This is a genomic window from Actinomadura rugatobispora, from assembly GCF_042656285.1.
Classification (GTDB): Bacteria; Actinomycetota; Actinomycetes; order Streptosporangiales; family Streptosporangiaceae; genus Spirillospora; species Spirillospora rugatobispora.
In genome coordinates, this window is the sequence record NZ_JBHSON010000061.1 from 1 (window position 1) to 55680 (window position 55680).

Below are 55680 nucleotides of genomic sequence, written 5' to 3' on the forward strand. Positions count from 1 at the left end.
ATCGGGGCGACCGGGGCGACCGGGGCGACCGCGCCGCGGCCGCTCGGGCGCCGGCGCGCGGGCCGCCGTCGGAGTGGATGTCATCGTTTCCTCGCAACGTCGTCGGTCGATGAGGGGACCCGGCCGCCGTCGTCCGGAGGCACGCCGGGACGGTAGGAGGTCGCGATGCTCGCGCGGAGCCGGGCGATATGGGCGCGGGCCACCGCCTCCGCCCGCGCGGCGTCCCGCGCCCGCACGGCGGCGAGGATCTCCTCGTGCTCGGCGAGCGCCCGCGGCATCCCGCCCGGTGAGCGGCGCGTGGTGTCCATCGCGATCCGGACCTGCGCCTGCAGCCGGTCCAGCGGCTCCAGCAGCCGGCCGTTGCCGGCGGCCACCCGGAGCGACCGGTGGAACGCCTGGTCGAGTTCCATGTGCAGGGCGACGTCGCCGTCCTCGATGGCGGCGCGGTGCCGGGTGTGCAGCGCCCCCAGGTCGGCCAGCCCGTCCTCGGTGACCCGCTCGGCGGCCAGCCGGGCGGCCAGCCCCTCCAGCACCTCCCGGAGCTCGTAGATCTCCAGCAGGTCCGCCGCCGTGATCAGGGCGACGACGGCGCCCTTGCGCGGGACGAAGGTGGCAAGCCCCTCGCCCGCGATACGGGCGATCGCCTCCCGGGCCGGGCTGCGGCTGACCCCGAGCCGCCGGGCCACCGCGGGCACCGACAGCCGTGCGCCGGGCGGCAGCCTCCGCTGCAGGATCGCCTCGCGCAGGCGCAGGTACGCCTGCTCTGCCAGGGCGTCCCCGGCGACGACGGGAGCCATCTCGGGAAGGCGGGATCGGTCGGGGAGCACGGCACCTCGCAGGGGGCGGTTACATGATGCATGTAATTTAGCCGGGTTTTCCTACTTGTCAAGTTGGAAATATAGCCAAGCCGGCGACGCGGGCCCCGAGCCGAACGCGGCTAGGCGTCCCGGCGATGCAGGACCGCCGCGGTCAGCGCCAGGACGACGGCGGTGCACGCGTACAGCAGCCACAGCGACGGCCACGCCGCCAGGCTCCCCACGGCCGCCGGGCGCCCGAGCGCGGTCGCGATGCCCAGCCGCTGCGCCATCCCCGGCGAGAACCCGCCCACCCGGTGCCCGGCGGCCTCGCCCAGCCCGACCAGGTCGAGCACCTCGCCCACCCGGCGCCCGGGGATGCCGTTGCCGTGGGCCGGCCAGAGCAGATGATGGAACGCCGTGCGGCCGCCGTGCGCCGCGCGGGCGTCCAGGAGCGCCCCGACGGTGCGCAGCGGCTCCGGCAGCCGGTGGTACTCCCGGCCGCACCTGGAACGACAGCCGGTCGACCGCCCGCCTGCCGCCGAAGACCGCGGCGGCGCCGGCCCTCAGCCGTTCTCCTCCAGCACGCTCTGGATGCGGCTCCACGCGTGGGAGGCGTCGTTGTCGGGCGCCGGTTCGAAGACCAGGACGCCGTCACCGAGGTCGAGGGTCACGGTCGGGACACCGGCCTCGGTCAACATCGGCTCGCGCACGTCCACCCCGTACGGCGCCTCGAGCACGCTCATCTCCGCATCCGGCCGGAGCGGATCGAAGACCAGCAGGCCCGGCGCCACCCACAGGGCGCCGCGCTCCAGCCCGCTCTCGGGGACGCCGTCCTCACCGTGGGTCAGCGGCCCGCACAGCCGTCCGATGAGGCACAGCCGCGGCCGCCGGCGACCGGTCAGCTCCGCCACGATCTCCCCAGGGTCCCCCAGCCTGACGGGGACGACGTAGAAGGCCAGACCCGGCCGGGGCCCCGCCAGCTGCTTGCGGTACGACCGCAGCGAGCGCCGGGGCCGGCGCAAACGGTGTCCGGCTCGGCCCGCGACCACGCCCAGGCCCGCGCCGGTGCCAAAGCCCAGAAGGCACCACAAAAGGGGGGACACGCTCGGAGCCTATCCTCCGCCCCTTCCGGCCGGACGCGATCAGCCCGGGCGACGGCACCGCGCCCACGGCCGCGCCCTCGGCGGCGGAGGCCGTGGACGCCGGGACCCGCATGCCGCCGGGCCGCGAACCCGATGTACTACGCGTGCCCGTCCGTGGGCGATCGAACTCACAGATAGCCGTGGAACTGTTCATGACGGCCAACACCGTGGTCGCCCACGTTGCGGGATCCTCACCAAACTGGGTGCCGCCGCCAGAACCGAAGCCGCCACCCGAGCCCGCCAAACCGGCCTCCCCGACCCCGGAAACCTAATGGCGCCGATCCCGGGCCGGTTCGCCGCGAGTTCTGTGGCCTGCGCCACTTCACAACGTGCCATACAGGGCTTGACCTGGGTTCCTACTCGGGATTATGCGGCCCCGCGGGGCTCGTCGATCAGCTCGCCGGCGGCGGACCGGCTCCGCGGGCGGGACGGCCCGCCCGCCGTGATCGGGTGGCCGCGGTCGCCGGGGTGATCGGCGGTGGACGATGTGGAGTTGCCCTGGTCAAGCGGGGTGGCGCTCGAAGCCGCGGCCCGCGGATCGAAGGCCCGGCGCGCCGCGGCGAGCGGGTGCGGCGCGGCCGGGTCGCGGGGACCTCGCGGCCGCGCCGGTGCGAGCGTCACCGGCCCGGACCGGAATCGGCAACCTTCCGTCAGAAAGCCGTTCGCCAACCTCCCCGGGCGAGCCAGGTCCGCGCGCCGCGTCCCGAAAATCGAAACCGCCGGCCACGGAAGGCCGTCGGAGTTCGGGTATTGGGAGATCATCACTTCGGAATCGGTGTTTTGTTGGCGATGTGCTATTAACGGTGTGCGAGAACATTGTTTCCCGCGTTATGCGTCGATGTCCATTGGAGACATCAGATTGATATGGCGTGCCTGGCCCGATGGCGCATCGCCGATCTCCGCGTGCCCGCGGAGGCTCTTTGCCGGGACGGGTGTTCGCGTGGAGCCGCCATTCCGGATTCTGGTCGGCCGCCGGGGTGGTCCGGAGGGAGCACGCCTCGCCGCAGGGAAACAGTGGCCGTTGCGCCAGGTCCGGCGCTGCTCAGGGGTGTTCGGGTCCCCTCGGCCGCGCGGGGGAGGCTGACCGGTCGGTAACTCCGATGCGCGCCGCCGGCGGCCGGTCGGAGTGCCGAGCGCCCGCGGCCGCGCCGAACTCGGCGGCCCGGAACGAAAACGGCACTTTTGTTCTCTTGCCGAACGGCCGGCCGCCTCGCGTCCCTGTTCATCCACCTGCGGACGCCCCCGGCATGGCACCGACTCCCGGACACCGGAGCGCCATGGTAGAGGACCATTCTCCAAATCGCTACTTGTTTTTATCGAAACTCGTGAATATGGTTCTCGTGTGGTCGGCGCCGGGCGGCGGAGCTTCGGGCTCTTCCGTCGCGGACCACCGGCGCCGCGCCCGTATGGCACTGCGTCGGCCGCCGTCCGCTTGACAAAGTGCTTCAGGGAAAGCGAGCTGCATGATGCTCACCGTCGCGGGTCGGGTCGGCCGCAGCCTCCTCGTGGTGCTGCTGGTCACCTTCGCTGTGATGGCACTGATGGGCCTGGCGCCCGGTTCGGCCGCGTCGGTCATCCTCGGCGAGAACGCGACGCCGCAGGCGATCGCCGCGTTGAACGCGAGGCTGGGCCTGGACAAGCCGTTCTGGGAGCAGTATCTGGACTGGCTCGGCAATGCCGTCACGGGGGATCTGGGAACCTCTCCGATTACCGGCCAGCCGGTGACCGAGGCGATCGTGGACCGGTTGCCGGTGACGCTGCAACTGGCGGTCATGGCGCTGCTCATCGCGCTGGTGGTCTCGGTGCTGCTGGCCGTGGCCTCCGCGGTGCGGCCGGGCGGTCCGGTCGACCGGTCGGTCAACGTGGTGTCCTCGGTGCTGCTGTCGGTCCCGGCGTTCATCGCCGGCCCGGTACTGATCTATCTGTTCGCCCTGCAACTGGGCCTGTTCCCGGTGATCGGCTGGTCCGATCTGGGGGAGGGCCTGGGGGGGAACCTGCAGAGCGCGCTGCTGCCGGCGATCGCCATCGCGCTGATCGAGATCGCCGCGTTCCACCGCGTGCTGCGCGAGGACCTCATCGGGACGCTGCGGGAGGACTTCGTCGGGGCGGCGCGGGCCAAGGGGATGAGCCCGGCGTATGTGATGTTCCGGCACGCGCTGCGGCCGTCGTCGATGTCGCTGATCACGCTGGCGGGCATCAACCTGGGCCGGCTGGTGGGCGGAACGGTGATCGTGGAGTCGCTGTTCCTGCTGCCGGGCCTGGGGCAGCTGCTGACGTCCTCGATCCAGTCGCGTGACCTGATCACGGTGCAGGGAGTAGTGGTGTTCATCGCGGTGATCTACGTGCTGGTCAACACGGTCGTCGACCTGAGCTACCGGTTGATCGACCCCCGAGTCAGGAAGGCGGCCACGGCGTGACGCAGACTCAGGCCCCCGCGGGCCGCCTCATGGCGGTGACGGCCCCGGTCGTCCCGAAGGTGCGCAAGTCCAGGTCGGTGCTGGTGTACCTGGCCTTCGGCTGGCTGATCGCGATGATCGGCATGGCGCTGTTCGCGAACCTGCTGCCGCTGGCGCCGTACGCGACGGCGGTGGGCAGGCCCCACCAGGGCCCGGGCTGGGGGTCGCTGGACCTGCTGATGGGCACCGACTACCTGGGCCGCTCGATCCTGTCGCGGGCGATCCACGGCGCGCGGGTCTCGCTCCTGGTCGGCGCGGTCGCGGGCCTGGTCGGGTTCGTGGTCGGGGGCCTGCTGGGCATGGCCGCCGGCTACTTCGGCAAGCGGCTGGACGCGGTGCTGCGGCTGCTGACCGATGCGATGCTGGCCTTCCCGCCGCTGATCCTGCTGATGGCGCTGTCGTCCATCCTCACCCCCAGCGTGCGGACCCTGCTGGTGGGGCTGACGCTGCTGGTGATCCCGACCTTCCTGCGGCTGGCGCGGGCCAACACCCTGGCCTGGACGGCGCGCGAGTTCGTCATGGCGGCGCGGAACATGGGGGCGGGGCACCGCCGGATCCTGGTGAAGGAGATCCTGCCCAACGTGCTGCCCTCGCTCGGGGCCTACCTGCCGATCGTGATGGCCGCGCTGATCGTGGCGGAGGGATCGCTGAGCTTCCTCGGGCTGGGGATCCCGCCGCCCACCCCGAGCTGGGGCGGGATGATCAACGACGGCAAGGACGCCCTCGAGGACTCGCCGCACATGGTGCTGATGCCCGCACTGGTCATCTTCCTGACCGTGTTCTCGCTGAACCTGGCCGGCGACCACCTCCGGCGGCGGTTCGACCGCACCCTCCACGACTGACCGCGGTCCGCGCGCGACCGACCACCCCGTCCCACCCCCGGACCGCTGACAAGAGGTCAAACGATGATGCGAAACAGGCTTCTCCAGGCCACCGATAGCGCGGGGCGCCGCTGATGAGGCCGATGGTGTTCAGAACGAGGCGTTTCCCGGCGGCCGTGGCGGCGTGCGCCATGGCGCTGGTCACGGCCGCGTGCAGCGGTCCGACCGTGGCCAAGCCGGCCGGGCCCGCAGGCGACCCGGTGCCGGGCGGCACCGCCCGCGTCGTCATGATGAACGAGCCGCGCAGCCTGGATCCCGCGGCCATGTCGAACGTGTGGGCGTTCAACGCCGTCCTGGGCAACGCCCTGTACGGCGAGTTGATGGTCAACGACGTCGAGACCGGTGAGATCGGCTACAAGATGGCCGAGAGCTTCACCACCAAGGACGGCGGCGCGACCTTCGAGCTGAAGCTGCGCGACGGCCTGACCTTCACCGACGGCGACCCGCTGGACGCGCAGGCCGTGAAGTACAACTGGGACCGCATCCGGAACCCGGCGACCGGCTCCTCCTCCATCCGCGAGGCGGCGATGATCACCTCGACCGAGGTGGTGGACGCCAGGACGTTGAAGATCGGGCTGAGGATGCCGGTTCCCGGCTACGGCCAGGCCGTGCTCGCCGGGGCGATGAACTGGATCGCCTCGCCGAAGGCGCTGGCGAAGGGGCAGCGGGAGTTCAACGCCAGGCCGATCGGCGCGGGCCCGTTCACCCTGAAGTCGTGGAGCCGCCAGGACAAGATCGAGCTGGTGAAGAATCCCAAGTACTGGGACTCGCCCAAGCCCTACCTCGACCGCATCGAGCTCCGCGCGACGCCCGACAGCATGCAGCGGCTGAGCAGCCTGATCAGCGGCGGCGTGGACGTGGCCGTGGACACCAGCTGGAAGACCATCGACAAGGCGCGCAAGGCGGGCTTCCCGACCCAGGTCGTGCCGCTGAGCGGCGGCCAGAGCCTCACCATGAACACGCGCAAGCCGCCGTTCAACGACCTGCGCGCCCGCCAGGCCGTCGCCGCGGCACTGGACCTCGACTCGATGAACCTCTCCCAGTACAACGGCAAGGGCGAGGTCCCCACCCGGCTGTTCAGCAAGACCTCGCCGTTCTACGAGGACATCGTGCTGACCAGGAGCGACAAGCGGGCCGCGCAGCGGCTGTTCGACCAGCTGGCCGCCGAGGGCAAGCCCGTCTCGTTCACCTTCACCTCCCAGGTCAGCCCCGAGTCCAAGGCCGTGGCGGAGAGCATCCAGGCGCAGCTCAGCGCGTACAAGAACGTCAAGGTCAAGATCCGGAGCATCGTGTCCGCCGAGACGGCCTCGATCTACGCCAAGCGCGACTTCGAGATGCTCATCTCCTCGGCCCTGATCGTGGACCCCGAGCCGCAGCTGTGGTCGGTCCTGCACGGCCGGTCCTCCGCCAACCTGTCGGGCATCAACGACCCGCAGCTGAACGCGGCGCTGGACCAGGGCCGCAAGTCGACGTCGCCGGAAGAGCGCAAGGCGGCCTACAAGGTGGTGCAGGAGCGGCTGGTCGCCCTCATCCCGGTCATCTACTACACCCGTGCCGCGCCCGCGGTCGAGACGGCCACGAACGTCCACGGGACCAGGCAGTACGGCTTCGGATCGCTGATGCCGGAGGAACTGTGGATCCAGCGGTGACGGCGCCACCGGAGGAGGCTCAGACCATGAGTGGCGAACCCATGCTTCAGGTCCGGAACCTGCACACCTACATCGGCACGGCGCGGGGCGTCGTGCGGGCGGTGCAGGACGTGTCCCTGCACGTCGACCGCGCCCAGGCGCTGGGAGTGGTCGGCGAGTCCGGATCCGGGAAGTCGATGATGGCCAAGGCGATCATGGGCCGGCTCCCGGCCCGCGCCAAATGCTCCGGAGAGGTGCTCTTCCAGGGCAAGGACCTGCTCTCGATGCCCCGCAAGCAGCGGGCGCAGATCTGGGGCAAGCAGGTGGCCATGGTCTTCCAGGACCCCAGCCGCTCCCTCAACCCGGTCGTGCGGGTGGAGCGCCAGCTGACCGAGGGGATGCGCAAGCTGCTCGGGGTCGGCCGGTCCGAGGCGCGCGGCCGGGCCGTCGAGCTCCTGGGCGAGGTCGGCGTCCCCGATCCCGAACGGCGGCTGGGCAACTACCCGCACGAGCTGTCGGGCGGCATGCGCCAGCGCGTGATGATCGCGATCGCGCTGGCCTGCGAACCCGACCTGCTGATCGCCGACGAGCCCACGACCGCGCTGGACGTGACGATCCAGCGCCAGATCCTGGACCTGCTGCGCCGCGTCCAGCGCGACCGCGGGATGTCGCTGATGCTGATCAGCCACGACCTCGCCGTCGTCGCCGGGCAGACCGACCGGGTCGCGGTGATGTACGCCGGCCGGCTGGCCGAGGCCGGCTCCACCCGCCGCGTCTTCGAGACCCCCCGGCACCGCTACACCCACGCCCTGCTGGGGGCGACGCCGACGCTCGAGCACGAGCGGAGCGCGCCGCTCCGGTTGATCCCGGGCGCGCTGCCGGATCCGACGAACCTGCCGGAGGGGTGCCGGTTCACGGCGCGCTGCGCGCACGCCGAGGACGAGTGCCGCACCCCCGGCCCGAACATGGCGCCGGTGGCGACCGACCACCACGTGGCCTGTGTCCGCCCGGTGCCCGAGCACGCGGCCGCGGGGCCGGAAGGAGCCGATCTCAATGGCCGGTAGCGGGACCGCGCACCTGCGCGGCGACGACGCACTGCTGTCCGTGCAGGATCTGGTCGTGGAGTACCCGGGCAAGGCGGGGACCGTCCAGGCGGTCTCCAAGGTCAGCTTCGACGTCCTGCCGGGGGAGACTCTCGGGATCGTCGGCGAGTCCGGATGCGGCAAGTCCACCACCGGGCGGGCCATGCTGCGCCTGGACCGGGCGACCTCGGGGCGGATCCGCTTCGACGGCGAGCAGATCGAGCAGGCCGGCGAGAGCCGGATGCGCACGCTCCGGCGGCACATGCAGATGATCTTCCAGGACCCGGTGGCGTCGCTCAATCCGCGCCGCTCGGTCAAGGACATCGTCGTCGAGGGCCTCGCGGTCACCGGAGCGCCCGCCGCCGAGCGGGCCAAGACGTCGGCGGACGTGCTGGCCAAGGTCGGCCTCGGCGACGACCGCTTCACCGGCATGCTGCCCAGGCAGCTGTCCGGGGGCCAGGCCCAGCGGGTCGCGATCGCCCGCGCCCTGGCGGTCAATCCCCGGCTGCTACTGTGCGACGAGCCGGTGTCGGCGCTGGACGTCTCCGTCCAGGCGCAGATCCTCAACCTGATCTCCGACCTCAAGGCCGAGTACGACCTGACCGTCGTGTTCATCGCGCACGACCTCGGCGTCGTCCGCACCATCAGCGACAACGTCATGGTCATGTACCTGGGCAAGGTCTGCGAGTTCGGCGACGCCGTCGAGGTCTACGACGCCCCCGCCCACCCCTACACCCGCGCGCTGCTCGACTCGGTCCCGCTGACCGACCCGGACAAGGGCTTCGCCGGGCCCTCGCTCGAAGGCGACATGCCCTCACCGCTGTCGCCGCCCTCGGGCTGCCGGTTCCGGACCCGCTGCCCGCTGGCCCAGGACCGCTGCGCCGAGGAGGAGCCCGAGGTCCGCGAGATCCGCAAGGGCCAGTACGCCGCGTGCCACTTCCCGCTGACCTCGGCCGCCGGTGAGGAGCCGGCCTAGAGACTCATGTTCGCCTGCGAGGTCACCACCGGGGGCGGCGAGTTCTTCGCCGCCCCCGGTGGTGTTCGCCTGCGGCCGGGTCAGACGCGCCTGACGCGCCGGAGGGCGACGACGATGAGGATCCCTCCGGCCGCCAGGTAGAGCCCGGTCTCGGCCAGCTGGAACGTCCAGTAGCGGCCGCTGGGGTGGTACTCGATGTCGACGTGCAGTCCGAGCTTGGACAGGCACACCGCGGTGTCGCCGAACGTGCCGCCGGCACCGGTCTTCGGCGGGGAGCCGAGGCAGGCGTCGAAGGCGCTCCCGGCCATCGTCCGCCCGTCCGCGGTGCGCAGCGGGCTGGTCTCGCTGATCCACGCGTCGGGGGCGCCGGGCACCCGCAGGCCGCCGATGACGGGCGCGCCGGTGATGCTGCCCAGGTTCCTGGCCTGGTCGATGTTCTGCGCGGTCATCGGCAGGCTCGTCCTCTCGGGCGGCATCAGGTGCGGCCGCACCAGGTTCGGCACCGAGAACTGGAGCATGAGGAAGACGACGCCCGTGATCGCCATCGCCGGGAGCGTCCGGCGCACGAGCAGGCCGGTGACGGTGCCCAGCGCGAAGGCGAGGAAGGCGTAGCCGATCGGGACGATGTTGCGGGCGCCGAACTCCACCGTGCCGAACCGGTCCGCGGCGACCTGGTCGTACGGGGAGGCCGCCCAGGTGAGCAGCAGGCCGGCCGCGCCCGTCAGGATCATCGCGGCCAGGCCGGCGAACGCCACGCGGCCGGCCAGCCAGCGGCGGCGGGTCACGCTCTGGTTCCAGACCAGCCGGTGGGTGCCGAGCTCCAGCTCCCGGGCGACCAGCGGCGCCCCCCAGAACGCGCCGATGACGACGGGGATCAGCCCGAGCCCGGCGGCCAGGAATAGCAGGGGGTTCTGGTAGGCGCTCTGGAACTGGCTCCTGGCCTGCGCGCAGTCGCCGGGGCCGGCGCACCGGGCGCGGTAGGCGTCGTGGGCGTCCCGGATGTCCGCGCCCAGGTACAGCAGGTAGGCGGCGATCAGGGCGAGCCCGGCGGCGCCGACGAGCGCCTGGAGGCGGAACTGCCGCCAGTTCAACCAGATCATCGCGCACCCTCCCAGGCGGTCCCGGCGGGGGCGGCGGGGCCGCTGGGCGCGGCGCTCGCCCGGGCCATGTAGCCGAGCACCAGCTCCTCGAGCGTGACGGGTTCGGCCGGGTACGGGATCGACGGCGGCAGGGCGTCGATGCGCACCAGGGCCCGGCTGTGGGCGCCGTCGTGCTCCACCCGGATCACCTCGACACCGGGGAGCGGCCGGTCGAGGCCGCCCCGGGGCGCGACCAGCCGGCGGTGACCGTCCAGCAGGTCCCGCACTCTCCCGGCGACCTGCACCCGTGCCCCGCACAGCACGATGAGGTGGTCGCAGACCCGTTCGATGTCGCCGAGCAGGTGCGACGACAGCACGGCGCTGGCGCCGAGCTCGGCGACGAACTCCACCAGGTTCTCCAGGAACCCCCGGCGGGCCAGCGGGTCGAGCGCGGCCGCCGGCTCGTCGAAGATCAGCAGTTCGGGGCGCTTGGCGGCGGCGATCGTCAGCGCCAGCTGCGCGCGCTGGCCGCCCGACAGCCGTCCCGCCTTCTGGTCCGGACCCAGCCCGGCCCGCGCGACCCGCCGCTCCGCCAGCTCCCCGTCCCAGGACGGGTTCAGGCGCGCGCCCAGGCGCAGGTGGTCGGCCACGCTGAACGACGGGTACACCGGGGTGTCCTGCGCCACGAACCCGACCCTGGCCAGGTGCGCGGCGCTCTCCGCCGGCCGGGACCCCAGGACGCGCAGCGAGCCCGACGTCGGCTCCAGCAGCCCGCAGGCCAGGTGCAGCAGCGTCGACTTCCCGGCCCCGTTCGGGCCGACCAGGCCGACCACGCGACCGGCCGGAACGGTCAGGTCGACCTCGCTCAGCGCCGTCCGGCGGCCGTACTTCTTCGTCAATCCCTCGGCTTGCAGAACCGGGGCTGAATCACCATGTGACATGCCCCCATCCTCGAAACCGGCGCCCCCTCCGGGCACCGGCCCAAAGCACGGTTCGGGCCTCCGGCGACCGTACTTTCGGCCGGTTCGGCCGCCGCTACCTGCCGTCGACGAACCCGTTCTCCCACGCCCACGCGGCGATCCCCACCCGGTTGCGCACCCCCAGCTTGGTCTGGATGCCCGACAGGTGGCTCTTGACCGTGCTGAGCGAGATGAACAGCTCCGAGGCGATCTCCTGGTTGGTGCGGCCGCGCGCGAGGGCCCGGACGACCTCGAGCTCGCGGTCCGACAGCGGCGCCGGCGGCGCGGCGCGGGACGGCGCCCCGGCGGCCGCCAGGTGCCGCAGCAGCCGCACGGTGACCGACGGCGAGACCATCGCCCCGCCGCCGTGGGCGGCGCGGACCGCCTCGACGAGCAGCGCGGGCCCGGCGTCCTTGAGGACGAACCCCACCGCACCGCCGCGCAGCGCCCCGTACACGTACTCGTCGAGGTCGAACGTGGTGACCACGATGACCCGCATCGGGTCGCGCACCCCCGGACCGGCCAGCGCGCGGGTCACCTCGATGCCGTCGAGCCGGGGCATCCTGATGTCCACCAGGCACACGTCGGGGCGCAGCCGCCGGGCCATCGCGACCGCCTCGGCCCCGTCCGGCGCCTCCCCGACGACGCTGATGTCGGGCTGGTCCTCCAGGATCAGCCGCAGCCCCCGGCGGATCATCGCCTGGTCGTCGGCGAGCAGGACCGAGATGGTCATCGGGGCTCCCTGGTGGGGACGGGCAGGGTCGCCCGCACCGACCAGCCGGCACCGGGCCGCGGGCCGGCGCGCAGCGAGCCGCCGAGCGTCTCGACGCGTTCGCGCATGCCGAGCAAACCGTATCCGCCGCGGTGGTGGGGCCGGGCGGCGGCCGCCGGGGCGTCGTCGGCGACCTCGACGGTGACGCCCTCCGGGCCCTGCTCGACGACGACCGAGACCGACCGGGCCCCGGGCGCGTGCCGCAGCACGTTCGTCAGCGCCTCCCGGACGACCCGGTACACGGTGCTGGTCACCTCCGGCGGCCACTCCGCGTACCCGTCCCGCATGCTCAGCCGCACCTCCGGGCCCTGCTTGCGGAAACGCTCCACCAGCGCGCCGAGCCGCTCCGGCCCGGGGGAGGCCGGGGCGGCGTCGTCCCCGTCGCGCAAAAGCCCGACGACCCGCCGCATCGCGGCCAGCGCGTCGGTGCCGGCGGCCTCGATCTCGCCGAGGAACTCGCCGACCTCCGCGGGGTTCCGCCGTGCCACCACCTGGGCGCCCTGCGCCTGGAGGACCATGCCCGTGATGTGGTGGGCGACGACGTCGTGCAGTTCCCTGGCGAGTTCCAGCCGCTCGGCCCGCCGCACCTGCTCGGCGGCGGCGCGCGCCCGGGCGTCCAGCAGCCGCAGCGCCAGCCCGGCGCCGACGGCGGCCAGCCAGAGCAGGCCGCCCAGCGCCGTCACCGCCGCGAGGCCGGAGCCCCCCGGCCGGGGGGCGAGCTGACCGGCGGCGACCACCGCCAGCCCGGCGCCCGCGACGGCACCCGCCGGCACCGGCCGCAGGTCGCGGAGCGCGGAGCCGACCAGCACCGCCAGCCCCAGGGCCATGGCCGGGCTGGGCTCGGCGGGAAAGTCCGGGGCGACCAGGCGGATGACCGCGATCGCCAGTGCCGCGACGCCGAGCCCCGCGACCGCCGCCCCGAGCGGACGGCGCCGCGCCCGCAGCGCGAGCAGGCACACCGCCCCGGCGGAGACGCTGCCCGGCACCCAGTACCCGGCGCCCCAGCTCTGGGTGATGGCGACGGCCTGGACGGCGATCGCCGCGAGGAACACGATGCCGAGCCCGGCCACGGAGGCGGCCCTGACCCAGCGCTCCGGAACGGTCACGCCGGCCAGGGTACCGACCCGCCGCCCGCCGGCCGGCGGGACGGAGCCCGGCACGTCACGCCCCACCCCTACTCACCGTCGGACCGGCCGGGCGCGAACGCCCGCAGCAGCGGCCCCGCGACGAGGCCGCCGAGCACCGGCACGGTGGCCAAGACCGTCACGCTGGTGGGCCCGGACGCCCAGGCCAGCGCGATCACCCCGGCACCGCCCGCGGCGACGGCGACGGCCGGCAGCGCCGGGAGCGTCCTGGTCGAGGAGCCGACGAGCACGGCCAGGGCCAGGGCCGCAGGGGGCGACGGCTCCTGTGGCAGGTCCGCCACCAGGGACACCACGACGGCGACCGCCGCCACGGCCACGCCCGCCGCCGCCGTCCACAGCCGCCGCCGCTCGCGCAGCAGCGCGAGCGCGCACATCACCACCGCGACGGCGGTCGTGTAGATCCAGTAGGCCCCGCCCCAGCTGCCGATGAGCATGTACGCCGTGAAGGCGATGCCCAGGGCGAACACCATGCCGAGCCCGATGCCGACCAGCGTCCCGCCCGGTCGCGCGGGCCGTTCCACCGTATTCATGCCGTTGACGCTAGGAAGCGGGACCGGCGGCGTAACCGGCCGAAAGTACGGTAGCGGGCCGGGCCGGTCATGCTTTGGACCGGTTCCATGGAGCCGACATGCCGAGGACCCCGGATGGGTGAGGACGAGTTCACCGCGGTCTACGCCGCCACCTACAGGCCCCTGCTCGGCTACGCGCTGAGCCGCTGCGACTCTCCCGAGGACGCCGCCGACGTCGTCGCCGAGACGTTCACGATCGCCTGACGGCCGGAGCGGCTCCCGCCCCGCGCCGGACGGGGGCGACCCCGCCATCGGTACGCCCACGCTCGTCCACGGCGCGTGGATGCGCGGCTCCACCTCGGTCGGGCTCCTGGTCGGCCCGCTCAAGAACGACCCGGGGCCCCGCCCGGCCGGCTGACCGGGCCCGCCGAGCAGGGCGGGCCCGTTGCTCTGGGCGCTTTCTTGGCAGTCGGTTAACTCTCTTTATCCCTCCGGCGGGATTGTTCTCCGGTGGAGCGGATAGTGGTCGATGGGGGAACGCGTGCCGGGAAAGGCGGGGCGGTAACATGGGTGTGTCGACCATTTCGCAGGACATCGGGGAATCCCTTGCGGTGCCCGTGGAAGGGCGGGACATCACCTGGCTCCGCAATTCCCTGCAGACGGCGGTCGCGGTGGAATTGGCGACGATCCCGCCTTATCTGTACGGCCTGTGGTCCATCAAGGACTCCGCGTCGGAGGTCGCCCGGTACATCCGGCGGATCGTGCTCCAGGAAATGCTGCACATGGGGCTGGCGTGCAATCTGCTGGCCGCCGCCGGCGGGCGGCCCCAGGTCATGTCGGCGGCCCAGTCCTACCCCGCGCATCTGCCGGGCGGGATCCGCGGCGAGCTCACCGTCTACCTGGACGGGCTGGCGGCGGGGGTCAACGACGAGCAGGACGTCGTGCGGCGGGTGTTCATGGAGATCGAGATGCCGGAGCATCCGGTCGCCTTCGCCCCCGGCGGGGAGGCCGAGCAGTTCGCGACGATCGGGCTGTTCTACCAGGCGATCAAGGACTGCTTCCACGCCTGTGCGGGCCAGGTGCCGTTCGGCGGGGTGCAGATGACCTACTGGATCGGCTCGGACGAGATGTTCCAGATCGGCGACATGGGCGATGTCGACCGCGCCATCGACATCATCATCCACCAGGGGGAGGGGAAGCCGGGCACCCCCGTGCAGGACCTGGCCGACGCGCCCGCCACCGTGAGCCCGGCCGTACTCGCCCACTACTACCGCTACAAAGAGATCTGGTGCGGCCGGAGCCTGCGCTACGACGAGAGCGCGCGGGAATGGAAATTCGACGGTGACCCCGTGCCCCGTCCGGCGGTTCATCCGCTGGAGAAGATGGGGCCGGGCGGCTGGCCGGACGTCCCGCCGGGGCTGCGCCAGAAACTCGACGACTGGAACGCGAAGTACAAGAACGTCCTGGAAACGCTGGAAAAGGCGTGGCGGCCGCCCGGCGATTCCGGTGCGCTGGACGAGTCGGTCGGGCACATGTTCGAGCTCACGGGAAAGGCGGAGGATCTCATCGCCTACCAGCTTGAGCAGCACAATCCCAAGATCTACGGACCCGAGTTCAAGCCTCCCGCCACGACGGGGCCATGACACCCGCGCGGGCGCGGCGCCGCCGGCCCGCCCAGCCGGAGCGACCGAGAGGCAGCGCATGAGCAGCGTCAGCACCAACATCCTGGCCGACATCACGACGGTCCGGATCCATCCGGCGATCGGCATCGCCCGGCTGGGCAACAGCGACACGGACTTCTTCGTCGGCCCGGAGATCCCCGGCAAGCCCCCCAACCCGCCCGGGGCGACGCTGGAGGAGAAGTTCAAGGACGCGAGCAGGCGCGTCAAGCGCCAGGCCGCGCGGTTCCGCTGCTACGGCTACACCGAGCAGGGCGAGTGGGTCGACCTGACCGGACGGCCCGATGTGAAGATCAACTGGAAGGTCACCCTCGTCAACAGGAAGGCCGCCGCCCCGAACTTCATGGACTCGGGGCGCAGGAACGAGGGCCAGTCCCCGCAGGATCTGATCATCGCCCCCACGCCCCGCACCGTCACCGGGACGAACCAGCGGGCCGCGCTCGACGACGGCAGGGTGCGGTTCACGGTGGACGGGCAGCCGCACGAGTTCCCCGGCATCTATCTCGGGGAGATCCGCACCGACGACAAGGGCTGCCTGATGGTGCTCGGCGGCAGGGGGCTCTCGCAGTGCCACCCCAAGGTCGCGGGCCAGGGACTGGGCGCCTTCAACAACGACTGCTGGTACGACGACACCTCCGACGGCCCGGTCGAGGCCACGGTCACCCTCACCATCGACGGGGGCTCCCGGCAGCTGGCGGCGGAACGGGCGTGGGTGATCGCCGCACCCGCGAAGTTCGCCCCGGAGATGGACAGCCCCACCACCCTCTGGGACCAGCTCCAGTACACGCTCGGCACGGGCACCGCGCCCGCCCGCCCGTCCTACAACAAGGACATCTACCCGATCCTGCAGCGGGCGCGGACGATCAAGGGCGTGTACCCGCTGCCCGTCTCCGACCACGCGTGGCAGGACGAGGTCAAGGACCCCGACATCCGGAAGGGCATCTTCGACCGGCTGCGCAAGTGGTCGGCCACCGGCCAGAGCGGCGGCAACATGCCGTTGCTGGCGGGCCTTCAACCGTCCTACCCCAGCCTCACACCTCTGCAGTACCAGGTCATGCAGCGGTGGCGGGAGGGGAACTACGACAGCGACTGGAACGGGCACCCGCCGGACCCCGGCAACACCATCACCCCGGCCGGGCTGGACCGGGCGGCCCTGGACGCGTGCGTGGGCGCGGCCTTCTTCCCCGGCATCGAGGGCGGCCAGTTCCTCATCGACAAGAACACCCAGGGCGTGCCGAAGAACTGGAAGAAGCCCTACGAGCGGCTGCGGTTCGCCGACACCGTCATGGCCGGGGACGTCACGGCGCAGATGGCGATCCCCTGGCAGGCCGACTTCAACGCCTGCGGCCAGGGCTGGTGGCCGGTCCCTCGTCCCAACAGCGTCTTCCCCAAGGGCCAGACCACGCGCGCGACCTGGACGCGGGGCCTGCAGGGGCCCGAGGACATGGTCAAGCGGTGGAACCAGCTCGGGGTCGTGGTCCGCGACAGCACCGGCAACTACGTCGAGGTCGCCCGGACCCTGGCGATGCCGTCCCCGCACGAGCTCGTCGAGCACCCCTTCTCCGTCCAGCCGGTGGTGGCGGGCCCGCAGTCGCTGTGGTCGCACCCCGGGGAACTGGCCGCCGACGCCGCCGACTCCAACCTGATCTCCTTCGGGCAGGCCACGGCGACGGCCGGGGAGACCCAGCGCTGGCCGCTGTGGCTGACCGAGGCCGACAGCACCCTGACCGTCGAGGTCCGCAGCACCGACCTGGACTCGCTGGCGATCAGCGTGGAGTGCCCGTTCGGCCCGCGCCTGAAGTCCGGCGACGCCGGCGTGGTCACCTCGCGGCCGGACGGGCAGCGGACGGTGCTGCGCATCGGCCTGCCGCTCACCGTCCCGCCGGGCCGGTACGTCCGGGAGGGCCACTGGCAGGTGCACGTGGCCTCGCAGCGGCAGGACGGCCCGGTGACCTACCAGCTGGCGGCCACGGTCGACTCGCTGATCATGTTCCCGAGCCTGACGACCACCGCGGCGGACGGCTCGCTCAACACCAGCGTCGACTTCTCCGGCACGCCGATCAGCCAGGGGGTGGCCAGCCTGTGGCCGATGTCCACGCAGGAGGAGTACCCCGAGGTCACCCTGCAGGCCGCGGGGGCGCCCCAGCTGGAACGCGCGACGGGGCAGGTCGCGGTGGCGCCGCAGACCCAGTACCTGCGGGTCCAGGCGACCGGGCTGTCCCCGATGGGGCACCCGTTCGTCCGCGAGCGTCTCCTGCGGATGGACGAGCTCAGGTGAGAGCCGCCGACGCGACGGTGGTCGGCGGCGGCGCGGCGGGGGCGGCGGTGGCCTGGCACCTGGCTTCCGCCGGCGCCGCCGTCGCGCTGGTGCACGACCACCGGGAGCGCTGGCGACCGGTGGGGCAGCAGCTGTCGGCCGCCGCCCGGCCCGTTCTCCGGTCGCTCGGCGTGCTGGACGCCCTGACCGGCGCCGCCGTGCCCGTGCATGAGGCGCGCAGCGCGTGGGGCGGCCCCGATGTGGACTGCCGGCCCGCCATCTTCAACCCGCACGGGCCGCCGCTGGCGGTCGACCGGCCGCGGCTGGACCACCTGCTGCGCGCCGCCGCGCGGCACGCCGGAGCCCGCGTCCTGGACGGCCACGCCCGAGCCGTCCGCACCTCCGACGGCGCCTGGCAGGTGTGGGACGGTACGGGCCGCCGCTGGACGACCCGTGTCCTGGTCGACGCCACGGGGGCCGGCCGTGCCCTCACCCGTGCCCACCTGCCCTGGACCCTCGTCGACCGGCTGCGCTGCGTCCTGTGGCAGGCCCGCCCCGCCGGCGCCGCCCCGCAGCCCTGGTCGCTGGTGGAGGCCGACCCCGACGGCTGGTGGTACACCGCGCCCACGCCCGGCGGCGACCACCTGACCGTCATGCGAGTCGAGGACATGCCCGCGGCGACCGGCCGTCCCGGGGCGCCGCTGCAGCCGCCGCCCCACACCCGGGACCGGCTCGCCGACCGCCTCCCGGCCGTCTGCGACTACCGCGTCGCCGTGGTCGGGTACGCGAACCCGCCCTGGGCGCCGAACCTGGTCGCCGCGGGCGACGCAGCCCTCGCCGTGGACCCGCTGTCCTCCTCGGGCCTCGACAACGCCCTGCACCTGGCCGCACCGGCGTCCGCCGCGGCCCTCGGCCTGATCGGCGGCGACCCCGGCCCTGCCCATCGGTACGCCCAGCAGGTGCACGCCCTGGCGGCCAGGCATCTGGAACTGCGCCACTACTACCTGTCGCAGCCCACCGAGTACGCCGCGTTCCCCTTCTGGACGCGCCGCACCCCCACCGCGAGCCCCCTCGCCACCAGCCGGTGAGCGTCGAGTTCAGGCCAGGTACCACAACGCGGCGGTCACGCTATCGCGGTTCGGGTCGAGCGACATCCAGTAGGCCCCCAGCGGCGTTTGCGCGTTCACGAACAGATCCAGGGCGCCGCGGCCATGGGCATCGCCCCTCACCTGGTGGACGGAGTGGAAACGCAGCGTGGTGGAGTCCGTCCCGCGGTACAGGTAGAAGGGCGTGGATCTCTGCGCGGGCAGACCGGCGAAGGCGAACGTGAGTCGGTCGATCTCCGCGCGCTGGATCTGCGTGTTCTCCGGGTGCTGGGTGAGGAGCAGCATCTTGGGCGCGGCCGGGGTTTTCAGGGCGACCGCGCGCGTGGTGGTCTTTCCGTCCAGCCGCGCCGTGATCGTGTAAGTCCCCGGGCCGTTATCCGGCGAGAAGTACAGGAATGCCTTTTGCGCGGTGCCGTCCGGCCCGTACGCGACATCCGTTTTCTGGATGTTCTTCCCGGAGGGGTCGGTCACGGTGACGACCGCCGACCGTCCCGGCCCCACACCGCCCAGGCAGATTCCCTCCCTGTCAGGAGGCTGGACGGAGAGCGGCGCGCCGGCTTCGCGCCGTCCCGGGACGCCGAATTCGTCCTCGTAATCTGCCCAAAGAATGAACTCGCCACTGGCGGGGCACGGGTCGCCGCCTCCCGCCACCGGAAGTTTCAGCTGTTCGACCAGGCCGCTCGGGCGCTTCTGCGGATTGCTCACTATCACGTCGCCCCGCGGTGTCCCCTTCGACGCGGACGGTGTCGCGACCGGATGGCTCGCCCGCCGCCGGCCTTGTCCCGGATCATCCTGTCCGCATGCGGCCATGAGCACCGCCGAGATCGTGAGAATCACGGTGGTCTTCACCGCAGAGCGCATCCATATCGCCTTTCCTCGCGCGGAATCAGGTACAACGTTAGGCAAGGTCCTTCCCGCGCCGGGGGACGGCTTCGTGATTGGCAGCTAACGGCCATAAAAATCTTGGAGGCGGGCCATGGCGGCATCGGACGAGCCCGGCGAGCCGCCCGAGCCGCCCGAGGAGGCCGAGGAGGCCGGGTCGTCCGCGCAACCGGGCCGCGGCCGCCGTTTTCTCACCGGACGATTCGTCACCGTGTTGATCGCGGTATTCGGACTGCTCGCCGGGATGCTCGGGGTGACCGTCGACTGGCCCGAATTCCTGGAGCGCTATCACCTGGTCGACCCTCCGCCGCTGGCCGGGTCGGTGAACATCGTGGTCCCCCAGGTGGCGCTGGACGCCCCGGCGAAGACCGGGCGGGACGAGCGGGCCGCCCGCAGGTTCGGCGACGCGCTCTTCACGGCCGTCCAGGCCGAGATCGCCAAGGCGGGGCGCGTCGAGGTCGGGCGGGCCGCCCGTGACGACGTCGGCGTGTACCGCACCGAGGCCGGTCGCGCCGAGCGGCTGCGCAAGGACCTGGAGTCCCGGGACGGGCACATCGCGATCTCGGGCACGCTCATCCCCGGCACCGTCGACCGGCTGCGCGTCGAGATCTACCTTGACCGCGGAAAGCTGGACGAGGCCTACCAGCTCGGAGGGCTCCAGCGGTTGTCGGCGGGGGAATTCGGTGACATCTCCGCCAATCCCGCCGCGCACGCGCAGGCGCAGGATTTCCTGCTGCGCAAGGCCCGCCTCTACACGGCGCTCATCGTCGCGGTGGGGGAGTACGGAATGGGCGGAGCGAAGGGATTGGACCGGAGCCTGCGCAGCATGCGGACGCTGCTGCCGAAACTCACCGAGCCCGCCGAACGCTCTTTCGGGTGGCTGCTGACCGGAAACGCCGAGGCGCGCGCCGGACGGCAGGACAGTGCTGTACGCGCCTACCGCAAGGCCCTGGCCGCCGATCCGGAGTCCGTCCGCGCCAGACTCGGGCTGGCAGAGATCGACTACCTCCGTGCGGGCGGTTCGTTCACCGAGGGCATGTGCACCCGTGAGAACTCCCGGTTGCGCGCCCTCGAGCGGCTGGAGCGCGACTACCAGGCGCTGGCGGCCCGTCTGGCGGACGACCCGCACGATCTGCGCCCCCGGGTGGAGTTCGCGCTCGCGCGGACGCGCCTGTGCGTTCTGCTGATCCGGGGCCGGGGCTCGATCGACCGGATCGAGACCGGATTCCGCGACGCGGCGGCCGTCTGGGAGAGGGACACCCGCAAGACCTGGCTGCGCCTGATCACCGCTGATTGCTACGCGATGCTCGGCGCCACCAGGATGCTTCGACTCCGCGACCGCGCCCCGGACCCGGCGGTCGCCGGCCGCTACTATCAGGCCGCGGTCGACACCACGCCCGATGCCGGACGCCGCGCCATGTACGAGCGACGGCGCGACCAGGTGACCTCCCGGCGGGGATGAGCGCGATCCCGTTCAGCCGCGGATCACTGCCCCGCATCTAATGGACAGCTGTGTCTGTTAGATTCCCTCGATTCGCCGTGAACGAGGGGGTCCGCCGTGCGACTGAACCGTCCGACCCAGGAGGAGCTGCGCGAGAACTTCGCCACGCTGCTCGAATCGGTCATCACCGGAGGCGGCATCAGGAGCGAGAGCGGCCTCGACATGGAGGTCGAGGAAGCCCTCTGGAGCATCGCGCGGGCCTACCCGGAGGTGCCCGCCGAACTGGTCGCCGCCGCGTATCGCGCGTTCGCCGGCCAGCTCGACGGCAGCAACGCCGGAGCCCGCCGCGCCGCCCTGGAGCGCGAGTTCGAAGCTCTCAAGGACGCCCGCCGGAACCGGCCCTGACCGCGCCGGCCTGGCGTCCGCGTCCGCGTCCGTGTCCAGGGGCACACCTCCCGCTTCTTGCGAAGATGTCGCATTTGCGGTTTAGATGCATCTTGGCGATCTTCTGCTGAGGGGTGATGGGCGGCGTGCCGAGCGGTACCACGCGTCGTGGGTTTCTGGGGCTGGCGGGCGGGGCCGGGGCGGTCCTGCTGGGCTCGTGCTCCTCGGGCGGGACGGACTCCGGTACGCCGCGCAGGGGCGGGACGGTGCGGGCGGTGTTCCCCGGCGCCGGCGCGAAGGAGACGATGGATCCGCACGCCCAGCGGCAGTTCGTGGACATCGCGCGCCACAAGGCGGTCTTCGACAAGCTCGTGGACCTGGGGGAGACCCTGCGGCCCGTGCCCCGGCTCGCGGAGCGCTGGGAGACGCGCGACGACGCGACCGTGTGGCGCTTCCATCTGCGCGCCGCGACCTTCCATGACGGGCACGTGCTGGACGCCGAGGACGTGCTCTACACCCTGGCCCGCATCCTGGACCCCAAGGGCGTCGACCGCAGGGCGCGGACGTCGCTGTCGGGCATCGACCTGAACCGTTCGAGGGCCGTCGGCGCGCGGGTCGTGGAGATCGTGCTCAGGCGGCCGAACGCGGAACTGCCCTCGCTGCTGGCCATGACCGGGACCGCGATCGTGCGGCGCGGCTACGCCGATCCGTCCAGGCCGGTCGGCACTGGACCGTTCCGATTCCAGTCGTTCACGGCAGGACGCTCGTTCGCCGGCCGCCGCTTCGACGACCACTGGGACGGCGCCCCGCACCTGGACGAGATCCGCGTCCTGTCCGCCGAGACCGAGGCCCGCGCCAACGCCGTGCAGGCGGGGGAGGTGGAGTACGCGCACGAGATGACGCCCACCTTCGCCCGGGTGGTGAAGTCGAACGGGAACGTGCGGATCGTCGCCGCGCCCCGCAGCGGCGCCGAGGGCATCGTGATGAAGACCGACCGGCCGCCGTTCGACGACCCGGACGCGGCGATGGCGGTCAAGCTCCTGGCCGACCGCCGGAGGCTCGTGGAGGTGATCCTCGGCGGCCGGGGCGCCGTCGGCAACGACATGTACGGCAAGGGCTTCGCCTACTACCCAGAGCACGTGCCGCAGCGCGAGCGGGACGTCGCCGAGGCGCGCGCGCTGCTCCGCAAGGCCGGCGCGCTCAACAAGGAGGTGACCTTCTACACCTCCACGGCCGCCAACGGCTTCGTGGACGCGGCGCACCTGTTCGCCCGGCAGGCGGGCGAGGCGGGGCTGCGGGTGAAGGTCGTCACCGGCCCGCCCGAGAGCTACTACACCGACCAGCTGACCACGGGCCTGATCGGCAGCCACCGCTGCGGGGCCATGCCGATCCCGACCTACATCAGCGACCGGCTGCTCACCGGTTCCCCGCAGAACGCCACCGCCTGGGAACGCGGGGACTTCGACAGGGAGTTCTCGCAGGCCCAGTCCATCGTGGACGAGAAGCGGCGCACGGACCGCTACGGCGCCCTCCAGCAGCGGATCCGCGACCGGGGCGGCCTGCTGCTGTGGGGCCACCCCGACTGGCTGAACGCGGTGTCGGCCCGCCTGCACGGGGTGAAGGGCGCTCCGCCCAACACGGTGGACTGGGCCCGGTTCGACACCGTGTGGCTGGCCTGAACGGTGCTGCGTCACGCCGTGCGGCGGGTGCTGCTGGCCGTCGTCCAGCTGGCGCTCCTGGCCGTCCTGGTCTTCCTGCTGACCTCGCTGCTGCCCGGGGACGCCGCCGAGGTCCAGTTCAACGAGCAGGCGGGCCTGGAGGAGGTCGCCCGCCTGCGCGAGCAGCTCGGCCTCGACCGCCCCCTGGGCGAGCGCTTCGCCGACTGGGCCGGCGCCCTGCTGTCGGGCGACCTGGGCACGTCGCTGGTGGGCGGGCGGCCGGTGAGCGAGATCATCGCGGGCTCGCTGGCCGCGACCGCGGTCCTGGCCGCCGTGACCGCCGCGCTGCTGGTGCCGCTGGCGATGCTGCTCGGCCTGGTGGCGGGGCTGCGCGCGGGCGGGCGCCTGGACCAGGCGATCAGCGCCGTCACGCTGGCGCTCAACTCCATCCCCGACTTCGTGCTCGCGCTCGCCCTGGTCGCGGTGTTCTCCCTGCAGCTGGGCTGGCTGCCGTCCACCTGGCTGGGCGCCGGCGGGGACGACCTGCTGGCGCGGCCGGTGCTGCTCGTGCTGCCGGTCGCGGTGCTGCTCGCCCGCACGGTCTGCGCGCTGTCCCGGCAGATCCGGGCGGGCACGATCGCGGCCCTGGAGGCGGGGTACACCGTCCAGGCGCGGCGGCTGGGCGTCCCGCGCACCCGGCTCGTGCTGCGGCACGTGCTGCCGAACGCCGCCGTGCCGGGCGTGCAGGAACTCGCGCGGACCGGCGACCAGCTCCTGGGCGGGGTGCTGATCGTGGAGGCGGTCTTCGCGATCCCCGGCACCGCGACCGCCCTGGTCGAGGCGGTGCAGAACCGGGACGTGCCGGCCGTCCAGGCGCTGACCCTGCTGCTGGCGGCGGTCGCGCTGGCGTTCAACGTCACCGCCGACCTGGTCTGCCGGCGCCTCGCCCCGCGCGCGGAGGTGCTGCGGTGATCGGCCGCGCCTCCCCGGCGACGCTGGCGGCCGCGCTCCTGCTGGCCGTGCCCGTGCTGGTCGCGGTGGCCGGGCCCCTGGCGGCCCCGTTGATCACTCCGCCCGACGGCGCGCCGTACACGCTCGGGAGCGGGCACCTGCTCGGGACCGACGGGACGGGACGCGACGTGCTCGGCCTGCTGCTGCGCGGCGGGCCCAGCGCCCTGGGCGTCGCCTGCGCCGCGGTGGCGCTCGCCTACCTCGCGGGCGGGACGCTGGGACTGGCCGCCGCCACGACCCGGCACCGCTGGATCGACGAGCTGGCGATGCGGCCGGTGGAGCTCATCCTCCCGATCCCGTCGCTGCTCATCATCAGCGTCGTCGGCGTGGGCTGGCGCGGCAGCCCGCTGGCCGTCGCGCTCGCGGTCGCGGCGATCAACGCGCCCGCGGTGGCGCGGCTGGTGCGCGCGGCGGCGCTGGACGCGGCCAGCGGACCGGTGGCCGAGGCGATGCGGCTGCAGGGCGAGTCCCGGGCGCGCGTCCTGTTCGGGTACGTCGGGCGGTCGGTGCTGCCCGTCGCCGCCGCCGACGCCGGCACCCGCGTCCCGCTCGCCGTCTTCACCGTCGCCGCCGCCAACTTCCTCGGGCTCGGCCTGGACCCTGCCTCGCCCGACTGGGGCGTCACCATCGCCGCCGGCCGCGAGGCCCTGCTCATCCAGCCGTGGGCGGTGTGCGCGCCCGCCGCGATGCTCGTCATGTTCACCGTCGGCCTCAACCTCCTGGCCGACCGGCTCCTGGCGGGCGGCGCCCGCGAGCGGCCGCGCGAGGCGAAGGCGGCACGGCGATGATCGAGGCGCGCGGGCTGACGGCGCGCGCCGGCGCGTCCGAGCTGCTGCGCGGCGTGGACCTCGACGTCCCGGCGGGCGGCGTGACCGCGCTGGTCGGGCCGTCCGGCAGCGGCAAGACCACCACCGCCCTCGCCCTCCTCGGCGAGTCGGCGCCGGGCGTGGACCTGGGCGGCACGGTACGGGTCGCCGGCGTCCCCGTCGTGGACGGGCGCGGCGTCACGCCGGAGGCGGCCCGCCTGCACGGCGGGACGATCGCCTACCTGCCCCAGCATCCCGGCGGCGCCCTCAACCCGGCCCGGCGCACCGGCGCGGTCATCAAGGAGCTGGCACGGCTGCACGGGGCCTCGACGGTCACCGACGCCGTCCGCAGGGCCCAGCTGCCCGCGGACAGGTCGGTGCTGCGCCGCTTCCCGCACCAGTTCTCTGGTGGGCAACGGCAGCGTGTCGCCCTCGCGCAGGTGCTGGCGTGTGGCCCCAAGGCACTGATCCTGGACGAACCCAGCACGGGCCTGGACACCGTCACCCGCATGCGGCTCATCCAGGAACTCGCCGCCCTCGCCCACGACGGGATGGCGCTCCTCCTACTGAGCCATGACCACGACCTCGTGCGCGCCCTGGCAGACCACGTCGTCCTGCTCGACAACGGCCGCGTCACAGGACAAGGCAGTCCGCAGGACGTGCTCCCCATCCCCGCCGCCCCACCGCAGCGCCCTTCTCCACGTCCACCCGGCGAACCGGCATGCCTGGACGTGCATGACCTCACCGCCTGGCTGCGCCCTGGCGGACGCGGCACGGTCCTGGACGGCGTCTCACTGACGCTGCGCCCGGGAGAATGCCTGGCCGTGGCCGGACCCTCCGGCAGCGGCAAGACCACCCTGGCCCGATGCATCGCCGGACTCCACGAACGCCACCGGGGCAAGGTCCTGCTGGACGGCGCGGAGCTGCCGCCGCTGCGCCGCCGCGACCGTGCGCGGAAGCGCCGCGTCCAGTACGTGTGGCAGGAGGTCCGCGGCTCCTTCGACGAGCGCCGCCCCGTGCTCGACCAGGTCGCCCGCACCGCCGTCCGGCTCCGCGGAACGTCCCCGGCCGACGCCGCCGCGGAGGCGGCCGGCCTCCTCGCCCGGCTCGGCGTCTCCGAGGGCACCGCGCGCCGCCCACCGGCCCACCTGTCCGGCGGGGAACTCCAGCGCGCCGCGTTCGCCCGAGCGGTCCTGGCGCGTCCCGACGTGCTGGTCTGCGACGAGATCACCACCGCCCTGGACGACACCGCCGCCGGCCTCGTGCTGGCCCATCTCGCCCGGCTGCGCGCGGAGGGCACCGCCGTCCTGTGGATCGGCCACGACCTGGCCCTCGCCCGCGCCGTGGCCGACCGGCTCGCCGTCCTGGACGGCGGCCGCGTGGTCGAGCAGGGCGATCTCGCCCGCGTGCTCGACGCCCCCGAGTCCGAGACCACCCGCCTGCTGATCAGGGCGGCGCGACCGCAGAGGAGAAGAGCACCATGACGCAGACGGCCACCTGGCAGGCCTGGCAGGACAGCTGGGACCGCCAGCAGGAGTGGTACATGCCCGACCGCGAGGAGCGCTTCCGCGTGATGCTCGACATGGTCGAGGCGCTCGCCGGCCCCGAGCCGAAGGTCCTCGACCTCGCCTGCGGGACGGGCAGCATCACCGACCGGCTGCTGAAGCGCCTCCCCGCGGCCCGCTCCACCGGCCTCGACATCGACCCGGCCCTGCTCACGATCGCGCGCGGCCATTTCGCCGGGGACGGCCGCGTGGAACTGGTGACCGCCGACCTGACCGATCCGGGCTGGACCACCGCCCTGCCGCACCGCTCCTACGACGCCGTCGTGACGGCCACCGCGCTGCACTGGCTGGACGCCGGACCGCTGCGCGAACTGTACGGGCGCGTCCGGGAGGTGCTGCGGGACGGCGGCGTCTTCCTCAACGCCGACCACATGACCGACGAGTCCACCCCGCGCATCAACGCGGCGGCCGAGGCGTTCCACGCCGCCCGCCAGGAGCGCGAGCAGGCCGCCGGGGCGCTCGACTGGCGGGACTGGTGGACGACGGTCGCCGGAGATCCGGTGCTCGCCGAACCCGCCCAGCGCCGTTTCGAGATCCTCGGCGAGCCCCGTGGCCCGGCCAAGCCCAAGCCCGACCGCCCCACCACCACCCAGTGGCACCTGGACGCGCTCCGCGACCAAGGCTTCAGCGAGGCCCGCCAGATCTGGTGCTCGCACTGCGACGCGCTCATCGCGGCGCTCAGATAAAAAGGCGGACCGGGCGAGCCGAGACTCGGCTCGCCCGGGGGCGGGATCAGCCGACGGGGGTGCGGGCGTACCGTTCGAAGCGTTCCGGCAGCTCGTCGGCCGGGGTGGTCTTGCACCCGGCGACGCGCACGCGCCGTTCCGCGATGCGCCAGCCCCGCTCGGTGCGCTTCAGGACGTCCTCGTAGCAGCCCCACAGGTGCATGTGCTCACCCGCCGGGGTCTCGTGGAAGGCGTAGACGTAGGTGAGGGTCTCGGCCTCGTCCCCGTCGAGCCGCTCGAAGATGGTCGTGGAGCAGTGGTGGTTGGTGGCGACGTACCGGCCGGTGGCCGCGTCGACGAGGGCGCGGAGCGCGTCCCGGCCGCTGTGGCGGGCCCCGTTGCCGTAGTCGAAGACGGCGTCGTCGGTGAAGACCTCGTCCAGGAGGTCCAGGTCGCGGCGGTCGATCGCCTTGCTGTAGGTGTGGATCGTGTCCTGGATCCGGGCGCGGTGGAGCAGTTCGGTGAGCTCGTCGGTCACGGTGGTCGTCCTTTCGGCCCGGGTCAGCCCGCCGGCGCGGCGGCCGGGGCGTCGGCGCCGCTGCCGAACGCGGCGAGGATCTCCTTGAGCCGGTCCTCGTCGGTGACCGGCCAGTCGAAGTAGGGCGAGACGCGGTCGAGCCGGCCGGTGAAGCGCTCCCGGCACAGCCGGGGCATGTTCTCCGGCGTCCCGACCAGGGCGATCTCGTTCAGGAGGGTGTCGTCGATCAGCGTGCCCATCTCGGCCCAGCGGCCCTCCCGCGACAGCCGCCGGAGCTCGGGCTGGAGCTCCCCGTAGCCGACGGTCTCCAGGACGCGGCGGTAGGCGGGGGTCGAGGCGTAGAAGGCGATCTGCTCGCGGGTCCGGCGGGTCTGCTCGTCGATCTCCTCCTGCGTGTCGCCCATCACCATGAAGATCGCGGAGTAGAGCTCGAGCCGCGAGCGGTCCCGTCCGGAACGTTCCAGGCCGCGGTCCACGGCGGGCCGCGTGACCTCGTCGAGGTAGGCGCGGGTGGTCATGCCGTGCAGCAGCAGGCCGTCGCAGAGCTCGGCGCCCAGCTCGGTCATCCGCTCCCCGACGGCGGAGATCATCGTCGGGATGCGCTCCCGGTGGTGGTGCGGGGTGAACACCGGGGTCATCAGCGTGTGCGAGTAGTACTCGCCCTGGTAGTCGAGCCGGGTGCCGTCGCGCCAGGCCGTGAAGATCGCGTCGAGGGCGAGCAGGAAGTCGCGCATCCGCCCCGGCCCCGACCCCCAGGGCATCGAGAAGCGCCGCTCGACGTGGGCCTGCACCTGACTGCCCAGCCCGAGCGTGAAGCGGCCGCCCGACATCGCGGCCAGGTCCCAGGCGGTGTAGGCGACCGACATGGGGTTCCGGGCGAAGGCCACGGCGATCGCGGTGCCCACGCTCAGCGTCTGGGTGGACATCAGCGCGGCCTGGCTCTGCAGGAAGGCGTCGGTGACGCTCTCGCTGGCCCAGACCCCGTCGTACCCGAGCCGCTCGGCACGCTCGGCGGCCGGTCCGCAGGCGGCCGCGGACGCGCCGATCAGGCCCATGTCGATCTTCATCGCGTGTCCTTCGGTAGGTGCAGAACCCGTTCGCCGACGGTGTTCTTCAGGATCTCGTCGGTGCCGCCGCCGACCCGCAGGCCGGGCAGCCCGAGCGTCAGCTCGGACCAGGCGTGGGTGCCCCACTCGCCGGTGTCGCAGGCGTGCGACATGGCCAGTACGTCCGCGGCGACGTCGCTGATCGAGCGCAGGATGTCGGTCGTCAGCAGCTTGGCGAGGGCGAGCTCGGGGCCGGGCGGCCCGCCGCCGTCCAGGAAGCCCGCCGTCGTCTCGCGGGCGGCCCAGGACCGCACGACGACGTCGGCCAGCCGGTCGCGGGTCCGCGCGTCCACGGGATCCTGGACGTGCCGCGCCAGGTCGACCAGGCGGTCGACGAGCGCCTCGTCCACCCCGACCTCGCGGCCGATCGCGGAGCGCTCGTTGAGCAGGGAGGTGATGACGACCGGCCAGCCGCCGTTCACCTCGCCCACGCGGTTCTCGTCGGGGACCCGGACCCCGGTGAGGAACACCTCGTCGAACGAGGCGCCGCCGGTGAGCTGGCGGATGGGGCGCACCTCGACGCCGGGGGCCGACATGTCCACCAGGAACGTGGTCAGCCCGCGGTGCTTGGGCGCGGACGGGTCGGTGCGGGCGATGCACAGGCCGATGTCGCTGAGGTGGGCGCCCGAGCTCCACACCTTCTGGCCGTCCAGCACCCAGTCGGCGCCGTCGCGGACGGCGCGGGTGCTCAGCCCGGCGAGGTCGGAGCCCGCGTCCGGCTCGGAGTAGAGCTGGCAGGCGATGATCTCCGCCGAGCGCAGCCCGCGCAGGTACGCCGCCCGCTGGGCGCCGGTGCCGTGCTCCAGCAGCGTCGGGCAGAGCGTCGCCATGCTGAACCGCAGGTAGCCGTCGTCGGGGAGGTCGTACCGGGCCTCCACGTTTCGCATCAGGTCGGCGTACCTTGGGGGCAGCCCGCGGCCTCCGAACTCGGCGGGGCCCTCGATCCACGCCAGGCCGTGCTCGGCCAGCAGCGCGCGGTACCGCCTCAGTGCGGCGATCTCCTCCGCCTCGCCCTCGGAGCGTTCGGCGACGACGGAGACGCGGTCGTCGCCCTCGCCCCAGACGGCCGGCCCGCCGGCCGTCCGGCGCGGGGCGAAGGCGGCGACGACGGTCTCGGCCTCGGCCAGGAAATCCTCGTCGGTGGGGTTGGTCATGGTCCTCCTGCGGCCGGGGCGCACGACGCCCGGGTTGCCAGGGCCTGCTGGTGCGATCTACGCTATCAAAGCAATTGCTTGATTTAATAGTAGCGGTTGACCAGGAACTATGGTCGTACAAGGCCGCGGGTGTAGGAGGAGACCAGGTGGTCGGCATCGCGAGTTACGGCGTGTACGTGCCCTTCCACCGCCTCGATCGCGCCGAGATCGGGCGGTCTCTGGGGGCGCGCGGCGGACGCGGGTCGCGTTCGGTGGCCTCCTACGACGAGGACACCACGACCATGGCGGTCGCCGCCGCCCGCGCCGCCCTCCGGGACGCCGGGCCCTGCGGCTCGCTCTGGTTCGCCACGACCAGGCCCGCGTACCTGGAGAAGTCCAACGCCACCACCGTCGCGGCGGCCGGCGGCCTGCCGGAGGCGGTGGCGGCGTTCGACGTCGCCGGCGCGCTGCGGGGCTCGGCCGGAGCCCTGCGCGCCGCGCTCGCGCAGGGAGACGGGGTCGCGGTCATGTCCGACCTCCGCTTCGGGCTGCCGGGCTCGGCCGACGAGAGCGGCGGCGCCGACGGCGCGGCCGCCTTCGTCATCGGCGCCGACCCCGTCGCCGAGCTGCTCGGCACCGCCTCGGTGAGCTCGGAGTTCACCGACCGGTGGCGCGAGCCGGGCGAGGCCCGCACCCGGACGTGGGAGGAGCGCTTCGGCGTCGAGGAGTACGTGCCGCTGGCCGAGCGGGCGGTCGAGCAGGTGCTGGAGGGCGCCGGGCTGAAGCTCGGGGACGTCGACCACGTCGTGCTGAGCTGCGCCCACGAGCGCGCCCTGCGGACCGTCGGCGCGCGTCTCACCGAGGCCCAGGCGGCCGGTGCCGCCCGGTTCGACCTCGGCCACGCCGGCGCCGCCGACCTGGGGCTGCGGCTCGCGGCCGCGCTGGACGCCGCGGAGCCGGGCCACCTGGTCCTCGCGGTCGGCGTCACCGAGGGCGCGGACGCCTTCCTGTTCCGGGTCACCGAGCGCCACCGGAGCGGGCGCCGCGCGACGTCCGGAACCGCCGCGACGGGCCCGGTCTCCTACTCCGACTACCTCACCTGGCGCGGCCTGCTGCCCCGCGAGCCCGCCCGCCGTCCCGACGCCAAGCCCCCGGTCCCGCCCGCCTCCCGGCGCACGGCCGGGTGGAAGTTCGGGTTCGTCGCCGCGCAGTGCGGGACCTGCGGTTACCGCAACCTCCCGCCCCGCCGCGTCTGCCTGCGCTGCTCGGCGGTGGACGGCTTCGCACCGGTCTCCATGGTGGAGGTCCCGGCCACGATCGCCACGTTCACCGACGACTGGCTCTCGGAGTCGCCGCGGCTGCCCGCGCGGGTCGTCGCCGTCGACTTCGCCGGCGGCGGCCGGTTCGAGTTCGAGATGACCGACGCCGAGGGACGGGAGATCGCGATCGGCGACCGGGTCCAGCCCGCGTTCCGGCTCGCCGGCGTCGCGGGCAACGGGATCCGCAACTACATCTGGAAGGTCCGCCCTCACGAGAAGGAGGCCGACTGATGCCGGCCCACGCCCTGCGCACCCCCGTCGCCATCGTCGGGATGGCCTGCACCCGCTTCGGTGAGCTCTGGGACCGCTCCGTCGACGACCTGCTGGTCGAGGCGACCCACGGCGCGCTCGGCGGGACCGGGCTCGCCCTCGACGAGGTCGACGCCTTCTACCTGGGCTCGATGGTGTCCGGGGTCTCCGGGCTCACGCTCACCCGCCCGCTCAACATCGCCCACAAGCCGGTGACCCGCGTGGAGAACATGTGCGCGACGGGCTCGGAGGCGTTCCGCAACGCCTGCTTCGCCGTCGCGTCGGGCGCCTACGACGTGGCGATGGCGGTGGGCGGCGAGAAGCTCAAGGACTTCGGCTACTCGGGGCTGGAGATGCCGTCGGTGCCCAACGACGGCACGCCCCCGGTGCTCAGCGCCCCGGCGATGTACTCCATGATCGTCCCGGCCTACGCGCGCCGCTACGGCGTCCCGGAGGAGCAGATCAAGGAGGCGATGACCCACATCGCCTGGAAGAACCACGCCAACGGGGCGCTGAACCCGCGCGCGCAGTTCCGCAAGGCGGTCCCCAAGGAGACCATCGCCAAGGCGCCCGCCCTGGCGGGGCGGCTCAGCGTCTTCGACTGCTCGGGCGTGGCCGACGGGGGCGCGGCGGCCGTGGTCGTCCGGGCCGAGGACGCCCTGCGCTACACCGACCGCCCCCTGTACGTGCACGCCCTGGCCCTGGACGCCGGGTCCGGCACCGGGCGCAACGACAGCGACTACGGCTACCACGAGCTGGCCGAGGCCGCGGTGTCCGCCCGCGTCGCCTACGACCAGGCCGGCATCACCGACCCCGCCCGGGAGATCTCGATCGCGGAGGTGCACGACTGCTTCACCCCGACCGAGATGGTGCTCATGGAGGAGCTGGGCTTCTCCGAGCGGGGGAAGGCCTGGCGGGACGTGCTGGACGGACGGTACGACCGCGACGGCGAGCTCCCTGTCAACGTCGACGGCGGCCTCAAGAGCTTCGGGCACCCGATCGGGGCCAGCGGCCTGCGCATGCTGTTCGAGATGTGGTCGCAGTTCCGCGGCGAGGCCGGCGACCGGCAGGTCGGCGACCTGGTGTACGGGCTGGTGCAGAACCAGGGAGGCAGTCCCGGTGATCTGGTCAGCGCGGTGACGATCGTGTCCGACCGCCGCCCGGCGGGCGCCTGAACCCGGGCGGCGGAGAGATAATCGGTGCGGTGGAGATCCGCCTCGTGCTCCCATGTCACCGCGAGCGGATCAAGTACGCTGGCAGCTTTCCGATATCCAGAAGGAATGCATTATGGCCTCCTCGCCTTCCACATCGCGTCGCCGATCGGTGGGATCTCCGATCGGAGCCGCGCGTAAAGGGCTCATCATGAGATCCGCCGCGAAGGTGTTCGCGAGTAAGGGATTCTCCGCCGCGACCGTTCGCGATGTGGCGGACGAGGCCGACATGCTCTCCGGGAGCCTCTACTACTACTTCGACTCCAAAGAGGCGATGGTCGAGGCCGTCGTGGTGGAGTACCTGGACAGGCTCATCCGCGACAACGCGCGTGCCGTCGAGGAGTCGGAGGGGCCGGTCGAGATTCTGGAGAATCTCATCGCGGTCGGGCTGCGCGGTCTCACGACCTATCGCAGCGAACTCACGATCCTGCAGAACGACTGGCCGTACGTCCGGTCGATGCCCGGCGTCGCCGAGCGGCTGCCGAAAGTGGAGTCGGTGTGGCTGGAGTCCATTCAGCGGGGCGTCGAGGAGGGGCTGATCAGGCCCGTGCACGACGTTCGGATGATCTACCGGACGCTCATGGGCGCGGTCCAGGGCGCCGTCCGGTGGTTCGACCCGAAGGGCAAGGTCGGCATCGACGACGTCATCGCGGTGCAGACCACGATCCTGCTGTCGGGGATCAAGGTCGACCGCGACTGACGGGCTCTCCCGTGTCGTTGGTTAAGCAATTGCTTGCTTTGAAAGGGGCGCCGTGGCGGCGGACCTGAGTCCCGAGTTGTCAGAGGTCGTGGAGAGCTTCCTCGGCCAGCGCGCGTGGTCGGCGGAGGCGCCCGACCCCGGGTCGGCGCCGCCGCTGTGGGCGGCGCTCACCACCGAGCTGGGCCTGCCCGGGCTGCTCGTGGAGGAGCGGTACGGCGGGCAGGGCGGCGCGGTCACGGACCTGGCGGCGGCCCTGGTCCAGACGGGGCGCGCCGGGTGGTGCGGCCCGCTGGTCCCCGTCGCGGGCGTCGCGGTCGACCTGCTGGGCCGGCTCGATCCCGGCGACGGGTCCGGGCTGCGCGCCCGCGTCGCCGCCGGCGGGATCGTCGTGCCCGCCCTCCACGAGCGCGACTCCGGCCGGGCGCTGGAGACCGTGCGGACCCGCGCCGAGGTGTCGGGGGCGTCCGCCGTGGTCACGGGGGAGAAGGTCTTCGTCGAGGCGGGCCGGTACGCGGAGGCGTTCCTGGTGACCGCCGCCGCCGGAGACGGCGCCCCGGTCCTGTGCGCGGTGGAGCGGGAGGCCGCGGGGGTCCGGGTCGAGCCCATGGAGGCGGTCGACGACGCCCGCGGCTATGCCCGGCTGGTGCTGACGGACGCGGCGGCCGTGCCGCTGACCGGCGCCGGGGCCGAAGGCGAGGCGGAGGGCGCGGTGCGCGACGCCTGGCTTCTGGGAGCCCTCCTCGTCGCCGCCGAGAGCGTCGGCGTGGCCACCCGGGCGCTGGAGCTCTCGGTCGACTACGCCCGCACCCGGCGGCAGTTCGGCCGTCCCGTGGCCGAGTTCCAGGCGGTCAAGCACAAGCTCGTGGAGATGTACGCGGAGCTGGCGACCGCGCAGGGGGCGTTGCGCGCGGCGGTGCGCGAGCACGCGTCCGGCGGGCCGGGCTGGCGCTTCGCGGCGTCGGCGGCCAAGGCGCGCTCGTCCGACGCGGTCATGCACGTGCTGCGGGAGGCCGTCCAGGTCCACGGCGGGATCGGTTTCACCTGGGAGCACGAGCTGTCCCGGCACTTCCGGCGCGCGGTGAACAACCGGGCGGCCTACGGCACCCCCGTCCGGCACCGCGAGCTGGTGGCCGCCGAGAGCGGGTTCTGAGGCCCGGAACCCGGGCCGGCCGCCGGCCGTCCCGTGACCGTGGGTGACGTCCCGATGTTGTAAAGCAAATGCTTGATTTACAGCTCTGACCTGTACTAACCTTCCGTCGTCGGCAACAGAGAGGCGATCGACGTGACAGACACCTACGAGTCCGCGCCGCCGGTCGACCCCCAGTGGTTCCGTCAGGTGCTGGGGCAGTACCCCACCGGCGTGTGCGCGGTCACCGCGCGCGGCGCGGACGGCGGCCCGGTGGGCATGGTGGTGGGATCGTTCGCCTCGGCGTCCCTCGATCCGCCGCTGGTGGCCTTCTTCGCGGACCGGAAGTCGACCACCTGGCCCAAGATCGCGCAGGCGGGCTCGTTCTGCGTCAACGTCCTGGGGGCCGACCAGGAGTCGCTGTGCCAGCGGCTCTCCAGCAAGGACCCGCGCAAGTTCGAGGGGGTCGACCTGCGGGACGGCCCGACCGGCGCGCCCGTCCTGGAACGTTCCGTCGCCTGGCTGGACTGCGTCGTCCACGCGGTCCAGGACGCGGGGGACCACTTCCTGGTCCTCGGCCGCGTCATCGAGCTGCACATCGAGGAGCCCCGGCTCCCGCTGCTGTTCTTCCGCGGGGGGTACGGGCGCTTCGCCCCGATCTCGCTGGCGGCGCCCGACCCCACCGGCCACTTCACCCGCCAGCTGCGCTACGTCGAGCTGGTCCGCGACGAGATCGAGGACCTGAGCCGCCGGCTCCGCGCCCGCTGCGCGCTGGCCGCGCTGGTCGACGACGAGATGGTCGTCGTCGGCACGGCCGACGCCTACGAGCGGCCGGGCACCGCGGCCACCCTCGTCGGCCAGCGGCTGCCCTTCCTTGCGCCGATCGGCGCGGTCTTCGCCGCCTGGAGCCCCGAACGGACCGTGGAGGACTGGCTCGCCGGCGGCGACCCCCGGCTGCCCGCCGGCGCCTTCCGGGAGAGCCTGGAGGCGATCCGGTCCCGCGGCTACTCGGTCGGGCTGCTGAGCGACGGCCAGCGGGACCTGGCCGTCCGGCTCGACGAGGCCGCGGCCCAGCGGACGCCCGCGAGCGTCACCGACTTCTACGGCATGGCGCAGCGGCTCCGGCCCGACCCGGTCGAGCTCACGCCCGAGGACAAGCTGGCCGTCCGGCAGATCTCCGTGCCCGTGGTCGGGGCGGAGGGGCAGGTCGTCCTGGCGCTGACCGTGTACGGGTTCCCCAAGCCGCGCAACGGCATCGACGAGTACGTGGACCAGATCCTCGCGGCGGCCCGCGCCGCCTCGTCCCGGATCGGGGCCACCGAGGGCCGGCCCTCGATCCCGGCCGGATGACGGTCACCGGGCAGGACGGAGAAGGGGTGGTCATGGAGATCGGTCTCGCGTGCAGCTGGCGGGCGGAGCCGGGGCGTCCCCTGCGCGCCGCCATCGAGGAGGCCGCCGCGGCGGCGGAGCGCTCGGGCCTGGCCTCGCTGTGGGCGGTCGGCGACCGGCAGCAGATCGGCGAGGGTTCGCACGACGGCGTGCTCGGCCTGCTCGTGGCCGCGCGCGCGACGACGCGCCTGCGCCTGGGACTGTCGGGCGACGCGGTGACGGCGCGGAGCGTGCCCGTACGGGCCAAGCAGCTGGCCACGCTGGACTGGTTCTCCGGCGGGCGGCTGGCCTACGGGCTGGATCCGGCCGAGCCGGCCGCCCCGCTGCGGAGCCATCTGAGCGAGGACGACGGTTCCGGCGACGCCGTCGCCAAGGCCGTGGACCACCTGGCGGCGATGCACGCGCTGTGGACCGAGTCCCGAGCCCGCGTCGACACCGGCCACGTCACGATCCGGGGCGCGATCGCGCTCCCGAAACCGGCCGGCGGCGCGGGCCTGCCGATCCACCTGCGCGACGTTCCCGACGACCGGGCGCTCGGCGCGTACGTCGACGCGGCGCCCCGGCTGGCGGGATGGCTGGCGTGGAAGCAGGACGCCGGCGCCGTCGAGACCGCCTCGGCGCGCTTCGACCGGCTCCTTGAACAGCGGGGCCGGGACGCGGCCTCGGTGCGCCGGACCTGGTTCGTCGACGCGGCGGACTGGCCCGGCGCACGCGAGACGGCGCGGGATCTGGGGCTTGACGAGGTCGTCGCGGTCTTCCCGCGCGTCCCCCGGGCCGAGGAGGTCGAGGGACTTGGAGCGTGACATGAGGATCGGACTGGTCGACGTCTTCGACGGCGGCGCGGAGCGGAACCCCGCGTTCATGGCCGAGTTCGCCCGCACGGTCGAGGACCTCGGGTTCGACGGCGTGTGGTTGCCCGAGCACATGGTTTTTTTCGACGACCCGGAGTCGGCCTACCCCTACCGGACGGCGCCCAACGCGGACGACCCGGAGAAGACCCACCTCCACAACAAGACCGAGGACGGGAAGGCGAGGGTCGAGGCCGCGCCCGAGCAGGGCATCATCGATTCGTTCCAGGCGGCCGTGGCGATGTGCGCGGCGACCGGGAGGCTGCGGATCGGCACGTCCGTGCTGCTGCTGCCGCTGCGCTCGGTGAGCGTCCTCGCGCGCGAGATCGCGACCGTGCAGGAGCTCACCGGCGGGCGGCTGGACCTCGGCGTCGGCGTCGGCTGGCTGGCCGAGGAGTTCGAGGCGTGCGGGGTGGACTTCGCGACGCGCGGCCGCCGTGCGGAGCGGTACCTGCACGAACTGGCCGGTCTCTGGAACGGGACCGGGCCGGACGGAGCCGTTCTCCCGGACGGCGTCGTCCTGCCGGAGGGCCGCGGGCGGCTGCCCAGGCTCATGTACGGGGGCAACGGCGACGCCGCGCTGCGGCGGGCCGCGACGGCGGCGTACGGCTGGTACCCCTGGAACCTCACCCCGTCGGACTTCGCCGCCCGGCTCGAACGCTTCCACCGGCTCGCCGCCGAGGCGGGCCGGGCCCGCGCCGATCTCCATGTCGTCGCCGGGGTCCGCTTCACCGGAACTCCCGACCAGTTGCCGCAGATCGTGAACGGCTATCTGGACGCGGGCGCGGACGGTGTGAACGTCTCGCTCCGCCTGGCGCCGAGCGACTACCGCGAGGTGCTGGAGGCGGTGTCGGGAGCTCTGGGCCTGACCCGGTAGCGGCGGCGCCTCGGGCGCCGTGGGGCCGTCGTCGCCGACGGCTGTAATAAGCATGCGCTGATTCCCGCTACCCTGCCTTCGAATCGGCGGCATAACTCAGAGACAACCGACGAATTTTTGTGACAAGTGTTGCGTGACCTGCGTCACCGGGAGAAAATCAAGTGCTTGCTTCACTCGCCTGGGCGAGTGGCCCGTCAAGGAGGAATGCCGTGTTCAGGAACCAGGTCAGCCGGAGGGCGGGCAGACTGCTCGCCGCCCTCACGACGCTCGCGCTCGTCGCGGCGTGCAGCTCGGAGGGGAGCGGTGACGACTCGACCTACCTCGTCGGCTTCCCGGCTCTGGAATCGGGACCGGCGGCGTTCGCCGGCGTCCCGATCGTGAAGGGCGCCAAGCTCGCGGCCAAGGAGATCAACGACACCGGCTACCTCGGTGCCGGGAAGAAGGTCCGGCTCGACGTCAAGGACATCAAGGGCGACCCCGCCCAGGCGATCTCCCTGTACCGCCAGTACGTCGCCGACGGGGCCTCCGGGGTGCTGTGCTGCGGCCTGTCCTCCGAGGCCGGCGCGATCGCGCCGCTCATCAAGCAGAACCGCGTCCCCGCGATCGTGACGTCCGCGGTCGCGCCGGGCCTGGCCTCCCCGCCGTACCTGTACCGGCCGGTGATCCTGCCCAGCGCGAAGGGCGGGCTGTACGACCAGTTCGTCGACAAGATCGCCAAGGCCGAGAAGTACCGGACCGCGGTCCTGGTCGTGACCGGCGACAACGACGGCATGGTGGCCGACGGCCAGGTGTGGAAGGCGGCGCTGGAGCGCAACGGCGTCCGCGTCCTGAAGACGGTCCGCACCAACGCGGCCGACACCAACTTCACCAGCCCGGCCACCGAGACCGCCTCCGCCGCGCCCGACGTCGTCATCTCCAGCCAGCTCGGCACCCCGAGCGCGCTGCTGGCCAAGTCGCTCCGCGAGCGCGGCTACACCAAGCGCATCCTGAGCAGCTACGGCGTCGACAGCCAGGAGCTGTTCAAGAGCTCCGGCGGCGGCCTGGCCGGGACGACCTTCTTCGCGACGTTCCACGCCGGGTTCGGCGGCGACGCGGCCGGCAAGTTCGTCCAGGCGTACAAGGCCGAGTACGGCGCCGAGCCCGACATGTACGGCGCCCAGGGCTACACCGCGATGTACCTGCTGGCCCAGGGGCTCAAGGACGCGGGCAGCAAGGAGGCCCAGGACGTCGCCACCGCGCTGTCGAAGATCACCTCGCAGGACACGGTCTACGGGAAGCTGAGCTACCAGGGCGGGCAGGCGTCGATGACCTCGCCGCCGGTGTACCTGGAGTGGCAGAAGGACGGCACCCTCAAGGAGTGGACCGGATGACGCTGCCTGCGTCGTCGGTCGGGGAGTTCCGGGCGTCCGTCCGCGCGTGGCTGGCGGAGAACGTCCCGGGCTCCCCGCTCCCGCCCTGGACGGAGCGCGAGGGCTTCGAACTGCACCGCGCCTGGGAGCGGACCCTGTTCGAGGGCGGGTACGCCGCCGTCGACTGGCCGGCCGAGTACGGCGGGCGGGGCGCGGACCTCCACCACACGATCGCGTTCGCCGAGGAGTACTACCGCGCGGGCGCGCCCGAGCGGATCAACATGGGCGGCCTCTACCTGCTGGGCCCGGTCCTGATGCAGTACGGGACGCGGGAGCAGTGCGAGCGCTGGATCCCGGACCTGCTGTCCTGCCGCACCATCTGGTGCCAGGGGTTCTCCGAGCCGGAGTCGGGCTCGGACCTGGCGTCGCTGAAGACCTCGGCGGTGCGCGACGGCGACCACTTCGTGGTCAACGGGCAGAAGATCTGGACGTCGATGGGCGCCTTCGCCGACTGGATCTTCGCGCTGGTGCGCACCGACCCCGAGGCGGGGCGGCGCCGCAAGCACGACGGCATCAGCTTCCTGTGCGTCGACCTGCGGTCGCCGGGCGTGGAGGTGCGGCCGCTGCGCATGGTCGACGGCACCAGCGGGTTCGCCGAGGTGTTCTTCACCGACGTCCGCGTCCCGGTGGAGAACGTCGTCGGCGACGTCGACCGGGGCTGGCGGGTGGCCATGTCCACGCTGGGCTTCGAGCGGGGTGCCGTCTTCGGCGACCACGCCAAGTTCTCCCTGGACGTGCGGGCGCTGGCGTCGCTGGCGCACGCCCGCGGCCTGGACGGGGACTCGCTGGCGCTGGACGAGCTGGGCCGGCTGCTGGTGCGGACCGAGATCTACCGGTCCAACGTCTACCGCCTGGCGGACCTGGCCGCCGCCGGGGGCGAGCTCGACTCGCGGGCCAGCATCAACAAGGTGTTCTGGACCGAGACCCAGCGCGACGTCTTTGCCGCCGGGCTGCGGCTCATGGGCGAGGACGGGCAGGTCGTGGGGGACGTCGCCGCGCTGGACGGCGCCCCGGAGACGACCCGCCGCGCGTGGCGCGACTGGCACCACCGGTACTGGTACGCCCGTGCGGCGATGATCTTCGGCGGGACGAACGAGATCCAGCGCAACATCATCAGCGAGAGAGTCCTGGGACTGCCGACGGAGCCGAGACCCCGATGACCGACACCATGACCGCGGCGAGCACCACCGGATCGGAGGGCGAGGAGCTGGCCTCCGTCGTGCGCGACCTCCTGGAGGGCCACGCGGGTATCGACCATCTCAAGGAGCGCCTGGACGCGGGCTCGGCGCACGCGCCGGACCTGTGGCGGCGGCTGGCCGGCATCGGCCTGGTCTCCGCCCTGGTCGCCGAGGAGCACGGCGGCGTCGGCCTCGGACCGGCCGACCTCGCCCCGACCCTGGTGGCCCTGGGGGAGTACGCGCTCCCCGAGCCCTTCGTGGAGACCGCCGTCGTCGGCGCGACCGTGCTGGGAGAGTTCGCCGCCCGCGACGCCCGCGCCGCGGAGTGGCTCGCGCGGCTGGCCGCGGGCGACCTCCTCGTCGCCGTGGCGTTCGAGGGGCGGACCGGGTACGTCGCGTACGCGGCGGACGCCGACCTGCTCCTCGACCTGCGCCAGGACGGATCGGTGCGTGTCCACGCCGCCGGTGACCTGGTCGTCGAGGAGCAGCCGGCGGTCGATCCGCTCCGCCCGATCGCCCGGGTCCGCCCGGCCGGCGACGGCGTCCTCCTGGGGCGCTCGCCGGAGCTGACCGAGCGCGCCTGGAACCTCGCCGTCGCCTCGACGGCCTGCCTGCTGGCCGGGACGGCGCGGCGCCTGCTGACCCTGACGGTCGAGTACGTGAGCCTGCGGCACCAGTTCGGCCGCCCGGTCGGCTCGTTCCAGGCCGTCAAGCACAAGCTCGCCGACATCGCGGTGCGCGCCGACATGGCGGTGACCGGGGCGCTCGACGCGGTCGCCGCGTCCGGTGCGCCGGACGCCGCCCGGCGCGCCGCCGTCGCCAAGGCCTACGCCGGGGACGCCGCCGAGCGGGCGAACGACGAGGCTCTGCAACTGCACGGCGGCATCGGCTTCACCTGGGAGCACCACCTGCACTTCTGGCTGAAGCGCGCGCTGAGCCTCGGCGCGGCCTACGGGTCCACGACCGAGCACCGGCGCAGGCTGGCGCGGGAGCTGCTCGAGTCCGTCGCCGCGGAGGAGGCGGAGCGATGAGCGGGCTGGGATTCTGGCGGCTCGCCGAGGCCGACCCGGCCGCGCGGGCGGTGGTGGGCCCCGACGGGTCGGTGCTCACCCGGGGCGAGCTGGCGGCGCTGTCGAACCGGGTCGCGCGGCTGCTGCGCGCGGGCGGGCTCGCGCGCGGCGACCGGGTGGTGGCGGTGCCGTCCAACGAGCCCGCCGTGCTCGCGCTGGTGCTGGCGTGCCAGCAGGCCGGGGCGTACTTCGTGCCGGTCAACACCGCGCTGACCACCCCGGAGATCGCGCACATCCTGCGGGACGCCGGACCGGCCGCGGTGTTCGCCTCGGCCGAGTACACCGGCCGCGTCCGGGAGGCCGTCTCAGAGTCGGGCACGGCGTGCCCGCACCTGTTCGCCTCCGGGCCCGCGGACGGCTTCCAGGACCTGGCCGAGGCGGCGGCGCCCTTCGGCCCCAGCCCTCTGGAGGACCGCGCGGCGGGCTCCTTCATGGGGTACACGTCGGGTACGACGGGCCGCCCCAAGGGGGTGATGCGCGGGCTTCCGGAGGGCGATCCGGACGACGTCTTCGGGCGGGGCGCCGAGTGGCAGCTCGGCATGTTCGGGATCGAACCGCTGAAGGACGGCGTCCACCTGGTGACCTCGCCTCTGAGCCACACCGCGGTCAGCGGGCTGGCGCTGGCGTCGCTGCACTTCGGCCACACCGTCGTGCTGACCTCGCGCTTCGACGCGGAGGAGACGCTGCGGATCGTCCAGCGGGAGCGGGTCACGACCACGCACATGGTGCCGACCCAGCTCCACCGGCTGCTGCGCCTGCCCGAGGAGGTCCGCGGCGCGTGCGACGTGTCGAGCATGCGCACCCTCATCCACGGCGCCGGGCCGTGCCCGCCCGAGGTCAAACGGCAGATCATCGACTGGTTCGGCCCGGTCGTCGTCGAGTACTACGGCGCCACCGAGGCCGCCGGGACCGTGGCGACCTCGCGGGAGTGGCTCGACCGTCCCGGGACGGTCGGCCGCCCCCAGCCCGGCGCCGAGGTCCGGATCCTGGACGACGAGGGCCGCCTCCTCCCCGCGGGGGAGCCGGGCCGGGTGTTCCTCGGCATGGGCGCGCACGCGTTCGAGTACCGCAACGACCCGGACAAGACCCGGTCCGGGCGGTCCGGCGACTTCGTGACGGTCGGCGACCTCGGCTACCTGGACGAGGACGGCTACCTGTTCCTGCTCGGCCGGACCTCAGAGGTCGTCGTCTCCGGCGGCGTCAACGTCTACCCGGCGGAGGTCGAGGCGGCGATCCTGGAGCACCCGGACGTGGTGGACGTCGGGGTCATCGGGCTGCCCGACCCCGAGTGGGGCCACACGGTGTGCGCGGTCGTCCAGGCGGTTCCCGGCTCCGTCCTGGCCGGCGGCGCGCGGGCGGGGGAGATCCTGCCGGACTTCCTGGCCTCCCGGCTCGCCCGGTTCAAGACGCCCCGGCGCTACCTGGTCGTGGACGCGCTGCCGCGCGGCGCCAACGGAAAGCTCCGCAAGCACCTGCTGACCGAGATGGCCGGTGCCCGCACCGACGAAGGGGGTCGCCCGTGACGCCGACGAGGCCCGTGGCCCAGCCCACCCCGGACACCCGGGAGTTCTTCGCACTGATCGACGAGGGGCGTCTCGCGCTGCCCACCTGCGCGGCGTGCGACCACACCTTCCTGTACCCGCGCAGTGTGTGCCCGCGCTGCGCGGCGGGGGAGATCGTCCTGAAACCGGCCACGGGCCGGGGCACGGTCGCCTCGTTCGTGGTGAACCACCGGGCGGCGCCCGGCTTCGGCCCCGGCCCGTACGCGCTCGCGCTGGTCCGGCTGGAGGAGGGGCCGCTGATCATGGCCGGGGTCCCCGGGGACCCGGACCGGGTGGCGCTCGACGCGCCCGTGCGCGCGGTGTACGAGGAGCGCGGCGACCGCCGGGTGCTCCTGTTCGAGATCGTGGAGGAGACGGGATGACGCTGCGCGGCAGGGTGGCGATCGCCGGTGCGGCCGAGAGCACCGAGCTGGGGAGGATCCCCGGGAAGTCGGCGCTGGAACTGCACGTCGACGCCGCCCTCAACGCCCTGGCGGACGCGGGACTGACGCCCCGTGACGTGGACGGTGTGGCCTGCGCGGGCGAGTCGCCGGCGGACGTGGCCGACTACCTGGGGATCGTCCCGGAGTACCTCGACGGCACCAACGTCGGCGGGTCCTCGTACATGCTGCACGTGCGGCACGCGATGGCCGCCATCGCGGGCGGGCTGTGCACGACGGTGCTGGTCACCCACGGCGAGTCCGGCCGGTCCCGGGTGGGGATGACCCCGTGGCAGCCGGCGCCGCAGTCGTTCATGGCCCAGTTCGAGGTGCCGCACGGCCCGGTCGGGGCGCCGTCGCTGTTCCCCATCGGGGTGCGGCGGTACATGCACGAGTACGGGGTCACCCGCGAGCAGTTCGCGATGGTGCCGGTCGTCCAGCGGGAGTGGGCCGCGCGGAACCCGCGGGCCAAGCTGCGCGACCCCATCACCGTGGACGACGTCCTCGCCTCGCCCGTGATCGCCGATCCGGTCCACCTGCTGCACTGCTGCCTGGTGACCGACGGCGGCGGGGCGCTCGTGCTGACCTCCGCCGAGCGGGCGCGGGACCTGGCGGGCACGCCGGTGTACGTGCTCGGCGCGGGGGAGTCGAGCGAGTCGTCGGTGGTGTCGGGCCTGGAGAGCCTCACCTCCTCGCGCGCGATCCGCGTCGGCGGGGAGCGGGCGCTGCGGGAGGCGGGCGTGGCGCACGCCGACGTGGACCATCTGATGATCTACGACGCGTTCGCGCACGTCCCGCTGTACGGCCTGGAGGACCTGGGCTTCGTCGGGCGCGGCGAGGCCGCGGCCTTCGTTGCGGACCGGAACACCGCGCCGGGCGGGCCGCTGCCGCTGAACACCAACGGCGGCGGGCTGGCCTACACGCACACCGGCATGTACGGGATGTTCGCGATCCAGGAGTCGGTCCGGCAGGTCCGGGGCACGGCTCCCGCGCAGGTTCCCGGCGTGCACGTGAGCGTCGCGACGGGCGTCGGCGGGATGTTCATGAGCTCGGGGACGCTCGTGCTGGGCGACTCCTCCACGGTATGACCCGCCGCACGGCCGCGGGCCTCACCCGGATCGATCCGGGTGAGGCCCGGGGGTCACTCGGCGGGGGAGAACATCACCAGCGCGGACCGGACGGCCCGGCACACCAGCGTCCCGTCCTGGTTGAGGCCGCGGTGCTCCAGGCTGACGATGCCCTGCCCGGGCCGCGACCGCGAGGGCCGCTTGGCGCCGATCTCGGTCTCGCAGTACAGCGTGTCGCCGATGAACACCGGTGCGGGGAAGGAGATCTCCCCGAAGCCGAGGTTGGCGATGGTGGTCTTCTGCGTCAGGTCGGGGACGCCGATGCCGCAGACGATGCCCAGCGTGAGCAGGCTGTTCACCAGGCGCTGGCCGAACTCCGACTCCGCGGAGCGGACGGCGTCCAGGTGAAGGGTCTGCGTGTTGAGCGTGAGGCTGCAGAACAGCAGGTTGTCCGCCTCGGTGATGGTGCGTCCGGGCTCGTGCTTGTACACGTCGCCGGTCACCATCTCGTCGAAGTAGCGCCCGCGGCGGGTGTGGACGGTCAATGCGTCTCCTTGTGATCTTTCCGGGGTGCCCGGTGCCGGGACCGGCCGATCGCGGTGGCGAGAGCGGCGCGGCGGCCGGGGGCCGCACCACCAACGTAAGCCCGGGAGAAGAATTAAAGCAAGTGCTTGATTTAATCCTTGACAGAGGCGTATTGCCTGGCTAGCGTCACTTTTCCGATCGAGCGCTTGATTCAGGGAGCGGCATGGAACTCTTCGCCCAGCAACTGGTGAACGGGGTGGCCCTCGGGTCGGTCTACGCCCTGTTCGCCGTGGGCTTCTCGCTGATCCTCGCGCGGATGGGGATCCTCAACGTCGCGCACGGCACGTTCGCCACCTGGGGCGCCCTGGCCGCCTACTGGCTCATCACCGAACTGGGCGCCGCCTTCTGGATCGCTGCGCTCGGCGGCGTCCTGTTCGGGGGCCTGCTGGGCGTGGCCGTGGACGCCCTGGTGTTCGACCCCCTGCGGAAGCGGTCCGCCGGCACGTTCGCCCCCATCATCGCGAGCATCGGCGCCTGGATCGTCCTGCTGGCGGTCGCCGAGGCCTACATCGGCTCCACCGCGAAGAGCTACCCGGCCGAGTCCGTGCCCGGCGGCCCGCTGCGCATCGCGGGCCTGGTCGTGCTGCCCGCCCACCTGATCAGCATCGTGACCCTGGTGATCGTCGTGACCGCGGTGCACCTGCTGCTGACCAGGACGCGGTTCGGCGCGGCGGCCCGGGCCGTGTCGGCCGATCCGCGCTCCGCCGCGATCGTCGGCGTCAACGCCCGGTGGATCCTGAGCGCGGTGGCCTTCATCGCCGCCGGCGTCGCCGCCGCGGCGGGCATCCTGGCGGCGCTCTCGGACAACAACGTGGCCTTCAACCTCGGTGAGGGCCTGCTGCTCAAGGGCTTCGCGGCCGTCGTGGTCGGCGGCTACGGCGACATCCGGGGCGCGGCGCTGTGCGGCGTCGCGATCGGGATCATCGAGGTCATCGCGTCCCAGTACATCTCCTCCGGGTTCCGCGACGCCATCACCTTCGGCGTCCTGCTCCTCATCCTCGTCGCGCGGCCCAAGGGCCTGTTCGGCGAGCGCCAGCTGGTCCGGGCATGACCCGCCCGACGGAAGGACACCTGCTGTGAGCACCACCGCGTGGCTGACCACGCTCCAGTTCGCCGGGGTCAACGCGCTGTTCGCCCTCGGCATCTACGCCTCGCTGTGGACGGGCGTGCTCAGCGTCGCCCCGATCTTCTTCGGCGCCGTCAGCGCCTTCACCTTCGGCTACCTCTCCACGACGGCGGGCCTGCCGCTGGTCCTGGGGCTGCTGCTGGGCATCGTGCTGGGCGGGCTGATGGGCGCGCTCGCGGCCGGCCTGGTCCTGCGCCTGGACGCCCACTACCTGGCCATGGCCACGATCGCGATGGTGCTGATCGGCCGCGTCCTGGTCCTCAACCTGGAGGACGTCACCGGCGGCGCGGCCGGGCAGGTCGTCCCCGGCGACCTGGGCACCTGGAGCTGGCTCATCGGCTCCCTGGCCGTCGCGGCCTGGGTGATGGCGCGGCTGGCCAAGTCCCGGTTCGGGCTGGCCGCCGACGCGGTCCGGCAGGACCCCGCGGTCGCGCAGACGCTCTGGATCCCGCCGCACCGGATCCAGTTCATCGGGATGGTGCTGTCGGGGATGCTGGGCGGCGCCGCCGGGGTGATGCAGGGGAGCTTCCTGCAGTTCATCGGGCCCGACACCTTCTACACGCACCTGGGCTTCGTCACCCTGGCGGCGGTCGTGCTCGGCGGGGCCTTCCACTGGGCCGGGCCGATCCTGGGCGCCGTCGTCTTCACCGTCCTGCCCGAGCTGCTGCGGGACGTCATGGGCGAGTACGACCAGGTCGCGACCGGGATCGTGCTCATCGCGATCATCATCTACATGCCGCGCGGGCTGGTAGACCCCCGCACGTTCCGGCGCCTGCGCCGGGGCAGGGGCGGATCGCCGCCGGAGACGGCCGGCCCCGGTGCGGGCCCGGCCCTGGCTAAGGAGGGGGCGGCGCGATGAGCGTTGCGCACGAGGCGGGCCCGGCCCCGGCGGAGGCGGGACGGTCCGACCTGGTCGTCATCGACCGGCTGACCAAGGGGTTCGGCGGGCTCACCGCCGTGGACGGCGTCAGCATCCGCGTCCCCGAGACGAGCATCTACGGCATCCTCGGGCCGAACGGCGCCGGCAAGACGACGGTGCTCAACATGATCAGCGGGTTCATCGCCCCGGACTCGGGCGACATCTCCGTCGCGGGCACCCGCATCACCGGCCTGGCGCCGTACCGCGTCGCCCGGCAGGGCATCGCCCGGACCTACCAGAACATCCGGCTGTTCCCCGGCATGACGGTGCTGGAGACGGTGATGGCCGGGGCGTACGGGCGGCGCTCGTCGAGCATCCTCGGCGCGATCCTGCTGAGCCCGGCGGAGCGGCGCGAGCGCCGCGCGACCGCGGAGCGGGCCGCCGAGCTGCTCGACCGCGTCGGCGTGCGCGGGAGGCACTCCGCGCTCGCCGAGACGCTGTCCTACGGCGACCAGCGCCGGGTGGAGATCGCCCGCGCGCTCGCCACCGACCCGCGGCTGCTGCTGCTCGACGAGCCGACCGCGGGGATGAACGACGCCGAGTCCGAGGAGGTCGGGCGGCTGCTGGTCGGGCTGCGGGACGCCGGGCTCACGCTGATCCTGATCGAGCACAACATGCGGCTGGTCGAGGAGTTCTGCCAGCGCGTGTCCGTCATGAACTCGGGGGCGCTCCTCGCCGAGGGGACGCCGACCTGGTGCCTGGACCAGGAGGACGTGAAGGAGGCCTACTTTGGCAAGCGATCCGACGCTGCACGTATCGCGACTCTGCGCCGCGCACGGCGCGGTCACGGCGGTGAATGAGGTCACCCTCCAGGTCGGGCGGGGACGGCTGGTCGCGCTCATCGGCTCCAACGGAGCGGGCAAGACGACCCTGCTCAACAGCATCGCGGGCCTGCACAAGCCGAAGTCCGGCAAGGTCACCGTGACCGGCCGCGACATCACCGGGTGGGCCGCGCACCGCGCCGTCCGGGCCGGGGTCGCGCTGGTCGCGGAGGGGCGGCGGGTGGCGCCGTCGCTGACGGTCGCGGAGAACCTGTCGCTGGCGGCCTACAGCCGGCGCGGGAAGAAGGCCGAGCTGGACGAGCGGCTGGCCCGCGTCTTCGAGCTGTTCCCCCGGCTCGCGGAGCGGCGGCGGCAGGACGCCGGGATGCTCAGCGGCGGCGAGCAGCAGATGCTCGCCTTCGGGCGGGCCCTGATGACCGGGCCCGACGTGCTGCTGCTGGACGAGCCGTCCATGGGCCTGGCGCCGTCGATCGTGGACGTGATGTTCGAGACCATCTCGACCCTGCACGCCGGCGGCGCCACGATCCTGCTCGTCGAGCAGAACGCCGAGCTGGCGCTGGCCGTCAGCGACGAGGTGTACGTCCTGCAGCGCGGCCGCATCGTGGCCGAGGGCGCCCCGGAGGAGATGCGCGGGCGCACCGAGGTCATGACCGCGCTGTTCGGCTGAGCGCCGCCGCCCCCCATCGACCGGCCCGGCCCCGCGCACCGGGGCCGGGCCGACCAACCCCCACATGGAGAACGCATGAGTGACATCAGGCTCGACGGCCGCGTGGCGATCGTGACCGGCGCCGGCCGCGGGCTGGGGCGTGAGCACGCCCTGCTCCTGGCCGCGCGCGGCGCGAGCGTGGTGGTGAACGACGTCGGCGGCGCCCTGGACGGCGACGGCCGGGAGTCCTCGCCCGCCGAGGAGGTGGTGGCCGAGATCCGGAAGGCGGGCGGCACCGCCGTCGCGAACGGCACCGACGTCAGCACGCCCGAGAGCGCGGCGGAGATCGTCGAGCAGGCGGTCGCGGAGTTCGGGCGGCTGGACGTCCTGGTGAACAACGCCGGCATCCTCCGGGACCGGAGCATGGCCAAGATCACCCCCGCCGAGGTCGACCGGGTGCTCCAGGTCCACCTGGGCGGCACCATCTGGATGTCGAAGGCGGCCTGGCCGGTGTTCACCGCGCAGCGGCACGGCCGGATCATCAACACCACCTCGGCGGCGGGGCTGTTCGGCAACTTCGGGCAGACCAACTACGCCGCCGCCAAGGCCGGGATCGTCGGCGTCACCAAGTCGCTCGCGCTGGAGGGCGCCCGGTACGGCGTCGCCGTGAACGCGATCGAGCCGGGCGCCCGGACGCGGATGACCGAGGACCTGCTGGGCGACCTGGCCGGCAGCCTCTCTCCCGCGCTGGTCGCGCCGCTGGTGCTGTGGCTGGCGGCGGACGAGTGCGAGGCCACCGGCGAGGTCTACAACGTGGGCGGCGGGCGCGTGGCGCGCGTGCTGGTGGCGCAGACGCCGGGCCTGTTCTCGCGGGACATCACCCCCGAGGAGATCCGCGACAACTGGGACCGGGTCAACGACCTGGACACCGCCCGCGTCCTCCTGGACTTCACGCAGGAGCTGGAGCTGCTCAAACAGCAGATCGCCGACGTCTGACCTGGTCAGTGCCCAGTTGTAGAGCGCCCGCTTGAATAAATCAAGCATTTGCTTTAATCTCGGGCTACGACCCCGCCCGCCACGATCGAGGACTGGTCGATGAAGTTCACCTATTTCCACCTGATGCCCTACGACGGGCTTCCCGAGGACTTCACGGAGAAGCACCGGAGCGTCTGGGTCGACATCGACCCGGGGCTGATGGACGTCCAGCGCATCCACCACCTGTACAACGACTACCTGGACGAGCTGGAGTACGCGGCGCGCATGGGCTTCGACGCCGTCGGCGTCAACGAGCACCACAGCAACGCCTACGGCCTGATGTGCAGCCCGAACATGATGGCGGCGACCCTCGCCCGGCGCACCGCCGGCATGGACGCCAAGCTCCTGGTGATGGGCGACGCCGTCCCGCTGTACAACCCGCCGATCCGCATCGCCGAGGAACTGGCGATGCTCGACGTCATCAGCGGCGGCCGGCTCATCACCGGCTTCCCCCTCGGGTCCAGCCAGGACACCAACTACGCCTACGGCATCCCGCCTGGAACGGTCCGCAGCCGCTACTACGAGGGCTTCGAGCTGATCCTCAAGGCGTGGCAGTCGCAGGAGGTGTTCGCGCACAACGGGCGCTTCACCAAGCTCCGCTACGTCAACCCGTGGCCCAAGCCCCTCCAGAAGCCGCACCCGCCGATCTGGGTGCCCGGCTCCGGCTCGCTGGAGACCATGGACTTCGCCATCCGGCGCGAGTTCCCCTTCTTCTTCCTCTCCTACTTCGGCACCGAGTTCTCCTCCGCCATGCTGCGGCGGTTCTGGGAGCGGGCCGAGGCCGCCGGCGTCGACGACAACCCCTACCGGGTCGGCATGTTCCAGCCGGTGCTGGTCGCCGACACCGACGAGGAGGCCGAGCGCCTCTACGCCGACCACGTCAAGTACTTCTACCGGCGCTGCACCCACACCTACCCGGGGTTCGCCGAGGCCCCCGGGTACAAGTCGGTGCGCTCGCTCAAGGAGGTGCTGCCGCCGCCCGGGGCCAAGAGCGCGAGCCGTCCCGACAGCTTCCGCGCGGCCCGGGAGTACGAGTGGGACGACTTCGTCCGGCTCGGCATCGTCATCGCCGGCAGCCCCGACACGGTGCGGGAGAAGCTCGAGCACCTCTCGACCACCCAGCGCATCGGCAACTGGATCGCCCTCATGCACATCGGCGACATGCCGCGCGAGAAGGCTATGCACAACATCGAGCTGTTCGCGACGAAGGTCAAGCCGCGCCTGAGCCACGTGTTCGCCGACTACGAGCACAAGTGGTGGCCCCAGCCCATCGAGGGCTTCACGCCCGCGTCCGTCGCGCCCGTCCAGGAGTTCACCCGATGACCGAGAACCACACGCTCGCCGGCCCGCACGGTGACGGGCGGATCGTCGTCCAGGAGGAGGGCGACCCGAGCGCGCCCGTGCTGGTCTTCCTGCACAGCGAGTTCGGCGCCTACGACCCGCTGCCGCTGTCGGAGGCCGTCCTGGCGTCCCGCCGGGTGCTGCAGGTCCACCTGCCCGGCTGGGGGGTGTCGACCTGCGACCGCCCGTTCGGCTCGCTCGCGGAGATGAGCCTCGCGCTGTGGTGGGCGCTGGACGCCCTCGGCGTCGGCCGGGTCAGCCTGTTCGGCCACGGCATCGGCGGCACCGTCGCCGCCGAGATGGCCGCGGGCCAGCCCCAGCGGGTGCGGGCGGCGACGCTGGTCGCGCCGTTCGGGATGTTCGACGAGGAGAACCCCGGCGCGGACGTCTTCGGCCTGCTGCCCCGCGACCTGGTGCCCTCCGTCTACGCCGACCCCCGGGGCGAGGTGCACGCCGCGCACTTCCCGCCGCCCGCCGACGCCCACGAGGTCGGGCTGGCGACGATCCGGCGCGTGCAGGTGCTCGGCGAGGCCAGCAACTACCTGTTCCCGATCCCCGACACCGGGATCGCCGCCCGCCTCTACCGGCTCGCGGGCGTCCCGGTCCAGCTGCTGTGGGGCGGCCTCGACGGGGTCGTCCCGCCGGAGCTGGAGAAGCTCTGGGTGGAGCACCTGCCGCACGCCGAGAGCACGGTGCTCGACGGCGTCTCCCACATGGCGCCGTACGAGACGCCCGAGGTGTCCGCCGCGATGCTCGACTTCCAGGCACGGGCCGGCGTGGAATGAGCGTGTTCGAGCTGCGGGATCCGGACCACGAGCTGATCGCCCGTGCCGTCCGCGACCGGATCCGCCGGTTCGACGACGACTACTGGCTGGAGTGCGACCGCGACCACCGCTTCCCCTGGGAGTTCTTCTCCGAGCTGGCGGCCGACGGCTGGGTCGGGGTCGCGATCCCCGAGGAGTACGGCGGCGGCGGGCGCGGCGTCACCGAGGCCGCGATCCTGCTGCGCGAGGTGGCGGCCTCGGGCGCGGCGATGAACGGCTGCACGGCCCTGCACATGAACGTGTTCGGCCTCCAGCCGGTCATCAAGTACGGCAACGACCGGCTCAAACAGGCGTTCCTCCCGCGCGCCGCGGTGGGGGACCTGCACGTGGCGTTCGCCGTCACCGAGCCCGACGCGGGCACCGACACCTCCCGGATCAAGACCCGGGCGGTCCGCGACGGCGACGGCTGGCGGATCTCCGGGCAGAAGATCTGGACCAGCAAGGCGAAGGAGTCGAGCGTCGCGCTGATGCTCGCCCGCACCGCCCCCGCGCCCGCCGAGGAGGCGCGGCGGTTCGACGGCCTGAGCCTGTTCCTGATCGATCTCGACCCCGAGCACGTCGACATCCGGCCCATCCCCAAGGCGGGGCGCAACGCGGTCGCGACGTGCGAGACGTTCTACGACGACCTCCCGGTCGAGGGCTGGCGGCTGGTCGGCGAGGAGGGCAGGGGGTTCCGGCACATCCTGTCCGGGCTCAACCCCGAGCGGATCCTGATCGCCGCCGAGGCGGTCGGCATCGGCATCGCGGCCCTGAACCGGGCCACCGGGTACGCGAAGGTGCGGCACGTCTTCGACCGCCCGATCGGCGCGAACCAGGCGCTCAGCCACCCGCTCGCCGACGCCTACGCCCGCCTGCAGGCCGCCTGGGAGATGACGCTGATCGCCGCGCGCAGGTACGACGCCGGCGAGCCCTGCGGCGCGGAGGCCAACACCGCCAAGTACCTGGCGGCGGACGCGGGCTACCAGGCCGCCGACCGCGCCGTCCAGACCCACGGCGGCGTCGGCTACGCGCAGGAGTACCACGTCGAGCGGTACTGGCGGGAGTCGCGCATCATGCGCCTCGCCCCGGTGAGCCAGGAGATGTCGCTGAACTTCATCGCCCAGCAGGTGCTCGGCCTGCCGCGCAGCTACTGACCGGAGGACAACGGTGAGACGACTCGAAGGGCGCGTCGCGTACGTGCTGGGCGGCGGCAGCGACGGCCCGGCGCGTCCCGGCGAGCCCCTCGCGATGGGCAACGGCCGCGCCATCGCGCTGCGGCTGGCGGCCGAGGGCGCCTGCGTGGTCGTGGGCGACAAGGTGCTCGACCGGGCCCGCCTCACGGTCGAGCACCTGGACGGCGAGGGCCTGGCGGTGGAGGTCGACGCGGCCGACCCCGAGTCCTGCCGGGCGGCCGTCGAGCGCGCCCGCGGGCTGCGCGGGCGGCTCGACGTGGTCGTGTGCAACGTCGGCGTCTCCGGGCGGGAGCCGCTGCGGGCGCAGTCGCTGGACGACTGGGAGTTCGCGGACGCGGTCAACGTCCGGGGGCACTGGGTCACCGCCCAGGCGGCGCTGGAGCCGATGCTCCAGCGCGGTTCGGGCAGCTTCGTGTTCGTCGGGTCGACGGCCGGCGTGCGCAGCAGCCGCCGGTCGCTGTCCTACGAGGCGACCAAGGCCGCGCAGCTCGCCGTCATGCGGCACGTCGCGGTCCGGTACGCCGCCCGCGGCATCCGCTCCAACGCCGTGGTGCTCGGCAACATCGACTCGGCCCTGGTGCGGCGCGAGTTCGGATCCGGCGGCGGCGACGCGCGGGGCGCGATCGTCCCGATGCGCCGGGAGGGCCGGCCGGAGGAGGTGGCGGCGGCCGTCGCCTTCCTGGCCGGGGACGACGCGAGCTACGTCACCGGGCACAGCCTGGTGGTCGACGGCGGTGTGAGCGCGGCCTGGCCGAGCCCGCCCGCCCCGGCCCCGGCTCCGGACCCGGTTCCGCAACGAGGGGAAGGGACGTCATGAACGGCACGGTCGTCATCAGCGGCGTGGGGATGAGCAGCTTCGGCAGGTTCCTCGACACGTCCATGAAGGACCTCGGGCGCACCGCCGTCGAGGCCGCGCTCGCCGACGCCGGGATCGAGGTGCCCGACGTCCAGGCGATGTTCTTCTCCAACGCGCTCGCCGGGCTGATCACCGGGCAGGAGTGCATCCGCGGCGAGGTCGTCGGGTACGGCCTCGGCCTGGCCGGCATCCCGATCCACAACGTCGAGAACGCGTGCGCGTCGGCCGGCAACGCCCTCCACCTCGCGTGGATGGCCGTCGCCTCCGGGATGTACGAGACGGTGCTGGCCCTCGGCGTGGAGAAGGCCAACCACGAGGACCGGCAGCGGATGTTCAGCGCCTACGCGGCCGGGGCGGACGTCGAGGAGAGTTTCGCCGTCGGCGACGGCGCCGGCCAGGACCGCAGCCCCTTCGTCGACCGGCAGGCCCGGCTCGCCGCCGCGCTGTTCGAGGAGCGCGGCGTCACCGCCGAGGCGCTGGCCAGGGTCGCGTCCCGGTCGCTGCAGGCCGCCGCGCTGAACCCCCGCGCGCACCGCCGGTTCGGGGCGACCCCCGAGGACGTCCTCAAGGCCCGGGTCGTGGTCGACCCGCTGACCGTCCTGATGAGCTCGCCGGTCAGCGACGGCGCGGCGGCGGCGGTCGTCACCAGCCGCCCGGAGGCGGTGTCGGCCGCGCGGTCGGTCCGCATCCTGGGGTCCCGGATGGCGACCCGCCCGCCGAAGGACCTCCCGGACGCGCCGAACGCCGTGGAGGCGTCGGCGCGCGCCGCCTACGAGCACGCGGGCCTCGGCCCCGCCGACATGGACTTCGCCGAAGTCCACGACGCCTCGGTGGCCTACGAGTTCATGGCCTGGACCGACACCGGCCTGTGCGAGCCCGGCGACGAGCAGCGCTGGGCCATGGAGGGCGTCACCGAGGGCGGCGGCGCGATGCCGGTGAACAGCTCGGGCGGCCTGGTCGGCCGCGGCCACGCCGTCGGCGCCAGCGGCCTCGCGCAGATCCACGACTCCGTCGCCCAGATCCGGGGCGAGGCCGGGCCGCTGCAGCTGGAGCGCGCCGACACCGCCCTGGTGCAGATCGGCGGCGGCGTGGTCGACTGGCTGACCGCCGCGTCCGCCGTCCACATCCTGGGGCGGTCGTGACGGCGCCCGCGGAGCTCGTCATCGACGGGCACATGCACGTGTGGGACGCCGGCTGGCTCCCCGAGGGGCTGCGCCGCGCCTGGGCGCGGCAGGCCGCCGGGCGGCGGCACCCCGAACGCGACCCGGAGGAGATCGTCGGACGGGTCGCGGTGGGGGAGAGCGACCCGGACGCGCGCCTGACGTACGCGGCGTTCGACCGCGCGGGCGTCGCGGCGGGCGTCGTCCCCGTCGTGGACTGGACGATCGTCGGCCGTCCCGCCGGCGAGCACCTGCCCGTCGCGGACCTGAACGCCCGCTACGAGGAGCTGTCGGCCGCCAGCGCGGGACGGCTGTTCTACTGCGGCGGCCTCGACCCCCGCCACCCCGACGCGCGCGAGCTGTTCGAGCGCATCGTCGCGCAGCCCGGCTGCCGCGGGCTCAAGCTGTACCCGGCGGCCGGCTGGGACCTGCGCGACCCGGCCCACTCCTGGCTGTTCGAGGAGCTGGTCGAGCGGAACCTCCCGGCCGTGATCCACACCAGCCCGCTCGGCGGCGACCCGCTCCAGGTCATCCGGTGCCGCCCGGCCGAAGTGGGCGCCCTCATGGCCGTCCACCCCACCCTCACGGTGGTCTTCGCCCACGCGGGCCTGGACGCCTGGTGGGCCGAGGCCCTGGACTGCGCGAGCGGCTGGCAGCGCGGCTACCTTGAACTGTCACTCTGGCAGCGGGTGGCGTTCGAGGACTACGCCGAGTTCCGGGACCGGGTCGGGCGGATGCGGCGGCAGGTGGGAGCCCACCGCATCGTCTTCGGCTCCGACATCATCCGGGGGCCGCGTTCCGACCCGGACGGAACGGAACTGGTGCGGTGGGTCGAACTCGCCCGGGGGCTCGCCGAGCCGTACCGGGGCGACCGGCCCGTGTTCGCGCGGGAGGAGCTCGACCTCTTCCTGGCCCACAACGCCGTACGGCTGTTCGACCTCAAGGAGTACGCATGAGCGAGACACTCGGCGAGCTGTTCGCCAAGGCGGGTCGGCGCTTCGCCGGGAACGTCGCCGTCACGGCGCACGGCGAGCGGCAGACCCACGACGAGGTCGTGGCCCGGGGCTGGCGGCTCGCGCACGCGCTGCGGGCGCGGGGCGTGGAGCCGGGCGCCCACGTGGCCGCGCTGCTGGGGCCGCGCGTGGAATCGCTC

56 protein-coding genes (1 of these 56 only partly in view) are annotated in these 55680 nt (G+C 73.1%); 42 read left to right on the forward strand and 14 right to left on the reverse strand.

What is annotated here, in order from left to right; translation table 11 throughout:
• Nucleotides 1-80: 80 nt before the first annotated feature.
• From ACFPZN_RS35445 to ACFPZN_RS35455, 3 genes are all read right to left on the reverse strand, one after another.
• Entirely contained in the window at nucleotides 81-797 is a 717-nt protein-coding gene (locus ACFPZN_RS35445) for a GntR family transcriptional regulator (RefSeq protein ID WP_378286793.1), read from the reverse strand.
• A gap of 140 nt (nucleotides 798-937) precedes the next feature.
• Nucleotides 938-1150, reverse strand: coding sequence for a hypothetical protein (locus ACFPZN_RS35450; protein ID WP_378286794.1), 213 nt, complete (start codon nucleotides 1148-1150; stop codon nucleotides 938-940).
• A 210-nt stretch (nucleotides 1151-1360) separates the two neighbouring features.
• Nucleotides 1361-1900 carry a hypothetical protein gene (locus ACFPZN_RS35455; RefSeq protein ID WP_378286796.1) on the reverse strand — a complete coding sequence of 180 codons (540 nt, stop codon included), beginning with the start codon at nucleotides 1898-1900 and terminating at the stop codon, nucleotides 1361-1363.
• A 110-nt stretch (nucleotides 1901-2010) separates the two neighbouring features.
• Between ACFPZN_RS35455 and ACFPZN_RS35460 the strand changes: the two genes are divergently transcribed.
• Complete coding sequence (locus ACFPZN_RS35460; protein ID WP_378286873.1) at nucleotides 2011-2211, forward strand: LuxR C-terminal-related transcriptional regulator; 201 nt, start codon at nucleotides 2011-2013, stop codon at nucleotides 2209-2211.
• Nucleotides 2212-2305: 94 nt separating this feature from the next.
• Here the strand turns inward: ACFPZN_RS35460 and ACFPZN_RS35465 are convergent, their stop codons facing one another.
• On the reverse strand, nucleotides 2306-2560 hold the full coding sequence (locus tag ACFPZN_RS35465; RefSeq protein WP_378286797.1) for a hypothetical protein: 255 nt from the start codon (nucleotides 2558-2560) through the stop codon (nucleotides 2306-2308).
• Between the two features lie 842 nt (nucleotides 2561-3402).
• Here ACFPZN_RS35465 and ACFPZN_RS35470 point away from each other — a divergent pair.
• The 5 genes from ACFPZN_RS35470 (at nucleotide 3403) to ACFPZN_RS35490 (ending at nucleotide 8962) form a co-directional block, all read left to right on the forward strand.
• Nucleotides 3403-4356 carry an ABC transporter permease gene (locus ACFPZN_RS35470; protein WP_378286798.1) on the forward strand — a complete coding sequence of 318 codons (954 nt, stop codon included), beginning with the start codon at nucleotides 3403-3405 and terminating at the stop codon, nucleotides 4354-4356.
• Nucleotides 4353-5237 (forward strand): ABC transporter permease, encoded by an 885-nt coding sequence (locus ACFPZN_RS35475; protein ID WP_378286799.1) that lies wholly within the window; start codon nucleotides 4353-4355, stop codon nucleotides 5235-5237. The genes ACFPZN_RS35470 and ACFPZN_RS35475 overlap by 4 nt, the downstream gene beginning before the upstream one ends.
• A 122-nt stretch (nucleotides 5238-5359) precedes the next feature.
• On the forward strand, nucleotides 5360-6925 hold the full coding sequence (locus tag ACFPZN_RS35480; protein ID WP_378286800.1) for an ABC transporter substrate-binding protein: 1566 nt from the start codon (nucleotides 5360-5362) through the stop codon (nucleotides 6923-6925).
• 26 nt (nucleotides 6926-6951) lie between these two features.
• Nucleotides 6952-7968 carry an ABC transporter ATP-binding protein gene (locus ACFPZN_RS35485; protein ID WP_378286801.1) on the forward strand — a complete coding sequence of 339 codons (1017 nt, stop codon included), beginning with the start codon at nucleotides 6952-6954 and terminating at the stop codon, nucleotides 7966-7968.
• Complete coding sequence (locus ACFPZN_RS35490; RefSeq protein WP_378286802.1) at nucleotides 7958-8962, forward strand: ABC transporter ATP-binding protein; 1005 nt, start codon at nucleotides 7958-7960, stop codon at nucleotides 8960-8962. The genes ACFPZN_RS35485 and ACFPZN_RS35490 overlap by 11 nt, the downstream gene beginning before the upstream one ends.
• Nucleotides 8963-9042: 80 nt before the next feature.
• Here the strand turns inward: ACFPZN_RS35490 and ACFPZN_RS35495 are convergent, their stop codons facing one another.
• The 5 genes from ACFPZN_RS35495 to ACFPZN_RS35515 form a co-directional block, all read right to left on the reverse strand.
• Complete coding sequence (locus ACFPZN_RS35495; RefSeq protein WP_378286803.1) at nucleotides 9043-10062, reverse strand: ABC transporter permease subunit; 1020 nt, start codon at nucleotides 10060-10062, stop codon at nucleotides 9043-9045.
• A complete protein-coding gene (locus ACFPZN_RS35500) occupies nucleotides 10059-10940 on the reverse strand; it encodes an ABC transporter ATP-binding protein (RefSeq protein ID WP_378286804.1) in 882 nt (293 codons plus the stop codon). Before ACFPZN_RS35500 ends, ACFPZN_RS35495 begins: the two co-directional genes overlap by 4 nt.
• Before the next feature lie 136 nt (nucleotides 10941-11076).
• Entirely contained in the window at nucleotides 11077-11733 is a 657-nt protein-coding gene (locus ACFPZN_RS35505) for a response regulator transcription factor (RefSeq protein WP_378286806.1), read from the reverse strand.
• A complete protein-coding gene (locus ACFPZN_RS35510) occupies nucleotides 11730-12878 on the reverse strand; it encodes a sensor histidine kinase (protein ID WP_378286808.1) in 1149 nt (382 codons plus the stop codon). Before ACFPZN_RS35510 ends, ACFPZN_RS35505 begins: the two co-directional genes overlap by 4 nt.
• 68 nt (nucleotides 12879-12946) lie before the next feature.
• Nucleotides 12947-13447 (reverse strand): hypothetical protein, encoded by a 501-nt coding sequence (locus ACFPZN_RS35515; RefSeq protein WP_378286809.1) that lies wholly within the window; start codon nucleotides 13445-13447, stop codon nucleotides 12947-12949.
• A gap of 114 nt (nucleotides 13448-13561) precedes the next feature.
• On the opposite strand from ACFPZN_RS35515, the gene ACFPZN_RS35520 reads away from it, so the two are divergent.
• The 4 genes from ACFPZN_RS35520 (at nucleotide 13562) to ACFPZN_RS35535 (ending at nucleotide 18450) form a co-directional block, all read left to right on the forward strand.
• A complete protein-coding gene (locus ACFPZN_RS35520) occupies nucleotides 13562-13690 on the forward strand; it encodes an RNA polymerase sigma factor (protein ID WP_378286810.1) in 129 nt (42 codons plus the stop codon).
• Nucleotides 13691-13998: 308 nt separating this feature from the next.
• A complete protein-coding gene (locus ACFPZN_RS35525) occupies nucleotides 13999-15069 on the forward strand; it encodes a ferritin-like domain-containing protein (RefSeq protein WP_378286811.1) in 1071 nt (356 codons plus the stop codon).
• 58 nt (nucleotides 15070-15127) lie between these two features.
• Nucleotides 15128-17383 carry a LodA/GoxA family CTQ-dependent oxidase gene (locus ACFPZN_RS35530; protein WP_378286812.1) on the forward strand — a complete coding sequence of 752 codons (2256 nt, stop codon included), beginning with the start codon at nucleotides 15128-15130 and terminating at the stop codon, nucleotides 17381-17383.
• On the forward strand, nucleotides 17380-18450 hold the full coding sequence (locus ACFPZN_RS35535; RefSeq protein ID WP_378286813.1) for an NAD(P)/FAD-dependent oxidoreductase: 1071 nt from the start codon (nucleotides 17380-17382) through the stop codon (nucleotides 18448-18450). The genes ACFPZN_RS35530 and ACFPZN_RS35535 overlap by 4 nt, the downstream gene beginning before the upstream one ends.
• A 9-nt stretch (nucleotides 18451-18459) precedes the next feature.
• Here ACFPZN_RS35535 and ACFPZN_RS35540 read toward each other — a convergent pair whose 3' ends face one another.
• Complete coding sequence (locus tag ACFPZN_RS35540) at nucleotides 18460-19317, reverse strand: hypothetical protein (protein ID WP_378286814.1); 858 nt, start codon at nucleotides 19315-19317, stop codon at nucleotides 18460-18462.
• Nucleotides 19318-19444: 127 nt separating this feature from the next.
• On the opposite strand from ACFPZN_RS35540, the gene ACFPZN_RS35545 reads away from it, so the two are divergent.
• The 7 genes from ACFPZN_RS35545 (at nucleotide 19445) to ACFPZN_RS35575 (ending at nucleotide 26901) form a co-directional block, all read left to right on the forward strand.
• A complete protein-coding gene (locus ACFPZN_RS35545; protein WP_378286816.1) occupies nucleotides 19445-20812 on the forward strand; it encodes a tetratricopeptide repeat protein in 1368 nt (455 codons plus the stop codon).
• A gap of 96 nt (nucleotides 20813-20908) precedes the next feature.
• Entirely contained in the window at nucleotides 20909-21196 is a 288-nt protein-coding gene (locus ACFPZN_RS35550) for a hypothetical protein (RefSeq protein WP_378286817.1), read from the forward strand.
• A 125-nt stretch (nucleotides 21197-21321) separates the two neighbouring features.
• Nucleotides 21322-22854 carry an ABC transporter substrate-binding protein gene (locus tag ACFPZN_RS35555; RefSeq protein ID WP_378286818.1) on the forward strand — a complete coding sequence of 511 codons (1533 nt, stop codon included), beginning with the start codon at nucleotides 21322-21324 and terminating at the stop codon, nucleotides 22852-22854.
• Nucleotides 22855-22857: 3 nt separating this feature from the next.
• Complete coding sequence (locus ACFPZN_RS35560; RefSeq protein ID WP_378286819.1) at nucleotides 22858-23805, forward strand: ABC transporter permease; 948 nt, start codon at nucleotides 22858-22860, stop codon at nucleotides 23803-23805.
• A complete protein-coding gene (locus ACFPZN_RS35565) occupies nucleotides 23802-24632 on the forward strand; it encodes an ABC transporter permease (RefSeq protein WP_378286821.1) in 831 nt (276 codons plus the stop codon). The genes ACFPZN_RS35560 and ACFPZN_RS35565 overlap by 4 nt, the downstream gene beginning before the upstream one ends.
• Nucleotides 24629-26134, forward strand: coding sequence for an ABC transporter ATP-binding protein (locus ACFPZN_RS35570; RefSeq protein ID WP_378286822.1), 1506 nt, complete (start codon nucleotides 24629-24631; stop codon nucleotides 26132-26134). The genes ACFPZN_RS35565 and ACFPZN_RS35570 overlap by 4 nt, the downstream gene beginning before the upstream one ends.
• On the forward strand, nucleotides 26131-26901 hold the full coding sequence (locus ACFPZN_RS35575) for a class I SAM-dependent methyltransferase (protein WP_378286823.1): 771 nt from the start codon (nucleotides 26131-26133) through the stop codon (nucleotides 26899-26901). Before ACFPZN_RS35570 ends, ACFPZN_RS35575 begins: the two co-directional genes overlap by 4 nt.
• A 46-nt stretch (nucleotides 26902-26947) precedes the next feature.
• On the opposite strand, the gene ACFPZN_RS35580 is transcribed toward ACFPZN_RS35575, so the two are convergent.
• Genes ACFPZN_RS35580 through ACFPZN_RS35590 form a run of 3 tightly spaced genes read right to left on the reverse strand, consistent with a single transcriptional unit; the run spans nucleotide 26948 to nucleotide 29678 of the window.
• Entirely contained in the window at nucleotides 26948-27418 is a 471-nt protein-coding gene (locus ACFPZN_RS35580; RefSeq protein ID WP_378286824.1) for a nuclear transport factor 2 family protein, read from the reverse strand.
• A 23-nt stretch (nucleotides 27419-27441) separates the two neighbouring features.
• Nucleotides 27442-28485 (reverse strand): TIGR03617 family F420-dependent LLM class oxidoreductase, encoded by a 1044-nt coding sequence (locus tag ACFPZN_RS35585; RefSeq protein ID WP_378286825.1) that lies wholly within the window; start codon nucleotides 28483-28485, stop codon nucleotides 27442-27444.
• Nucleotides 28482-29678 carry an acyl-CoA dehydrogenase family protein gene (locus tag ACFPZN_RS35590; RefSeq protein WP_378286826.1) on the reverse strand — a complete coding sequence of 399 codons (1197 nt, stop codon included), beginning with the start codon at nucleotides 29676-29678 and terminating at the stop codon, nucleotides 28482-28484. The genes ACFPZN_RS35585 and ACFPZN_RS35590 overlap by 4 nt, the downstream gene beginning before the upstream one ends.
• Before the next feature lie 146 nt (nucleotides 29679-29824).
• Between ACFPZN_RS35590 and ACFPZN_RS35595 the strand changes: the two genes are divergently transcribed.
• The 13 genes from ACFPZN_RS35595 to ACFPZN_RS35655 all read left to right on the forward strand — a co-directional run bounded on the left by ACFPZN_RS35595 (nucleotide 29825) and on the right by ACFPZN_RS35655 (nucleotide 44102).
• Nucleotides 29825-31207 (forward strand): hydroxymethylglutaryl-CoA synthase, encoded by a 1383-nt coding sequence (locus tag ACFPZN_RS35595; RefSeq protein WP_378286827.1) that lies wholly within the window; start codon nucleotides 29825-29827, stop codon nucleotides 31205-31207.
• Nucleotides 31207-32400, forward strand: a complete 1194-nt coding sequence (locus tag ACFPZN_RS35600) for an acetyl-CoA acetyltransferase (protein WP_378286828.1) — start codon at nucleotides 31207-31209, stop codon at nucleotides 32398-32400. The genes ACFPZN_RS35595 and ACFPZN_RS35600 overlap by 1 nt, the downstream gene beginning before the upstream one ends.
• Before the next feature lie 187 nt (nucleotides 32401-32587).
• The gene (locus ACFPZN_RS35605) at nucleotides 32588-33136 is read left to right on the forward strand and encodes a TetR/AcrR family transcriptional regulator (RefSeq protein ID WP_378286830.1); all 549 of its coding nucleotides are present in this window, start codon (nucleotides 32588-32590) and stop codon (nucleotides 33134-33136) included.
• Nucleotides 33137-33188: 52 nt separating this feature from the next.
• Complete coding sequence (locus ACFPZN_RS35610; RefSeq protein WP_378286831.1) at nucleotides 33189-34286, forward strand: acyl-CoA dehydrogenase family protein; 1098 nt, start codon at nucleotides 33189-33191, stop codon at nucleotides 34284-34286.
• Nucleotides 34287-34418: 132 nt separating this feature from the next.
• Complete coding sequence (locus ACFPZN_RS35615; RefSeq protein ID WP_378286832.1) at nucleotides 34419-35612, forward strand: flavin reductase; 1194 nt, start codon at nucleotides 34419-34421, stop codon at nucleotides 35610-35612.
• 32 nt (nucleotides 35613-35644) lie between these two features.
• Entirely contained in the window at nucleotides 35645-36454 is an 810-nt protein-coding gene (locus ACFPZN_RS35620) for an LLM class flavin-dependent oxidoreductase (RefSeq protein WP_378286833.1), read from the forward strand.
• Nucleotide 36455: 1 nt separating this feature from the next.
• Nucleotides 36456-37376 carry an LLM class flavin-dependent oxidoreductase gene (locus tag ACFPZN_RS35625; RefSeq protein WP_378286834.1) on the forward strand — a complete coding sequence of 307 codons (921 nt, stop codon included), beginning with the start codon at nucleotides 36456-36458 and terminating at the stop codon, nucleotides 37374-37376.
• A 209-nt stretch (nucleotides 37377-37585) separates the two neighbouring features.
• Nucleotides 37586-38746, forward strand: a complete 1161-nt coding sequence (locus tag ACFPZN_RS35630; protein ID WP_378286835.1) for an ABC transporter substrate-binding protein — start codon at nucleotides 37586-37588, stop codon at nucleotides 38744-38746.
• A complete protein-coding gene (locus ACFPZN_RS35635; RefSeq protein ID WP_378286836.1) occupies nucleotides 38743-39945 on the forward strand; it encodes an acyl-CoA dehydrogenase family protein in 1203 nt (400 codons plus the stop codon). Before ACFPZN_RS35630 ends, ACFPZN_RS35635 begins: the two co-directional genes overlap by 4 nt.
• Nucleotides 39942-40994, forward strand: coding sequence for an acyl-CoA dehydrogenase family protein (locus ACFPZN_RS35640; protein ID WP_378286837.1), 1053 nt, complete (start codon nucleotides 39942-39944; stop codon nucleotides 40992-40994). Before ACFPZN_RS35635 ends, ACFPZN_RS35640 begins: the two co-directional genes overlap by 4 nt.
• Complete coding sequence (locus ACFPZN_RS35645) at nucleotides 40991-42556, forward strand: AMP-binding protein (RefSeq protein WP_378286838.1); 1566 nt, start codon at nucleotides 40991-40993, stop codon at nucleotides 42554-42556. Before ACFPZN_RS35640 ends, ACFPZN_RS35645 begins: the two co-directional genes overlap by 4 nt.
• Nucleotides 42553-42957: a Zn-ribbon domain-containing OB-fold protein gene (locus ACFPZN_RS35650; protein ID WP_378286839.1), complete on the forward strand. Its 405-nt coding sequence runs from the start codon at nucleotides 42553-42555 to the stop codon at nucleotides 42955-42957. Before ACFPZN_RS35645 ends, ACFPZN_RS35650 begins: the two co-directional genes overlap by 4 nt.
• The gene (locus tag ACFPZN_RS35655) at nucleotides 42954-44102 is read left to right on the forward strand and encodes a thiolase C-terminal domain-containing protein (protein ID WP_378286840.1); all 1149 of its coding nucleotides are present in this window, start codon (nucleotides 42954-42956) and stop codon (nucleotides 44100-44102) included. The genes ACFPZN_RS35650 and ACFPZN_RS35655 overlap by 4 nt, the downstream gene beginning before the upstream one ends.
• A 53-nt stretch (nucleotides 44103-44155) precedes the next feature.
• Here ACFPZN_RS35655 and ACFPZN_RS35660 read toward each other — a convergent pair whose 3' ends face one another.
• A complete protein-coding gene (locus ACFPZN_RS35660) occupies nucleotides 44156-44626 on the reverse strand; it encodes a MaoC family dehydratase (RefSeq protein ID WP_378286841.1) in 471 nt (156 codons plus the stop codon).
• 203 nt (nucleotides 44627-44829) lie between these two features.
• On the opposite strand from ACFPZN_RS35660, the gene ACFPZN_RS35665 reads away from it, so the two are divergent.
• The 12 genes from ACFPZN_RS35665 to ACFPZN_RS35720 all read left to right on the forward strand — a co-directional run.
• A complete protein-coding gene (locus ACFPZN_RS35665) occupies nucleotides 44830-45717 on the forward strand; it encodes a branched-chain amino acid ABC transporter permease (RefSeq protein ID WP_378286842.1) in 888 nt (295 codons plus the stop codon).
• Between the two features lie 25 nt (nucleotides 45718-45742).
• Entirely contained in the window at nucleotides 45743-46651 is a 909-nt protein-coding gene (locus ACFPZN_RS35670) for a branched-chain amino acid ABC transporter permease (protein ID WP_378286843.1), read from the forward strand.
• Complete coding sequence (locus ACFPZN_RS35675; RefSeq protein ID WP_378286844.1) at nucleotides 46648-47511, forward strand: ABC transporter ATP-binding protein; 864 nt, start codon at nucleotides 46648-46650, stop codon at nucleotides 47509-47511. Before ACFPZN_RS35670 ends, ACFPZN_RS35675 begins: the two co-directional genes overlap by 4 nt.
• Nucleotides 47504-48160 carry an ABC transporter ATP-binding protein gene (locus ACFPZN_RS35680; protein ID WP_378286845.1) on the forward strand — a complete coding sequence of 219 codons (657 nt, stop codon included), beginning with the start codon at nucleotides 47504-47506 and terminating at the stop codon, nucleotides 48158-48160. Before ACFPZN_RS35675 ends, ACFPZN_RS35680 begins: the two co-directional genes overlap by 8 nt.
• A 75-nt stretch (nucleotides 48161-48235) precedes the next feature.
• A complete protein-coding gene (locus tag ACFPZN_RS35685) occupies nucleotides 48236-49135 on the forward strand; it encodes an SDR family NAD(P)-dependent oxidoreductase (RefSeq protein WP_378286846.1) in 900 nt (299 codons plus the stop codon).
• A gap of 99 nt (nucleotides 49136-49234) precedes the next feature.
• Entirely contained in the window at nucleotides 49235-50497 is a 1263-nt protein-coding gene (locus tag ACFPZN_RS35690; protein WP_378286848.1) for an LLM class flavin-dependent oxidoreductase, read from the forward strand.
• Complete coding sequence (locus ACFPZN_RS35695) at nucleotides 50494-51300, forward strand: alpha/beta fold hydrolase (RefSeq protein WP_378286849.1); 807 nt, start codon at nucleotides 50494-50496, stop codon at nucleotides 51298-51300. Before ACFPZN_RS35690 ends, ACFPZN_RS35695 begins: the two co-directional genes overlap by 4 nt.
• A gap of 2 nt (nucleotides 51301-51302) precedes the next feature.
• A complete protein-coding gene (locus tag ACFPZN_RS35700; protein WP_378286850.1) occupies nucleotides 51303-52472 on the forward strand; it encodes an acyl-CoA dehydrogenase family protein in 1170 nt (389 codons plus the stop codon).
• A 13-nt stretch (nucleotides 52473-52485) separates the two neighbouring features.
• The gene (locus ACFPZN_RS35705) at nucleotides 52486-53328 is read left to right on the forward strand and encodes an SDR family NAD(P)-dependent oxidoreductase (RefSeq protein ID WP_378286851.1); all 843 of its coding nucleotides are present in this window, start codon (nucleotides 52486-52488) and stop codon (nucleotides 53326-53328) included.
• The gene (locus tag ACFPZN_RS35710; RefSeq protein ID WP_378286852.1) at nucleotides 53325-54509 is read left to right on the forward strand and encodes a thiolase family protein; all 1185 of its coding nucleotides are present in this window, start codon (nucleotides 53325-53327) and stop codon (nucleotides 54507-54509) included. Before ACFPZN_RS35705 ends, ACFPZN_RS35710 begins: the two co-directional genes overlap by 4 nt.
• Entirely contained in the window at nucleotides 54506-55483 is a 978-nt protein-coding gene (locus ACFPZN_RS35715) for an amidohydrolase family protein (protein WP_378286853.1), read from the forward strand. The genes ACFPZN_RS35710 and ACFPZN_RS35715 overlap by 4 nt, the downstream gene beginning before the upstream one ends.
• Nucleotides 55480-55680, forward strand: partial view of a class I adenylate-forming enzyme family protein gene (locus tag ACFPZN_RS35720; RefSeq protein ID WP_378286855.1) — the start only. It continues 1368 nt past the right edge of the window; the window shows 201 of its 1569 coding nt (coding positions 1-201); the start codon lies at nucleotides 55480-55482; its stop codon lies off the right edge, out of view. Before ACFPZN_RS35715 ends, ACFPZN_RS35720 begins: the two co-directional genes overlap by 4 nt.

What these genes read in the sequence shown, in the direction of transcription:
- ACFPZN_RS35570 (WP_378286822.1), top strand. Translation starts at nt 24,629, where the DNA reads ATGATCGAGGCGCGCGGGCTGACGGCGCGCGCCGGCGCGTCCGAGCTG.
- ACFPZN_RS35490 (WP_378286802.1), top strand. Translation starts at nt 7,958, where the DNA reads ATGGCCGGTAGCGGGACCGCGCACCTGCGCGGCGACGACGCACTGCTG.
- ACFPZN_RS35685 (WP_378286846.1), top strand. Translation starts at nt 48,236, where the DNA reads ATGAGTGACATCAGGCTCGACGGCCGCGTGGCGATCGTGACCGGCGCC.
- ACFPZN_RS35710 (WP_378286852.1), top strand. Translation starts at nt 53,325, where the DNA reads ATGAACGGCACGGTCGTCATCAGCGGCGTGGGGATGAGCAGCTTCGGC.
- ACFPZN_RS35645 (WP_378286838.1), top strand. Translation starts at nt 40,991, where the DNA reads ATGAGCGGGCTGGGATTCTGGCGGCTCGCCGAGGCCGACCCGGCCGCG.
- ACFPZN_RS35625 (WP_378286834.1), top strand. Translation starts at nt 36,456, where the DNA reads ATGAGGATCGGACTGGTCGACGTCTTCGACGGCGGCGCGGAGCGGAAC.
- ACFPZN_RS35505 (WP_378286806.1), bottom strand. Translation starts at nt 11,733, where the DNA reads ATGACCATCTCGGTCCTGCTCGCCGACGACCAGGCGATGATCCGCCGG.
- ACFPZN_RS35675 (WP_378286844.1), top strand. Translation starts at nt 46,648, where the DNA reads ATGAGCGTTGCGCACGAGGCGGGCCCGGCCCCGGCGGAGGCGGGACGG.
- ACFPZN_RS35575 (WP_378286823.1), top strand. Translation starts at nt 26,131, where the DNA reads ATGACGCAGACGGCCACCTGGCAGGCCTGGCAGGACAGCTGGGACCGC.
- ACFPZN_RS35600 (WP_378286828.1), top strand. Translation starts at nt 31,207, where the DNA reads ATGCCGGCCCACGCCCTGCGCACCCCCGTCGCCATCGTCGGGATGGCC.
- ACFPZN_RS35470 (WP_378286798.1), top strand. Translation starts at nt 3,403, where the DNA reads ATGATGCTCACCGTCGCGGGTCGGGTCGGCCGCAGCCTCCTCGTGGTG.
- ACFPZN_RS35445 (WP_378286793.1), bottom strand. Translation starts at nt 797, where the DNA reads ATGGCTCCCGTCGTCGCCGGGGACGCCCTGGCAGAGCAGGCGTACCTG.
- ACFPZN_RS35690 (WP_378286848.1), top strand. Translation starts at nt 49,235, where the DNA reads ATGAAGTTCACCTATTTCCACCTGATGCCCTACGACGGGCTTCCCGAG.
- ACFPZN_RS35620 (WP_378286833.1), top strand. Translation starts at nt 35,645, where the DNA reads ATGGAGATCGGTCTCGCGTGCAGCTGGCGGGCGGAGCCGGGGCGTCCC.
- ACFPZN_RS35695 (WP_378286849.1), top strand. Translation starts at nt 50,494, where the DNA reads ATGACCGAGAACCACACGCTCGCCGGCCCGCACGGTGACGGGCGGATC.
- ACFPZN_RS35605 (WP_378286830.1), top strand. Translation starts at nt 32,588, where the DNA reads ATGAGATCCGCCGCGAAGGTGTTCGCGAGTAAGGGATTCTCCGCCGCG.
- ACFPZN_RS35485 (WP_378286801.1), top strand. Translation starts at nt 6,952, where the DNA reads ATGAGTGGCGAACCCATGCTTCAGGTCCGGAACCTGCACACCTACATC.
- ACFPZN_RS35640 (WP_378286837.1), top strand. Translation starts at nt 39,942, where the DNA reads ATGACCGACACCATGACCGCGGCGAGCACCACCGGATCGGAGGGCGAG.
- ACFPZN_RS35515 (WP_378286809.1), bottom strand. Translation starts at nt 13,447, where the DNA reads ATGAATACGGTGGAACGGCCCGCGCGACCGGGCGGGACGCTGGTCGGC.
- ACFPZN_RS35495 (WP_378286803.1), bottom strand. Translation starts at nt 10,062, where the DNA reads ATGATCTGGTTGAACTGGCGGCAGTTCCGCCTCCAGGCGCTCGTCGGC.
- ACFPZN_RS35480 (WP_378286800.1), top strand. Translation starts at nt 5,360, where the DNA reads ATGGTGTTCAGAACGAGGCGTTTCCCGGCGGCCGTGGCGGCGTGCGCC.
- ACFPZN_RS35530 (WP_378286812.1), top strand. Translation starts at nt 15,128, where the DNA reads ATGAGCAGCGTCAGCACCAACATCCTGGCCGACATCACGACGGTCCGG.
- ACFPZN_RS35585 (WP_378286825.1), bottom strand. Translation starts at nt 28,485, where the DNA reads ATGAAGATCGACATGGGCCTGATCGGCGCGTCCGCGGCCGCCTGCGGA.
- ACFPZN_RS35590 (WP_378286826.1), bottom strand. Translation starts at nt 29,678, where the DNA reads ATGACCAACCCCACCGACGAGGATTTCCTGGCCGAGGCCGAGACCGTC.
- ACFPZN_RS35520 (WP_378286810.1), top strand. Translation starts at nt 13,562, where the DNA reads ATGGGTGAGGACGAGTTCACCGCGGTCTACGCCGCCACCTACAGGCCC.
- ACFPZN_RS35635 (WP_378286836.1), top strand. Translation starts at nt 38,743, where the DNA reads ATGACGCTGCCTGCGTCGTCGGTCGGGGAGTTCCGGGCGTCCGTCCGC.
- ACFPZN_RS35545 (WP_378286816.1), top strand. Translation starts at nt 19,445, where the DNA reads ATGGCGGCATCGGACGAGCCCGGCGAGCCGCCCGAGCCGCCCGAGGAG.
- ACFPZN_RS35665 (WP_378286842.1), top strand. Translation starts at nt 44,830, where the DNA reads ATGGAACTCTTCGCCCAGCAACTGGTGAACGGGGTGGCCCTCGGGTCG.
- ACFPZN_RS35460 (WP_378286873.1), top strand. Translation starts at nt 2,011, where the DNA reads ATGCCGCCGGGCCGCGAACCCGATGTACTACGCGTGCCCGTCCGTGGG.
- ACFPZN_RS35655 (WP_378286840.1), top strand. Translation starts at nt 42,954, where the DNA reads ATGACGCTGCGCGGCAGGGTGGCGATCGCCGGTGCGGCCGAGAGCACC.